This window comes from Chryseobacterium gleum (assembly GCF_900636535.1).
Classification (GTDB): Bacteria; Bacteroidota; Bacteroidia; order Flavobacteriales; family Weeksellaceae; genus Chryseobacterium; species Chryseobacterium gleum.
In genome coordinates this window covers 5,487,230-5,544,900 of the sequence record NZ_LR134289.1, presented here as the reverse complement: position 1 = coordinate 5,544,900, position 57,671 = coordinate 5,487,230, and the positions used below count along the sequence as shown (strand labels likewise).

Annotated in this window: 59 protein-coding genes (2 of these 59 running past the window's edge); 25 read left to right on the top strand and 34 right to left on the bottom strand. The window is 37.5% G+C overall.

Going from position 1 to position 57,671, the window contains the following annotated elements:
• From trpC to EL165_RS25390, 9 genes are all read left to right on the top strand, one after another.
• Positions 1–187, top strand: partial view of an indole-3-glycerol phosphate synthase TrpC gene (gene trpC / locus EL165_RS25430; RefSeq protein ID WP_002980556.1) — the 3' portion only. The gene continues 587 nt to the left of window position 1, outside the view; the window shows 187 of its 774 coding nt (coding positions 588–774); the start codon falls outside the window, past its left edge; its stop codon occupies positions 185–187.
• 14 nt (positions 188–201) lie between these two features.
• A complete protein-coding gene (locus EL165_RS25425) occupies positions 202–879 on the top strand; it encodes a phosphoribosylanthranilate isomerase (protein ID WP_002980557.1) in 678 nt (225 codons plus the stop codon).
• 15 nt (positions 880–894) lie between these two features.
• Entirely contained in the window at positions 895–1,407 is a 513-nt protein-coding gene (locus EL165_RS25420; RefSeq protein ID WP_002980558.1) for a hypothetical protein, read from the top strand.
• Positions 1,404–1,949, top strand: a complete 546-nt coding sequence (locus tag EL165_RS25415) for a GNAT family N-acetyltransferase (protein ID WP_002980559.1) — start codon at positions 1,404–1,406, stop codon at positions 1,947–1,949. Before EL165_RS25420 ends, EL165_RS25415 begins: the two co-directional genes overlap by 4 nt.
• A gap of 3 nt (positions 1,950–1,952) precedes the next feature.
• Positions 1,953–3,131, top strand: coding sequence for a tryptophan synthase subunit beta (trpB, locus tag EL165_RS25410; RefSeq protein ID WP_002980560.1), 1,179 nt, complete (start codon positions 1,953–1,955; stop codon positions 3,129–3,131).
• A gap of 94 nt (positions 3,132–3,225) precedes the next feature.
• Positions 3,226–3,960, top strand: coding sequence for a tryptophan synthase subunit alpha (trpA, locus tag EL165_RS25405; protein ID WP_041461841.1), 735 nt, complete (start codon positions 3,226–3,228; stop codon positions 3,958–3,960).
• A 31-nt stretch (positions 3,961–3,991) separates the two neighbouring features.
• A complete protein-coding gene (gene lipB / locus EL165_RS25400) occupies positions 3,992–4,720 on the top strand; it encodes a lipoyl(octanoyl) transferase LipB (protein WP_002980562.1) in 729 nt (242 codons plus the stop codon).
• 893 nt (positions 4,721–5,613) lie between these two features.
• A complete protein-coding gene (locus EL165_RS25395) occupies positions 5,614–6,573 on the top strand; it encodes a protein-glutamine glutaminase (RefSeq protein WP_002980563.1) in 960 nt (319 codons plus the stop codon).
• 69 nt (positions 6,574–6,642) lie between these two features.
• The gene (locus EL165_RS25390; RefSeq protein WP_002980564.1) at positions 6,643–6,954 is read left to right on the top strand and encodes a hypothetical protein; all 312 of its coding nucleotides are present in this window, start codon (positions 6,643–6,645) and stop codon (positions 6,952–6,954) included.
• A 5-nt stretch (positions 6,955–6,959) separates the two neighbouring features.
• Here EL165_RS25390 and EL165_RS25385 read toward each other — a convergent pair whose 3' ends face one another.
• Positions 6,960–7,712, bottom strand: a complete 753-nt coding sequence (locus tag EL165_RS25385; protein ID WP_002980565.1) for an SDR family oxidoreductase — start codon at positions 7,710–7,712, stop codon at positions 6,960–6,962.
• A gap of 352 nt (positions 7,713–8,064) precedes the next feature.
• On the opposite strand from EL165_RS25385, the gene EL165_RS25380 reads away from it, so the two are divergent.
• From EL165_RS25380 to EL165_RS25370, 3 genes are read left to right on the top strand one after another with little or no spacing between them, the layout of a single operon-like run.
• On the top strand, positions 8,065–8,697 hold the full coding sequence (locus tag EL165_RS25380) for an NAD(P)H-dependent oxidoreductase (RefSeq protein ID WP_002980566.1): 633 nt from the start codon (positions 8,065–8,067) through the stop codon (positions 8,695–8,697).
• Between the two features lie 34 nt (positions 8,698–8,731).
• Positions 8,732–9,169 carry a MarR family winged helix-turn-helix transcriptional regulator gene (locus EL165_RS25375; protein WP_002980567.1) on the top strand — a complete coding sequence of 146 codons (438 nt, stop codon included), beginning with the start codon at positions 8,732–8,734 and terminating at the stop codon, positions 9,167–9,169.
• Complete coding sequence (locus EL165_RS25370; RefSeq protein WP_002980568.1) at positions 9,166–9,591, top strand: organic hydroperoxide resistance protein; 426 nt, start codon at positions 9,166–9,168, stop codon at positions 9,589–9,591. The genes EL165_RS25375 and EL165_RS25370 overlap by 4 nt, the downstream gene beginning before the upstream one ends.
• Positions 9,592–9,741: 150 nt before the next feature.
• On the opposite strand, the gene EL165_RS25365 is transcribed toward EL165_RS25370, so the two are convergent.
• The 9 genes from EL165_RS25365 to EL165_RS25325 all read right to left on the bottom strand — a co-directional run bounded on the left by EL165_RS25365 (position 9,742) and on the right by EL165_RS25325 (position 19,149).
• Complete coding sequence (locus EL165_RS25365; protein ID WP_002980569.1) at positions 9,742–10,377, bottom strand: peptide deformylase; 636 nt, start codon at positions 10,375–10,377, stop codon at positions 9,742–9,744.
• 158 nt (positions 10,378–10,535) lie between these two features.
• Complete coding sequence (locus tag EL165_RS25360; protein WP_041461843.1) at positions 10,536–11,408, bottom strand: ChaN family lipoprotein; 873 nt, start codon at positions 11,406–11,408, stop codon at positions 10,536–10,538.
• A 120-nt stretch (positions 11,409–11,528) separates the two neighbouring features.
• Positions 11,529–12,557: a hemin-degrading factor gene (locus EL165_RS25355; RefSeq protein WP_002980572.1), complete on the bottom strand. Its 1,029-nt coding sequence runs from the start codon at positions 12,555–12,557 to the stop codon at positions 11,529–11,531.
• 4 nt (positions 12,558–12,561) lie between these two features.
• Positions 12,562–13,212 (bottom strand): class I SAM-dependent methyltransferase, encoded by a 651-nt coding sequence (locus EL165_RS25350; RefSeq protein WP_002980573.1) that lies wholly within the window; start codon positions 13,210–13,212, stop codon positions 12,562–12,564.
• 2 nt (positions 13,213–13,214) lie between these two features.
• On the bottom strand, positions 13,215–13,988 hold the full coding sequence (locus tag EL165_RS25345) for a heme ABC transporter ATP-binding protein (RefSeq protein ID WP_002980574.1): 774 nt from the start codon (positions 13,986–13,988) through the stop codon (positions 13,215–13,217).
• Complete coding sequence (locus tag EL165_RS25340) at positions 13,988–15,028, bottom strand: FecCD family ABC transporter permease (RefSeq protein ID WP_002980575.1); 1,041 nt, start codon at positions 15,026–15,028, stop codon at positions 13,988–13,990. The genes EL165_RS25345 and EL165_RS25340 overlap by 1 nt, the downstream gene beginning before the upstream one ends.
• Positions 15,012–15,890 (bottom strand): heme/hemin ABC transporter substrate-binding protein, encoded by an 879-nt coding sequence (locus EL165_RS25335; protein ID WP_002980576.1) that lies wholly within the window; start codon positions 15,888–15,890, stop codon positions 15,012–15,014. The genes EL165_RS25340 and EL165_RS25335 overlap by 17 nt, the downstream gene beginning before the upstream one ends.
• 21 nt (positions 15,891–15,911) lie before the next feature.
• Positions 15,912–17,030, bottom strand: a complete 1,119-nt coding sequence (locus EL165_RS25330) for an HmuY family protein (protein ID WP_002980577.1) — start codon at positions 17,028–17,030, stop codon at positions 15,912–15,914.
• Between the two features lie 13 nt (positions 17,031–17,043).
• Positions 17,044–19,149: a TonB-dependent receptor plug domain-containing protein gene (locus EL165_RS25325; protein WP_002980578.1), complete on the bottom strand. Its 2,106-nt coding sequence runs from the start codon at positions 19,147–19,149 to the stop codon at positions 17,044–17,046.
• 96 nt (positions 19,150–19,245) lie between these two features.
• Here EL165_RS25325 and EL165_RS25320 point away from each other — a divergent pair, with 96 nt between their 5' ends.
• Together EL165_RS25320 and EL165_RS25315 are read left to right on the top strand one after the other, a co-directional pair.
• The gene (locus EL165_RS25320) at positions 19,246–20,052 is read left to right on the top strand and encodes a T9SS-dependent choice-of-anchor J family protein (RefSeq protein WP_002980579.1); all 807 of its coding nucleotides are present in this window, start codon (positions 19,246–19,248) and stop codon (positions 20,050–20,052) included.
• A 193-nt stretch (positions 20,053–20,245) separates the two neighbouring features.
• Positions 20,246–21,538 (top strand): T9SS type A sorting domain-containing protein, encoded by a 1,293-nt coding sequence (locus EL165_RS25315; protein WP_002980580.1) that lies wholly within the window; start codon positions 20,246–20,248, stop codon positions 21,536–21,538.
• Positions 21,539–21,665: 127 nt separating this feature from the next.
• Here the strand turns inward: EL165_RS25315 and EL165_RS25310 are convergent, their stop codons facing one another.
• From EL165_RS25310 to EL165_RS25295, 4 genes are all read right to left on the bottom strand, one after another.
• Positions 21,666–21,956: a putative quinol monooxygenase gene (locus EL165_RS25310; RefSeq protein ID WP_002980581.1), complete on the bottom strand. Its 291-nt coding sequence runs from the start codon at positions 21,954–21,956 to the stop codon at positions 21,666–21,668.
• Positions 21,957–22,044: 88 nt separating this feature from the next.
• Positions 22,045–22,932, bottom strand: a complete 888-nt coding sequence (locus EL165_RS25305) for a sulfite exporter TauE/SafE family protein (protein ID WP_002980582.1) — start codon at positions 22,930–22,932, stop codon at positions 22,045–22,047.
• A 1-nt stretch (position 22,933) separates the two neighbouring features.
• Positions 22,934–23,116, bottom strand: a complete 183-nt coding sequence (locus tag EL165_RS25300) for a hypothetical protein (protein WP_002980583.1) — start codon at positions 23,114–23,116, stop codon at positions 22,934–22,936.
• Between the two features lie 89 nt (positions 23,117–23,205).
• Positions 23,206–23,613, bottom strand: coding sequence for an RrF2 family transcriptional regulator (locus tag EL165_RS25295; protein ID WP_002980584.1), 408 nt, complete (start codon positions 23,611–23,613; stop codon positions 23,206–23,208).
• 149 nt (positions 23,614–23,762) lie between these two features.
• Here EL165_RS25295 and EL165_RS25290 point away from each other — a divergent pair, with 149 nt between their 5' ends.
• The 3 genes from EL165_RS25290 (at position 23,763) to EL165_RS25280 (ending at position 25,796) form a co-directional block, all read left to right on the top strand.
• Positions 23,763–24,191 carry a DUF4268 domain-containing protein gene (locus EL165_RS25290; protein ID WP_002980585.1) on the top strand — a complete coding sequence of 143 codons (429 nt, stop codon included), beginning with the start codon at positions 23,763–23,765 and terminating at the stop codon, positions 24,189–24,191.
• A 111-nt stretch (positions 24,192–24,302) separates the two neighbouring features.
• Positions 24,303–24,941, top strand: coding sequence for a hypothetical protein (locus tag EL165_RS25285; protein ID WP_002980586.1), 639 nt, complete (start codon positions 24,303–24,305; stop codon positions 24,939–24,941).
• Between the two features lie 36 nt (positions 24,942–24,977).
• Positions 24,978–25,796, top strand: coding sequence for a DUF2314 domain-containing protein (locus EL165_RS25280; RefSeq protein ID WP_002980587.1), 819 nt, complete (start codon positions 24,978–24,980; stop codon positions 25,794–25,796).
• A 264-nt stretch (positions 25,797–26,060) separates the two neighbouring features.
• On the opposite strand, the gene gldG is transcribed toward EL165_RS25280, so the two are convergent.
• From gldG to kbl, 5 genes are all read right to left on the bottom strand, one after another.
• The gene (gene gldG / locus EL165_RS25275; protein ID WP_002980588.1) at positions 26,061–27,731 is read right to left on the bottom strand and encodes a gliding motility-associated ABC transporter substrate-binding protein GldG; all 1,671 of its coding nucleotides are present in this window, start codon (positions 27,729–27,731) and stop codon (positions 26,061–26,063) included.
• Positions 27,732–27,735: 4 nt separating this feature from the next.
• Positions 27,736–28,464 (bottom strand): ABC transporter permease, encoded by a 729-nt coding sequence (locus EL165_RS25270; RefSeq protein WP_041461844.1) that lies wholly within the window; start codon positions 28,462–28,464, stop codon positions 27,736–27,738.
• Positions 28,465–28,522: 58 nt separating this feature from the next.
• The gene (locus EL165_RS25265; protein WP_002980592.1) at positions 28,523–29,074 is read right to left on the bottom strand and encodes a CopD family protein; all 552 of its coding nucleotides are present in this window, start codon (positions 29,072–29,074) and stop codon (positions 28,523–28,525) included.
• 1 nt (position 29,075) lies between these two features.
• Positions 29,076–29,546 carry a hypothetical protein gene (locus tag EL165_RS25260; protein WP_002980594.1) on the bottom strand — a complete coding sequence of 157 codons (471 nt, stop codon included), beginning with the start codon at positions 29,544–29,546 and terminating at the stop codon, positions 29,076–29,078.
• A 172-nt stretch (positions 29,547–29,718) separates the two neighbouring features.
• Positions 29,719–30,915 carry a glycine C-acetyltransferase gene (kbl, locus tag EL165_RS25255; protein ID WP_002980595.1) on the bottom strand — a complete coding sequence of 399 codons (1,197 nt, stop codon included), beginning with the start codon at positions 30,913–30,915 and terminating at the stop codon, positions 29,719–29,721.
• Between the two features lie 158 nt (positions 30,916–31,073).
• Here kbl and EL165_RS25250 point away from each other — a divergent pair, with 158 nt between their 5' ends.
• The 3 genes from EL165_RS25250 (at position 31,074) to EL165_RS25240 (ending at position 33,248) form a co-directional block, all read left to right on the top strand.
• Entirely contained in the window at positions 31,074–31,952 is an 879-nt protein-coding gene (locus EL165_RS25250; protein ID WP_002980597.1) for a cupin-like domain-containing protein, read from the top strand.
• Positions 31,953–32,185: 233 nt separating this feature from the next.
• Positions 32,186–32,473 (top strand): hypothetical protein, encoded by a 288-nt coding sequence (locus EL165_RS25245; RefSeq protein WP_002980599.1) that lies wholly within the window; start codon positions 32,186–32,188, stop codon positions 32,471–32,473.
• 28 nt (positions 32,474–32,501) lie between these two features.
• Complete coding sequence (locus EL165_RS25240; protein ID WP_002980600.1) at positions 32,502–33,248, top strand: GLPGLI family protein; 747 nt, start codon at positions 32,502–32,504, stop codon at positions 33,246–33,248.
• Between the two features lie 249 nt (positions 33,249–33,497).
• Here EL165_RS25240 and EL165_RS25235 read toward each other — a convergent pair whose 3' ends face one another.
• From EL165_RS25235 to EL165_RS25200, 8 genes are all read right to left on the bottom strand, one after another.
• A complete protein-coding gene (locus EL165_RS25235; RefSeq protein WP_002980602.1) occupies positions 33,498–35,429 on the bottom strand; it encodes a M1 family metallopeptidase in 1,932 nt (643 codons plus the stop codon).
• An 83-nt stretch (positions 35,430–35,512) separates the two neighbouring features.
• Positions 35,513–36,982: a D-alanyl-D-alanine carboxypeptidase/D-alanyl-D-alanine endopeptidase gene (gene dacB, locus EL165_RS25230; protein WP_002980605.1), complete on the bottom strand. Its 1,470-nt coding sequence runs from the start codon at positions 36,980–36,982 to the stop codon at positions 35,513–35,515.
• Positions 36,983–37,142: 160 nt separating this feature from the next.
• Entirely contained in the window at positions 37,143–39,590 is a 2,448-nt protein-coding gene (gene priA / locus EL165_RS25225; protein ID WP_002980606.1) for a replication restart helicase PriA, read from the bottom strand.
• A 289-nt stretch (positions 39,591–39,879) separates the two neighbouring features.
• On the bottom strand, positions 39,880–40,788 hold the full coding sequence (locus tag EL165_RS25220; RefSeq protein WP_002980608.1) for an AEC family transporter: 909 nt from the start codon (positions 40,786–40,788) through the stop codon (positions 39,880–39,882).
• 143 nt (positions 40,789–40,931) lie between these two features.
• On the bottom strand, positions 40,932–43,400 hold the full coding sequence (locus EL165_RS25215; RefSeq protein WP_002980610.1) for a beta-mannosidase: 2,469 nt from the start codon (positions 43,398–43,400) through the stop codon (positions 40,932–40,934).
• A 119-nt stretch (positions 43,401–43,519) separates the two neighbouring features.
• Positions 43,520–44,182: a copper homeostasis protein CutC gene (locus tag EL165_RS25210; protein WP_002980613.1), complete on the bottom strand. Its 663-nt coding sequence runs from the start codon at positions 44,180–44,182 to the stop codon at positions 43,520–43,522.
• 30 nt (positions 44,183–44,212) lie between these two features.
• Positions 44,213–44,755 carry a hypothetical protein gene (locus tag EL165_RS25205; RefSeq protein ID WP_041461524.1) on the bottom strand — a complete coding sequence of 181 codons (543 nt, stop codon included), beginning with the start codon at positions 44,753–44,755 and terminating at the stop codon, positions 44,213–44,215.
• 79 nt (positions 44,756–44,834) lie between these two features.
• Positions 44,835–45,833: an isoaspartyl peptidase/L-asparaginase family protein gene (locus EL165_RS25200; RefSeq protein ID WP_002980617.1), complete on the bottom strand. Its 999-nt coding sequence runs from the start codon at positions 45,831–45,833 to the stop codon at positions 44,835–44,837.
• Between the two features lie 108 nt (positions 45,834–45,941).
• Between EL165_RS25200 and EL165_RS25195 the strand changes: the two genes are divergently transcribed.
• From EL165_RS25195 to EL165_RS25180, 4 genes are all read left to right on the top strand, one after another.
• Positions 45,942–46,547, top strand: a complete 606-nt coding sequence (locus EL165_RS25195; RefSeq protein ID WP_002980619.1) for a Crp/Fnr family transcriptional regulator — start codon at positions 45,942–45,944, stop codon at positions 46,545–46,547.
• A 292-nt stretch (positions 46,548–46,839) separates the two neighbouring features.
• A complete protein-coding gene (locus EL165_RS25190) occupies positions 46,840–47,127 on the top strand; it encodes a DUF3302 domain-containing protein (protein WP_002980621.1) in 288 nt (95 codons plus the stop codon).
• 5 nt (positions 47,128–47,132) lie between these two features.
• A complete protein-coding gene (locus EL165_RS25185) occupies positions 47,133–48,290 on the top strand; it encodes an HlyD family secretion protein (protein ID WP_002980623.1) in 1,158 nt (385 codons plus the stop codon).
• Between the two features lies 1 nt (position 48,291).
• Complete coding sequence (locus EL165_RS25180) at positions 48,292–49,692, top strand: TolC family protein (protein ID WP_002980624.1); 1,401 nt, start codon at positions 48,292–48,294, stop codon at positions 49,690–49,692.
• Positions 49,693–49,765: 73 nt separating this feature from the next.
• Here EL165_RS25180 and EL165_RS25175 read toward each other — a convergent pair whose 3' ends face one another.
• The 6 genes from EL165_RS25175 to EL165_RS25150 form a co-directional block, all read right to left on the bottom strand.
• The gene (locus EL165_RS25175; RefSeq protein ID WP_228370564.1) at positions 49,766–50,230 is read right to left on the bottom strand and encodes a DUF6691 family protein; all 465 of its coding nucleotides are present in this window, start codon (positions 50,228–50,230) and stop codon (positions 49,766–49,768) included.
• Between the two features lie 52 nt (positions 50,231–50,282).
• On the bottom strand, positions 50,283–50,846 hold the full coding sequence (locus tag EL165_RS25170; protein ID WP_002980628.1) for a YeeE/YedE family protein: 564 nt from the start codon (positions 50,844–50,846) through the stop codon (positions 50,283–50,285).
• A 10-nt stretch (positions 50,847–50,856) separates the two neighbouring features.
• Entirely contained in the window at positions 50,857–52,278 is a 1,422-nt protein-coding gene (locus EL165_RS25165; protein ID WP_002980629.1) for an MBL fold metallo-hydrolase, read from the bottom strand.
• Positions 52,279–52,362: 84 nt separating this feature from the next.
• Entirely contained in the window at positions 52,363–53,145 is a 783-nt protein-coding gene (locus EL165_RS25160; protein ID WP_002980631.1) for a sulfite exporter TauE/SafE family protein, read from the bottom strand.
• Positions 53,146–53,331: 186 nt separating this feature from the next.
• Positions 53,332–53,970, bottom strand: a complete 639-nt coding sequence (locus EL165_RS25155) for a Crp/Fnr family transcriptional regulator (RefSeq protein ID WP_002980633.1) — start codon at positions 53,968–53,970, stop codon at positions 53,332–53,334.
• 8 nt (positions 53,971–53,978) lie between these two features.
• The gene (locus EL165_RS25150) at positions 53,979–56,240 is read right to left on the bottom strand and encodes a glycoside hydrolase family 20 protein (RefSeq protein ID WP_002980635.1); all 2,262 of its coding nucleotides are present in this window, start codon (positions 56,238–56,240) and stop codon (positions 53,979–53,981) included.
• Between the two features lie 230 nt (positions 56,241–56,470).
• On the opposite strand from EL165_RS25150, the gene EL165_RS25145 reads away from it, so the two are divergent.
• Positions 56,471–57,283, top strand: coding sequence for a DUF4197 domain-containing protein (locus EL165_RS25145; RefSeq protein ID WP_002980638.1), 813 nt, complete (start codon positions 56,471–56,473; stop codon positions 57,281–57,283).
• Positions 57,284–57,644: 361 nt separating this feature from the next.
• Here the strand turns inward: EL165_RS25145 and EL165_RS25140 are convergent, their stop codons facing one another.
• Positions 57,645–57,671 carry the final stretch of a CoA transferase subunit B gene (locus tag EL165_RS25140; RefSeq protein WP_002980639.1) on the bottom strand. It continues 627 nt past the right edge of the window, so the window shows 27 of its 654 coding nt (coding positions 628–654); its start codon lies off the right edge, out of view — the gene reads right to left on this strand; its stop codon occupies positions 57,645–57,647.

Here is a 57,671-nt window from a genome sequence, read left to right as displayed (position 1 = left end):
GCATTCGGTTCAGCTGAAAAACCAGCTTCCAAAAGGCGTTTTGTCGGTTGCAGAAAGCGGTATTTACAGTCTGGAAGATTTTCAATTTTTAAAAGAAAAAGGATTTGACAGCTTCCTGATGGGTGAATATTTTATGAAAAATACAAATCCGGCCAAAGCGTTTGAAGAATTTGCTTCTCAAATTTAAAATAATAATTAGTAATGAACCTGCAACCTCAGCTCAAAGTCTGCGGACTCACAAAACCGGACCAGATTCAGGAATTGATTTCTATGAATGTAGATTTCCTCGGTTTTATCTTCTATGAAAAATCACCCAGATATGTCTTGAATCATTTGAGTGCGGAAGAGATCTCAGCTATTGATCATCATGGAAAAACAGGTGTTTTCGTCAATGAAGAATTGGATATCATTCTACAGATGGTGCAAAAGGCCGGATTAAATTTTGTTCAGCTTCATGGCGATGAAAGTGATGATTTCATTGTTGAACTAAGACAAAAGCTGAACCCTGAAGTCGGTATTATTAAAGTCATCAGAATAGGAAACAATGCAGTTGAAAATAAAATGAAAATAACGCAGATTTTTAACTTTCAGAGGACAATCCGTAATCTGCAACCTATCACCTATTTTCTTTTTGATACTGACAGCAAAGCCTTTGGAGGAACAGGAAAACAATTTGACTGGAATATCCTGAATGAACTTGAGATTCCACTGCCCTACTTTTTAAGCGGTGGCATTTCAGAAGACAACATTGAAAATATTGAAATGCTGAAGCAACAGCCTTTTGCATTGGATATCAATTCAAAATTTGAAACAGAGCCCGGCCATAAAAACATTGACAGGATAAGAGAATTTAAAAGCCTCTGTCAACACAATAAATAACTAAAAAAACACACAATGATGAATATACATTTGCTAAAAAAGACATTTTACAAAACACTGTTTCCGCCTAAATTCGGAAATGAAAAAATTCAGACCCTGTACCATTTTGTTGCGGAAAACGACAGTAACACGGAACATTGGGAAGCAGGCGGATTATTGTCTGATTTCATCTGTATTATTAAAGATTTTGAAGAAGGAGACATCCAGTATTTTTTTGAAAGAATCAGCCTTTGGAACAGCTATTACCTGGTTATTATTTCGGATAAATTTTTAGAAAACCATGTCAGATCAGTAGTAAAGTATGACTTAGGATTAATTTATGCTAAAATATTTTTACTTTATGACGATTCTGATTCTTATTATTTGATTGATAATCTCGAAATTGCCATCACGATGTATCAGTCAAAAATAGATAAAGCAACCTTAATAGATTTACTGCACAAAATTGAGTTGTTATATTATAAAAAACTGATCACCAAACAACAATATGATTACCATCTTACATTTATTAATAGTTTAAACCCATGAAATATCAGATAAAAGAAACTCAGGATTTAAGGGAAAGGGAAATAGAACATATTTTGCAACTATGGGATATTTCTGCATGGAACGCCATGAAATCTGCCTATTTTATTACTTTTTTCAAAGATTCGGAATTTCATTTCCTGCTGGATGCGGATGAAAATGTACTGGCGGTTATGCGGGTGAATTTTGATTTCACCTTAAAAATAGCAGACAATGAATATTCCTTTGCGGAGGTGGTAGGACTTGTTTCCGCTCATAAAAAGAAAGGATATGGAGCAGCGTTGGTTCGCCATTTTAAAGAAAATGCCACACAAAGAAATCTGGAGGCAATAGGTTTCTGTCATTCAGATCTTCGTCCTTTTTATAAAAAATGTGATATTGAAATCCTCCATGACAAAGCCAAAATGATCAAAGAAAGTACCGGCTCGGAATGGGTGAATTCTGAAGATGATGATATTCTGATTTTTCATACAACGCAGGAAAGAAAAGAACTGCTCAGCCAGCTTAGTTCTCAAAACAATGCTTACTTAATAACTAAAGAATAAAAAATGAATTATAAAACCCCCGATGAACACGGATATTATGGAGAGTTTGGAGGAGCTTTTATCCCCGAAATGCTCTATCCGAATGTAGAAGAATTACAAAAGAATTACCTTCAGATTATAGAATCCGAAGATTTCCAAGCCGAATATCAGGATTTGCTAACAAATTATGTAGGCCGCGCTACGCCGCTATATTTTGCTAAAAACCTAAGTCAGAAATATCAGACTCAGATTTATTTAAAACGGGAAGACCTCAACCATACCGGAGCCCATAAAATTAATAATGCCTTAGGACAGGTTCTGTTGGCAAAACGACTTGGAAAAACCAGAATTATTGCTGAAACCGGAGCCGGACAGCATGGTGTTGCCACCGCGACAGCCTGTGCTCTACTGGGTTTGCAATGCATCGTTTATATGGGAGAAATTGATATCCAGAGACAGGCCCCGAATGTAGCGAGAATGAAAATGCTGGGTGCAGAAGTTGTGGCTGCCACTTCAGGTTCAAAAACCTTAAAAGATGCAGTGAATGAAGCCCTGAGAGACTGGATCAACAATCCTGTGACAACTCATTATGTGATTGGAAGCGTGGTTGGTCCTCACCCTTTCCCGGATCTTGTAGCACGATTCCAGAGCATCATTTCAAAGGAAATCAGAGAACAGCTTAAAGAAAAAATCGGAAGAGAAAATCCTGATTATGTAATTGCCTGTGTAGGCGGTGGGAGTAATGCTGCCGGGACTTTCTATCATTTTGTAGAAGAAAAGGAAGTAAAAATTATTGCTGCAGAAGCAGGAGGACTGGGTGTAGATTCAGGAAAGTCTGCTGCCACTACATTTTTAGGAACGCTTGGTGTGCTTCACGGAAGCAAAAGTCTTGTGATGCAGACGGAAGACGGACAGGTCATTGAACCTCATTCTATCTCTGCGGGACTGGATTATCCTGGGATCGGACCTTTTCATGCGAATTTATTCAAAGAAAAAAGAGCTGAATTCTTTAGTATTAATGATAACGAAGCTTTAAAATGTGCTTTTGAACTGACCAGACTGGAAGGGATTATTCCTGCATTGGAAAGTTCTCACGCGCTGGCAGTTTTAGACAAGAAGAAATTTAATCAAAACGATGTCGTTGTTATTTGTCTGAGTGGCCGTGGGGATAAGGATATGGAGACGTATCTGAAGAATCTGTAAAATGTAAAAAGTATTCATGTAAAATGACTTTAACAGATAAAACCTGATCATAAATACATTTTACATGAATACATCAATACAAAAAAAGAAAGAAATGAAAAAACTAAATATATACTTCACAGCAGGAATTCCACAACTGGAAGATACCGCTGATATTATACAACTGATTCAGGATTCCGGAGCAGATATGATCGAGATCGGAATGCCCTATTCTGATCCTGTAGCAGATGGCCCCGTGATCCAGAAAGCTCACGAACAGGCTTTACAAAACGGAATGACCATTGAAAAACTCTTGTCCCAATTAAAAGCCATAAAAAACGAAATCAGAATTCCTGTTATTCTGATGGGCTATATCAATCCGGTATTGAGTTTCGGATTTGAAAAGTTCTGTGCTGCATGTGCAGAAAGTGGTGTTTCAGGACTGATTCTTCCTGACCTTCCCCCTATTGAGTTTGAGAAAAACTATCAATCTGTTTTAAAGCAGTACAATCTTAATTTTACCTTTCTGGTGACTCCGGAAACCTCTGATGAAAGAATGATCTATCTGGATTCTTTAAGCTCAGGATTTCTGTACGCAGTAAGTTCTTCTTCCACCACCGGAAGTGAAAATGCCGTTTTAAAAAATGAAAACTACCTTTCCAGATTAGCTTCCCTCCCACTCAAAAATCCTGTGATGATCGGATTTGGAATTAAATCGAAAGAGGATTTTGAAAATGTAACAGAAAAAGCGGATGGCGGTATCATAGGAACAGCCTTTGTGAATATTTTGCTTCAGGATAAAAACTGGAAGAAGAATGCCATAGATTTTATCCATTCTATAAAAGGGTAAAATTCACTAAATTTGTATATCAAAAATTGCAATGAATACAAATCAAAATAAAGTAGTAGAATTTGAAGATTTAGGGATCAGAGAATATCAGCCGGCCTGGGATTACCAGGAGCAACTGATGAAAAACATCATTGATACCAAAATAAAAAACAGAGATCTTCCTGCCGAACAGCATACCACTACGCCCAATCACCTTCTTTTTGTAGAACATCCTCACGTTTATACTTTAGGAAAAAGCGGACATGAAGAAAATATGCTTGCCGGTATTGATAAACTGAAAGAAATTGATGCTACTTTCGTGAAAGTAAACCGTGGCGGAGATATTACCTATCATGGCTACGGACAGGTTGTAGGCTATCCTATTCTGGATCTTGAAAACTTTTTTACAGACATTCATTTATATATGAGAAATCTGGAAGAAGTGATCATCAGAACCATTGCCGAATACGACATTCAGGGAGAGCGCTCTCCGGGAGAAACGGGTGTTTGGCTGGATGTGGGAAAACCTTATGCGAGAAAAATGTGTGCGATGGGAGTGAAAGCCTCCCGATGGGTAACCCTTCATGGCTTCGCATTGAATGTAAATACAGACATGCGCTATTTTGAATACATCATCCCATGCGGTATCAAAGATAAGCAGGTGACTTCTTTAAAAAGAGAACTTGAAAGAGAACTGAATCCTGTAGAGATGGAGGAGCTGAAGGCAAAGATCAGGAAGCATTTCGCAGATGTTTTCCAGGCAGAATTGCTTTATAAATAGTCAAGTTTAATTACAATATAATAGGCCCGGTTTCAACTATTGAAACCGGGCTTTTAGTTTTATCATAATATTATTTTTATTCGCATAGACGATCCACAACGTTGTTATTCCGCAGGAATCCAGACTCAGAAATCCTGTAATAATAAATGAGGATAAAATAAGAGTTTAGATTCCTACAGAATGGACAAAGCGAGTAAAGAAAAGATACGTAGTAAAAACATCCGTATTCTAGTGATAAACTATCCATCCACTTTGTCCATTCCGAAGGAATCCAGATCTCGAATTCTATTTTAAAATTCTTCTCGCTTTTCAGAATTATATTATTCTTAAGACTTGTTTTTTGGTTTAATCCATATTACATAGCTTAGATTCCTACGGAATGGACAAAGAGTAAATAGACTTACCTTATTGAAGAATATTTGTATGTCAGAAATAAACTATCCATCCACCTTGTCCATTCCGTAGGAATCCAGATCTCAAAATTCTATTTTAAAATTTTCTATGTTTCAAAATTTTACTATTCTTGAGACTGTTTTTTAGTTTAATCCATATTACATAGCTTAGATTCCTACGGAATAGACAAAGCGAGTAAGGTTTGTAATAAAAACATTTCTATTTCAGCGATAAATTATCCATCCACCTTGTCCATTCCGTAGGAATCCAGATCTCGAAATTCTATTTTAAAATTTTCTATGTTTCAAAAATTCTACTATTAAAAACCTAAGATTTTTTAGTTGTTTTCAATATTATAAAATCAAAACACAACAGAATAATGTATTTTTTTCAAAAAAAATCTTGCATATATTTTAATTTTTATTACTTTTAATATCACAAATAAGTGAACTATTACAATTAAAAAGTTCACTAAAACTAAACACCAAAATATAAAAACTATGAAAAAATTTCTGTTATCCATGATGGCATTCGTGACGATTCTGTCATTCAATGCCTGCTCAGATTCAAGTGCCAACCAGGACCCGAATCTTGTCGCTAAAGAATCTAACGAAGTCGCTATGAAAGATTTCGGTAAGACTGTTCCGGTAGGGATTGAAAAAGAAGATGGAAAATTTAAAATCTCATTTATGGTTACTGCCCAGCCGTATGAAATTGCGGACAGTAAAGAAAATGCAGGTTATATTTCCATGATCAGACAGGCTGTTGAGAATGAAACTCCCGTTCATGTTTTCCTTAAAGTCAACACCAATAAAATTGCAAAAGTAGAAAAAGCAACAGATGATGACATCCGTTATTTTAAATCTGTATTCAACAAGCAAGAGAGAGGTGAAAGCAACAAAGCAGTCAGTGTTATTCCTGATCTGGCAACGCTGAACAGTTTATTTACCCAGATCAAAAACCAGGCTTGCGGAACTTCTACAGCATCTTCTCCTTGTATCACCTTCAGATATCCGGTTGACGGATGTTATGCAAGGGCTCACAAAATGAGACAAATCCTATTGAACGCCGGCTATGACTGTGAAAAGCAGTTCGTATATGGTAATCTGAGAGCTTCTACAGGAACATGCTGTGTATCATGGGTATATCACGTAGCAATTTTGGTAAGCTTCAAAAATGCTTCAGGAATTGTTGAAAAAAGAATCATAGATCCTTCATTATTCTCCAGCGGTCCTGTAACAGATTCTGCATGGAGAGCTGCATGTACCAACACAAGCTGCGGATCTGCGTCTGTATCTTCCTACGCCAATACAGCAGGAAATGTTTACTACAGAAGTCCGTCAGGTTCATTACTGTATGATAACAACTATGTGAATACCAATTGTGTATTAAACATATTCTCATCCCTTTCAGGATGTTCTCCTTCCCCAGCACCAAGTGTAGCAAGCTGTGGATTTTAATTAATTTATAAAGAACTCCTGCAATTATTTTGATACATTGCAGGAGCTTTTTATTTAATACTTTTTATTATGAAAGCCTGGTCCTATTTATTATTACTTTTTATTATGATTGCATCCTGCTCCGGTAATTCCGGTTCACAGAATTTAACCTGGTATAATAACGCTATTATTTCAGATATCACCGCAAATCCGGATAAACCTGATGAAGTAGTGCGTGTTGCCATTGGCATCAGTGCTCAGGTATTTTATCTTTCCAAAAAATCTCCGGATTATAAGGCTCTTATGGAAAAAGCAACCCAAAGCTTTAAGAAAAGTAAGGCATATAATATAGGTATTGAAAATAAAACCAATATCATCAGAGAAATGAAAGAGATTCAATAATCATATTACCTGATTACTGAAATACCTGCATCTACTTTTACTTCTGCTCCATGGATATATGATGCCTCCTCCGAAGCCAGAAACAATACTACATTAGCTATTTCTGAAGGTTCTCCCTGTCTTTTAAAAGGTATGGTAGGAATTATATCTTCGATAGCGCTTTCAATTTGCTCTCCGGTTAAACCTGTATTGTTAAAAATATTGGTTTTAATATGACCGGGGCTTACTCCATTAACACGGATTCCCCGTTCTGTAAGTTCTACAGCTAAAGTTTTGATGAATGACTGCACCGCCGATTTTGCAGCAGAATATACCGAAAAATTAGGCATAGCAATATCTGTTGCTACTGAAGTATTGAAAATAACGGAGCTTCCGCTTCTCATCAATGGCAGCATCTGCTGTACTGTGAAAAAAGGGCCTTTTACCAAAACATTGAAGAGTTCATCGAAATGATTTTCATCCACATATTCCACAGGAGCAAATTTTCCGTATCCTGCATTGGCAAAAACCAAATCAACCTGCTCAGTATATTTTCTAACCTCCTGCTGAAGATTCATAAGATCTTTCATATTACCGGCATTGGACACGATTCCGAAAGCATTTTTTGCAAGCTTGTCCAAAGCTGTGTTTACAGATTCTTCACTTCTTCCTGTAATAATAACCGTTCCTCCTTCTTCAATGAATTTCTGAGCAGTAGCCAGTCCCATTCCGTTCGTTCCGCCTGTAATTAGTGCGGTTTTGTTTTTAAATCTCTGCATTGTTTTTAATTTAAATTCTATGGCAAAGATTGCAATACTATTGTTTTGAAAAAATCCAGTTCTTGTGGAATTAAGAGAAAAGGCGAAAGGGCAAGACTGCGAAAAGGCGAAACGGTTAAATGGTAAATAATGCGATTATTATTTGCGATTTAGCAATTTAACCATTTAGCCTTTTTACTCTTTTGCTTTTTGCCATTTTAAAGTTCATCAATAATTGTCATCAATAAAATCATTCAAAATTAAATTGCACACAATTAAATTGGCTATATATTTGTACTGTTAATTCAGCTGAACATAAAAGCTGAAATTTTAAAAATCAACAAGTAGTTTAATTTAAAAACAAAAAAGAAAAATGTCATTAATAGAAGATCTGAACTGGAGACATGCTGTAAAAGCGTATGATCCAACCAAAAAAGTTTCACAGGAAGACCTTAACACTATTTTAGAAGCTGCAAGACTGGCCCCTACTTCATCAGGATTACAACCTTTCCGGGTTATTGTAGTTGAAAGCCAGGAACTGAAAGAAAAAATGGTAGCCGGAGCATTAAACCCTGAAGTAATGAGAGATTCTTCTCACGTTTTGGTGTTTGCTGCATGGGACAGCTATTCCAATGAAAAAATTGACAAAGTTTATGATTATCATACTGACGTAAGAGATCTTCCAAGAGGCCGTTTCGGAAGCTATACTGATAAAATCAAAGAAATATACGGTGCACAGACTCCTGAAGAGCATTTTGCACACACTGCCCGCCAGACTTATATTGCATTAGGGATCGCCCTTGCTCAGGCTGCAGAACTTAAAATCGACAGTACTCCGGCAGAAGGATTCAGCAATGATGTTGTGGATGAAGTACTGGGACTAAGAGAACTGGGATTAAAAAGCGTAAGTCTTTTGTATCTTGGATACCGTGATGAAGCTAATGACTGGCTTTCTACTATGAAAAAAGTCAGAATTCCAATGGATGAATTTATCATAAAAAAATAATACCTTCATCGAATCTTTCGTACTCAAAAAAATTATGGAAAATCCTAAAACACCCAAACTGGAAAACCAGATCTGCTTTCCACTGTACGTGATCGCCAAAGAGATTACGGGACTTTACCGTCCTTTTCTTGATGAACTGGGCATTACTTACCCACAGTATCTTGTGATGATGATATTATGGGATGGAGACGGACTTACCGTAAGCCATATCGGGGATAAGCTGTTTCTGGACAGTGGTACGCTGACGCCTCTTCTTAAAAGGCTTGAGTCTAAAGGATTTATTACCCGAAAAAGAAAAAAAGAGGATGAAAGAGTAGTTGAAGTATTTTTAGACGAAGCGGGCAGGCAGCTTCAGCAGAAAGCCTGTGAAATTCCAGGGAAAATTCAGGAAAAACTAGGAATACAACCTGAAGAGCTGCTGCACCTTAAAGACACGGTACTAAAAATATTAAACAAAATAGAAAATAAATGAAAACGTTATATACAACCCAGGTCACTGCAAAAGGAGGCCGAAACGGACATGTAAAGAGTGAAAACGGAGTATTGGATCTTGATGTAAGAATGCCGAAAGCTTTAGGAGGAGGCAATGATGATTTTGCCAACCCGGAAATGCTGTTTGCAGCTGGATATTCCGCATGTTTCGACAGTGCTCTGAACAGAGTGATCAGCCTTTCTAAGGTAAAAACCGGGGAAACAACGGTAACAGCACAAGTAAGCATAGGACAGCTTGAGAATGGCGGTTTCGGACTGGCAGCTGAGCTTGATGTGAACATTCCCGGAGTTTCTATTGAAGAAGCTCAGGCGTTGACAGAAAAAGCACACCAGATCTGTCCTTACTCCAATGCTACCAGAAACAATATGGAAGTAAAGCTTTCTGTGACCAACCACGATTAATCCAATTTTTTTAAGCATAGTTATAACGAAAGGAGCTGTTTCCATGGAAACAGCTCCTTTTTATTTTTTATTTAACCGCAGATTACACAGATGAGCACAGATGATTGTGGATATTTTTATGTATATAATATTTAAGAATGTCAATCATCATCACCTTCTGTCTTTCATCAGATCGCTCTTCTGATAGGCATCTACTTTTTTATAGGAATCATTCTTCTCTTTTTCTTTTTTATCAGAGATCAGTATTCCAAAAAGATGATCGATTTCATGCTGGAAAATAACCGCTGTAAATCCTTCTACAATTTCTGAATATTTCTGCCCTTTCAGATCCACATATTCCAGCTGAATAACCTTACTTCTGTAAAACTGGTCTCTGAAATCAGGGATAGACAAATCACCTTCAGGACCAAGATTCTGCAGATCGGAACGCCAGACAATCACCGGATTGATAAAGTATTCCAGTGGGGCTCCTTCTTTATCGAAACGCTGTACCCAGATGATCTTTCTGTTGATTCCTACTTGTGGAGCTGCAATGCCTACTCCGCCATCTGTTGAAAGAAGAGATTCTCTCATCCTTTTTACCAGAACTGCGATATTGGGATCAAGAGGATCTGCTTCTGAAGAAATGTTCAGCAATGTTTTATGCTGATTGGAATCTGTGGTCTGATAAATCGGTAAGGCCGTATTCACATCACCCTGGTTAATAATTGAGAGCTCATGGGAAGTAAGTTTCTGGGCGTTGAGAAATCCAATAAAAAAGATCAGCAGTACGGAAAGTTTTTTCATGTTTTTTAAATGTGATAACAAAGGTAAAAATTGTAGAATAAAAATGATGAAACAGTATTCAATAGTTATGTTTAGGCTAAAGCCAATGGAATGTGGTATAAAAGATAAACGGGCTAAAGCCCGTTTCTATTGAATATTTTTTCTTAATAATTGAAAGTCTAAAAAGTCTTGGTCATATCTGCCGGAATAATCAGATTGAAGTCTGTCGGGATATAATCTTTAGCAGGAACTTTCAGTTCAGGATCTTCTGATTCAAAAACGGAGATGACAGCCATTTTCAGATTAGGATTTTTCTGTTTGATATACCAGTAGATTCCACCAAATTCTTTGCTGTGATAGTTCCCGTTATAATGGACGAAAGTTTTTCCGGCCTGATAGTTTTTAAGAATAGATTCGGCCATCGTTGCATCTTTTGTAGCCTGGGCTGAAATAAAATTCATCACTTTTGTTCCTTCCGCATGGTCTCCCATCATCTTTTTCATTTCCGGATATCCCGGAGTGTCTAAAGTCACTTTAATAGGCAGCTGCGCAATATAAGTTTTCTCTTTTTCGCTTAATGTATTTAAAGATTCAAGACCTTCTTTGGCGGTTTGGGAGGCATATCTTCTTGGGATGTTGGTTGCAATAAACTTCAGCTTTTTATCTTTGGCAAAATCTACCAAAGGCTTGTAATCTGTTGCGTAGTTATTCCATAAACGGGCGGAATCTTTGAATGTTTTGGCATCAAATTTTCCATTCAGATACTGATCCAGCTGTGCCTGATTGTCTCTTTCAAACATCTCTGCCCCGAGCATAAGCTGTCCGTTCTTCTTCGCAAACAAAGCTTCCGTAATTTTTAGCTGAAGCCAATGGTTGATGGAACTGTTATGATTTTCACCAAAAAAGACCACATCATATTCTGCCAGCTCTTTTACCAGCTTTTCTGTCTTTACTTCCTTTCCTTTTTTATCATAAAACTGATATGCCTTAAAGTCCTGAGCTTTCAATGAACAGAAACCGGCTATCAGTATCGCTATGAAAATATTTTTCATTTTGTTTTTATAATTTAACCACAAATTACACAAATATTCTGGCAACTGCAGGTCGTTTGTCATAAAAAAGACCGCTTTGAATCTTACAAACAAAACGGTCTCATTCAAATTATCTAATTATTACTTTTCTAAAGCTGCTACAAGATCCTTCCATTCCTGAAGTTCAGGAATTCCGGGTTTTCTCTTTCCAAAGAACTGGACGATAAAGTCACCTTCTTTGTTGAATACTTCAATAGCGGTTACTTCCCCATCTTCAGTTGGTTTCTTAACGATCCAGGCTTCTGCAATTTTCGTTACATCAAGGTGCAGGTTGAAATCCGGATCCATCACGTTGAACCACTGCTGGTGCCAGAGCGTTTTGTTTACATTTCCTGTGTGGATCTGAATAATTCCTCTGTTTCCAACGAAAACCATGATCGGAACGTTTTTCTCTGAAGCATCTTCAAGGATATTTACTACTTTGGCATTATCTATTTTCTTAGCAAATCCTTCCGGAGCCAGTCTTAAGGCCTGCGTTCTGCTTACTCCGTATTTTCTGGTCATCATGAAGAAATCGTGAGTGTCTTTCAGTTCTGTCCATGCTTTTTTGAAGCCCTCCACATCAATGTCCGAATCTGCTTTTTCAGCCTGCTTTGGAGCTACAGGCTCAAATACAAACGCCTGGTTCTGTTCTTCCGCTTTAAATTCTTCTACAATTGTATCGAAAGCGGTTTCATTACTATCTTTTGTCAGATAAATCTTATGAAGTGCCAATCCGTCTTTTCCGAAAAACTGAAGGCTTTTCTTATCTCCTTCTACTACTGCAAAAGCAAACTTCCAGTGGTTAAGGAAAATTCTGAGATCAATATCTTCTCCCACAAAAAGCTGTGCATGCGGACTGCTGAAATCACCATTCAGATAGGTTCCTTTTCTTTCATGAACACACTCATCGTTACGGGTAAGTGCCATTACTTTTCCGAGTTGTCCGGCTTCTGTAAGGATTCCCTGGAAATCCGGGTTCAGCACCGTAACGCCTTCTCCTATGCCTGTCACTAATAATTCTGCTTCACCTACTCCCAGCTGTGCGGCTGCATTTCTTATTCTGATATGTGGATTTTCTGCTTTCAGAGCTTCCCATTTTTCCTTTAAATCATTAACTAATGTGCTCATTACTTTACTTTTTTATGGTTAAAATTGTATATATTCTTCGTATGTTTTCGTTTCCTGTTTTACTTTTTATTTCTTCTTCTTTTTCAGAAGTTTTCATTCTTTTGAAATGGCTTTTGGAGATCAGTTCTTCCATTTCGCTGTTGCTGTATAAGGTGAAATCAAATTCCGTAAACGGTAATTTTTCTATGAACTCTGTTTGCCCGAATGTAAGAACGAACGTTCCGTCATCTTTCAAAACCCTGTAGATTTGATTTAAAAAATCCACCGGATTTTCCCAGAAATACACGGTGTTGACTGTAAATATTTTATCAAAGGTCCTATCCTGAAAAGGAAGCTTTTTTCCTTCGTACAACACAAATTCTGCCTGACTTTCAAATTCTTTATTGAGTCTTTTGGCTTCATTGTGCATGGTTTCAGAAATATCAATTCCTGTGTACCTGAGGTTTTTGGCAAGGTTCATTATACTTTTAAGGTGTCCGGCGTTTCCGTGTCCTATTTCAAGGATTTGCTGGCCGTCATCTATCGAAAGTGTTCTGATACTTTCTAACGTCATACTGATGTTAGTGGCATTCATCATTTCACCAATCTCAATGCCTTTTTCACCCTGAGGATTGGCAAGATTCTGTGCGAGGATTTTGAGTTCTTCTTTTTCCATGGTTATCCAAAAATGATCATTGGGTTGTTCGTAATAGGATGGCCGCAGATGGTACACGGAAAGTTGTAGGCTTTACTGATATTTTCTGCCGTGAAAACTTCCTCCGGAGTTCCATATGCGGAAACTTTTCCTGATTTCATTAATAAAATCTTGTCTGCAAATTGAGCAGCAAGGTTCAGATCATGCAAAACAACAATGGCACTGTTGGCTTTTTTCGTGAATTTTTTGATGATTTCCAACGCTTTATACTGATGTTTAATGTCTAAATTATTCAGCGGTTCATCCAGGAAAACCAGTTTATGGACAATTTCATTCTGTAACTGCGCCATTACCCTGGAAAGATGTACCCGTTGTTTCTCACCTCCTGACAAAGAATTATAATCTCTGTCTTTCAAATGAAAAATATCGGTTTCATAGAGCATATTATTCATCGCTTCAAGATCTTCTTTTCCGGGCTGGGCATCAAAATAAGGATACCTTCCCATCATGACGACATCTTTTACATCAAGCGGAATATCATTGCTGTTGTGCTGTGAAAATTTTGCTTTATGTTTTGAAAGCTCCTTCACGTTCCATTCCTGAATAGGCTTATTTTTAAATAATACTTTCTGCTTTCCGGATTTCACTTCATCTGCCAAAACGCTCAGAAGACTTGACTTCCCTGCTCCGTTCGGACCCACAATGGCTAAAAATTCGCCATATTCAAGGGAGACATCTACTCCATCCAGAATACGGAATTCTTTATGTTTATAATTAATCTGGTGTGCCTTGATCATTACAGGGATTTTTTAAATTTAACCAAAATAGCAATAAAGATAGGTCCTCCCATCAATGCAGTCATTATTCCGATCGGAAGTTCTGACGGTGCTACAATACTTCTGCTGAATGTATCTGCCGTCAGCAATAAAATACTTCCATACATTGCTGATAAAGGCAGGATAAAGGTATTATCGGATTTGAATAAAAGCCTTAAAATATAAGGTACAATCAATCCTACAAAACCAATAGTTCCTGAAAATGCTACGCATGTTCCCACCATTAAAGCTACTGTGATAATGATCTGCTTTTTCAATTTCTCCACATTGATTCCAAGGTGCTGTGCATCTTTTTCTCCCAGCATCATGGCATTCAGCGCTTTTCCTTTAGGTAATAAAATGATGTAAGCGATGATCATCACAACGGCCAGGATGATATTCTTCGTCCATGTAGCAGCAGCAAGACTTCCCAGATTCCAGAAAGTTAAATCTCTGAGCTGTTCATCTTTTGAAAGATAGATCAGAAATCCGGTAATGGAGAAACCGATTGCTGTTATCGCCACTCCGGTAAGCAGCATCATCACTACATTTGTTTTTCCTCCGCTTGTTGAAATCCTGTACACCAGCATCATGGATAAAAAAGAACCAATAAAAGCCGCTATTCCTACCAGTGAAAACTGTACCGCTTCAGGAAGATACGCTTTGAAATGTCCTCCCAAAACAATCGCAATAGCCGCCAGCAGAGTTGCTCCTGATGTAAGGCCAATCAAATCTCCTGTTGCTAAGGGATTTTTAAAAAGCCCCTGAAGGCTGGTTCCCGAAACGGAAAGCATACCTCCAATTAAAATGGCCATAACTATTCTTGCTGCTCTAACGTCCCAGATCACGTATTTATCACTTAAGGACAAAGACGGATCACCTTTTATAAATTGCCACAGAATCATGAACGGGGAATTCCCTCCGAAATCATAAACTCCGGTATTAAGTGACAGGACTGCTATGATGGTAAGCAGTACTGCACTTATGATAAGATAAAAGTATAGTTTACTTTGTGTTTTCAATTAAAAGTTTATTTAATGCTACTGCTGCTTCTCCCAGTCTCGGTCCGAAACCTGATACCAAACCTCCGTCCATGGCGATAATCTTCTTATTTTTACCGGCATTGGTTTGTGATACTCCCGGCATTTTAAGGGCTCCTTCATTTCCTCCTGCGCCCTGTAATCCTGTTTCGAAGAAGAATAATACGTCAGGATTGGCTTTTACAACTGCCTCAGGAGTCAATGGTTTGAAATCTTCAAAATCAGTGACTGCATTTTCTCCGCCTGCAAGGTTAATTAATGAAGCCATTGGTGTATTTTTACCGCTTACCATCAGCATATTTCCTCTGGCATAGATGAACAGTACTTTTGGCTTTTTAGCAATGGGCTGTACCTGTTTCAGATCAGCATCAATTTTATCATTTAATTTCTGATAATCTGTATTTCCAATCGCTTTTGCAACCTGTTCGATCAGTTTTTTAGTTCCTTCAACCGTATATTCCTGTTTAAATACTTCGGTTTGAATTCCTGAAGATTTGATTTTCCCCATCAATTCAGGATTGATATCCTTATCAGAAGCAAGAATCAATGTTGGGTTTACAGCCATGATCGGCTCAATCGTCATCGATCTCATATGGCCCAGGTCTTTAGCTGTAGCTTTTAATGAGGCCGGATATGTACTGGTAACGTCGGTTCCTACGATTTCTTTTTCGTGTCCCAAAGCAACTACGATCTCGGTAATTCCTCCGTTGAGTGTCACTATTTTATTGTTCGTTTTTGGTGCTTCAGAACTGGTTTCTGTTGTATTTTCTTTTGCTCCTGTTTCTGCTTTTTTGCAGGAATATACTGCGACAAGAACAGAAGCTGCAAGGATGAATTTTTTCATGATATACTATTATTTGATTATTTATAAAGGTTCAAATTCAAAATTGGTGTATCCTCTTTCGCCTTTTGTATTTTTCATGGTGTTGAATCTCAGCTTGAAATAAAAACCTTCGGCATCTTTCAATACAAAAAAGCGGTCTGAATACACAAACGGAACCGGATTCGTTGCTGTTCCCGTAGTGGTTCTCCATTTGTCACCAATGGCTCTCTGGTCATTGAAAACAAATTTTGCAGCCTCAACATCTTTTAATTTAAATGCGCTGTAAGCAGCATCAAGACTTCCTGTGACATTTACCTGATAGGCTCCCACCCCATTTAAGGTATTTGTCGTCACAAAATCAGCATAAAAATAACTTCCTGCACTGTTGTTTGGTCCCATGAATACCTCATTGGTAAAGGTTGTGAACGCAAGGTCCCAGTTTTTTTTCTTACGCTGAATTTTTACCGGTATACCCGTTTTCAGGCTGAAGAACGCAAAGTTGTACTCAGTATCTTTTGTAATGATATATTCTTTGATATCTGCTTCTGCTGCATTCAAGTCGGCATAACGGATTTTGTATCCGTTCTGAGCTCTCAGGATCTGAATTTTCTTCCACCCTCTCGGGTCGCCGGACAATGAAACTGAACCTGCCCCGATATTGGCGGCAGAAGGTATCTCTCTCCCAAGATTGATCAGGTAAACAGGATTATCCGCATCATTTTCTTTGATGGCATCAATTCCTGAAGTCTGAGTCAGAAAATTTCCATCGGGATTGTCTACATATTGCATATTGGCAGCATCAAAAGTTCCTACCTGAGCAATGTCTTTCAGACCTGATATATCAGCTTCTTTTACTTTACTGATGTCTGAAGCGTTGGGGATTTTAACCACCGTCATAGCCAGAGATCCGTTCATGATCACACGGAATTCATCTCCGGTATAAAAACCAAGGTCCCAATCTGTTCTGCGGTTAACGGCTGAACTGGTGTAGTCGCTTAAGTCGATCCAAACCTGATTGGGTTCTGTAGGACCACCGATATTCACACTTACTTCCGATCCTGTCATTGGAGGAACCGGAACCGGATCTTCGTCTGCAGAGAGACAAGACTGTGTGGCAGCGATAATGGAAAGAACGGACACTATTTTTAAATACTTCATCATAGTAACTTATTATTTAAAATTGAAACATTAATCTGGCAAAATAGCTTCTGCCATAGTATAAATTAACAAAACCACTCGCCGCTGTATGGGCCGAACCTGCCACCGCAGTAGAGTTCAGTCTCGTTACATCAAATATATTTTTCACTCCGGCGGAAATTTCAAAGTGATTCTTCCAGAAAGGCTGGCTCACAATGAAATCCATCATATGGAAGCTATCTACTTTTCCAAGCCGGAAGCCGCCTGCTCCATCGGCTACATATATTCTGTCTGGACCTGTAAACTTGTAATAAAGGGCAAAATTGGTATCTGTACTTTTCAGTTTATAGGTTGCTGAAGCTCCTGCCTGTACTAAATACTGGAAATCTGTAGGCGAAGAAGATTTCAAATCATTCATCGATACGGATGTTCCGTTTACAGATCCCCTTAAAGAGAGGGCAAACTGATCTTTTCTGAAATCTACGTTAGCTGAGAATAACAAATTTTTATAGGTATCAAGATTCATGTATTTGTAGGTGGAAGGCTCTTTTACCATCACCATTTCAATTCTGTCCCGTACATCAAGGTATAATGCGTCAAGTCCATAAGCGATCTTCCAGCCATTGTCTGCCGAAAAGTTCTGGTTCCAGAAGAGTCCTGCAGAGAATCCTTTTTCAGGATTTAAATCCGGATTTCCCTGGACATCATGATTAAGATTCACAAAATAGGTGTACAGTTCATCATATTTCGGGAAACGGTTGGCTGATCCTATAACCGCCCGGAGATTTGAATTTTGAGAAGTTTTATATCTTGCCGATAAAGAGTAATTGTACTGATTGTTGAAATTTTCGCTCAAAGAAAGCCTTACTCCCGGTCTCAGAGAAAATTTGTCTGAAACATTCCATTCTGCAGAAAGGAAATTGGAATAGGTAAATATTTTTCTTTTTACCGCTTCTCCAAAGAAATCCCCGGCGATCAGTGCAGCATATCCATTAGTATAATCTAATTCATATCCCAACTGAAAATCAAAGACTTTGCTATCAAGGAAATTACTGAACATCCCTCTTGAATAAACAACATCTGTCTTATAATAAGATTTTTCGTCCTGACGGCTCTTTATTGTTCTGTTTGGAATATCATAATTGTAATCATAATATTTTCTGTCCTGGTTCTGATAAGAGAAGTCTCCCATATATCGGATATGTCCCAGGTTGGTTTGAATATTGAACTGGTGAATCCAGCGGTCCGTGTTGTATCTTCTGTCTCTGCTTTCATAGGAAACTCCGCCTGCTCCGTCATTCAGAGGATTTCTGCTGACCTCCGGATTGTAGAAATTGAATTTCTCATTAAGATAAGACAGCTTGTAGAAAAATGTTGTTTTGTTTTTCGTGTATCTGAGTAATGCTGATGCATCGTACTGGTCTTTCGGGTTCCATTCATACCCTCTCTGGTTGTCCTGCCCGAAATATTTGTAGCCTTTGCTTTGTCCTTCGTATCCCATAAACTGGTTATGGTTGAAATTGATACTGGCAAACCATTCATTACTGATATTATAATCTACATTCAGGTTCTGGATATGTCTGCCGTTACCCTTTTTCTTAAGATCATAATGGTCTCTTACCGTTTCTTCCTGCAATGAACCCCTTACACTTATTTTTTTTGTACCGGTCTTTTTCGTAATAATGTTGATGACCCCGGCAACAGCACCGTTTCCGTACTCAACGCCCATGCTTCCTTTTACAATTTCAATTCTTTCTATATTGCTTAAGGTAATTTTGGTAAGGTCAATATTACTGCCCAGTCCTGTATCCCCTACTACCGGAATATTGTCTATAAGGATCTTTACATAGTCACCGTTAAGTCCCATGATATTCGCGGTTGAATTTCCGGAGCGGGTATCAGGAGTGATCTGTATGTTAAGGCTTTGATTCAAAACCTCTGCAACGTTCGTGGCTGCCATATTTTTAATCTGTTCTGCATCTATAACATCAACCTTATATATCGATTTGTTAATGGACTGCTGCATGTACTGTCCTGTAATAACAACTTCTTCAATTTTCTTTTGATAAAGAGAATCCTTTTCTTGTGCATTCATCCATAAGGCTATGGATAACGTTAGAACGGAAAGCACTTTCTTCTTCATAAGGGTACAAATTTTCGACAAATATAAAACTTTTATTTAGACTCATTAAAAATAAATAGATATTTTTGTGTAATAATTCTAAATAAAAATAATCTCATGAAATTAAAATTACTTTTCGGAACTCTAGTGTTTACAGCCTTAACTGCGAATGCCCAGGTATCCAGCATCAATGAAAATTTCAATAATTTCACTGTCGGGAATACCACTTTCCCACAGTTTGGCTGGTCTGCTATCGTCGCACCAATCACCGGTGAGTTTCCTCCCGTACCTCCAAGAATGATTGTAGCAGGAGATTCCAACAGATTTATCCAGTCATACGCAGGAAACAACGCAACGGGCTCTTCCTACCTGATTTCACCCCAGATTGAAACTCCCACAGGAAATAAAACACTGACTTTTGATACCACCTTGGTATCTCCATCTCCCGGTCCAGGAACCATTCAGATTGGCATAGCATCCAATCCCGCAGATATGTCAACATTTGTTCCTGTCGGAAATCCTATTAATGTAGCGACAATCGGCACTGTACAGAATATCAGTGTTAATATTCCGGCAACCACAGGATCTTACATCGTATTCAAGTTCACGCCTACTGCTACCCATGTAGCCATTCAGGTTGATAATGTCATTTATAATACAGCAGCTTCATTAGGCGTTTCTGACAACAATACAACAACAGAGAATTTCAGATTTGCTTTAAATGCTGATCAAAGCGCTTTAGAATTTATCGTGAAGAAAGATCCTAAGAACATTCAGATCTATTCTGCTGCAGGCATGAAAGTAGCAGAAGGAAAGCTAAACGGAAGAAGATTTGAAATAAACACTCTTCAGACAGGCATTTACTATATGAATATTGAAACAGCAGAAGGAAAACTTATCCAATCAAAATTCATTAAAAAATAAGGTTAATCAGACTATTATTTACCTTTTTAAAGCCGACAGAAATCGTTTCTGTCGGCTTTTTTATTTATGATTTTTCATTTTAATGATGATCTAAAATAGAAACACGACAAAAGTCATGTTTTTATTTAGACTGATTAAAAATAATTATATACTTTTGTGGAACCATTCTAAATAAGAATTTAAAAAATAATTTATGAAAACAAAACTATTATTGGCTTCGGTACTGGCAATGTCTGTTCAGCAGACTGTTTTGGCGCAGACTGACGCATTGGGATACTCACAGGTAAATATGACCATGGGAAGCGGATATCAGAATCGCGTATTTGTGAACCTTGCGGATGGCAATATGGTTTCCCAGCCAGCCAATACCTGGGATATTGCTTTTTACAGAAATTCAAACTATGCTTTCGGATCGAGAGTGAATGATGCAAAAGATATCGAAGTATTCACAGCATCAACCAATTTAGCCGACTGGGACAATATCAGCATCAGCAATGAATCTTCATGGGGAGCCCCTTTGTACAATCCGGATCAGACAACTGACTGGAGCCAGGGCGCTTTTGAACAAGGCCCGGTGACCTCTCCCAATCCTAATATTCCTTCAACAGGCTGGGGAGTTTACAATCCTGTGAACCACCATATTCAGGGAAAAGCAATTTTTGTTTTAAAATATGCTTCAGGAGCTTATATTAAATTCGCTATTGAAGATGCATTTGCCGGATATACTTTCAGATATTCAAAATGGAATGGTACATCCTGGGGAGCTACTGAGACAAGGACCATTGCCAATGGTACAGATGATTCTTATTTCAATTATTTCTCCTTCGATACCGGAGAAAAAGTTTCGAATCTGGAACCATCCAGAGCGGCATGGGATTTTGTATTCACCAAATATTACACTTTCTATATGGGTGTACAGATGTACCCACTATCCGGAGCTATTCAAAGTCCTAATATCAAGGTTGCGATGGTACAGCCGGAAACTCAGGAAAGTGCAGGTTATAGCATGCCGACCAATGCTAATTTCTCGTCAACTATTACAACAGTGGGACACTCGTGGAAGGGTATCGGAACGGTAAAAAATGATGTTGTCTACTATGTCAAAAAAGGAAATGACTACTACAGAATGTACTTCACCACGAATGGTGGAGCAAGTACAGGTAACATGTATTTCAAATACAAGAAGATTACTGAAACATTAGGCATTACCGAAGTTGGGAAAAAAGCATCTTTCGGTCTGTATCCTAACCCTGCGACAGCTGATAAAAAGGTAACTGTTCTTTTTGATGTTAAAGAAAAGGCAAATAACAAAGGGAATGTAGAGGTTTATGATCTTACCGGCAAAAAGGTCTATTCTGCGGAACTTACCAATCAGGCTGGTTTCTATAAGCAGGACCTGAACCTTTCTACCCTTACTTCAGGAAATTACCTTGTAAAAATTACTTACGGAGGCCACTCGGAGACGAAAAAGCTTATCGTAAAATAATCTTTCAATTTTAATACTTTCTATTTTTTCTAATAAAAAGGCGGTTTCAGAGTATTGAAGCCGCCTTTTATTCTTTACTGAAATTGAGAAAGTCTTTAAATTTTAAATCTTAAATCCTTCAATATCATTAATATATTTTAAATCCTTTGTAAACTTCTGCCGAGCTTTCCATAATTTTGGATGCATCTTTACGGAAATCCAACAAATGGTCCTGCCCATTATGACTGTTGTGGTACTCAACACTTTCCCAAAGCTCGATCAGGAAAAAGGTTCCTTTATTATCTTTATCTTCAATCAGGTCATACTGCAGACAGCCTTCTTCTTTTCTAGTTTCTTTCACAAGCTTCTGAAACAGCTCTACAGCATCCATAAGATAATTTTCATTAAACTTAAAAAGTGCAATGATATGTAAATTCATGTTCTAATATTTAGTGATGTAAAAGTAAAGTATTTTCAAAATCAAATATCTATTTACACCTTTTATTTTTCCACACCGAACATAATTTTTAATTAAAAACTGATTTATAAATAGTTATAGAACTCATTACAATCACCAAAGTTCCGATAATCACAAACATTTTCTTCACAGGAAGCTTAGCCGTAAGCATGGCAGAAAAAGGAGCGGTAACAATCCCTCCAATCAAAAGTCCCAGAATGATATTCCAGTGCTGGATTCCCAGGGTAAAGAAAAAGGTAACGGCTGCAGTAATGGTAAGAATAAACTTGGCCACGGTAGAACTTCCTACGGCAAATCTTGGAGTAAATGCATTTTTGATCAATGTTCCGGTTACCAAAGGTCCCCAGCCTCCTCCTGCAAAGGAATCTATGAAGCCGCCTATCACGCCCAGCCTGATCAGGTTGGTTTTTCTTTTCAGGGCTTTACTTTGTTTTTCTTTAAATGCATTTGATAAAATCTGAAAACCGAGATATAAAGTATAAAAAGCAATCAGTGTTTTGGTGATCTTTGCGTAATACTCTCCAAGATAAGTAAGACAAACTGCACCAATAATTGCTCCTATTACAGCCGGAATGGCCAGCTTTTTTACCAGACTCTTACTTACATTTTTCAATTTAATGTGACTGACGCTTCCTGCAGCGGTTGTAAAACTTTCTGCCGAATGAATACTTGCGCTTACAATATGCGGTGGAATATTCAGAAGCATCAGTGTTGTGGTACAGATAACCCCATATCCCATTCCCATTGATCCGGCAACAATTTCTGCAAAGACCCCTACCAGAATCATCCAGTAAAAAATATAATTATCTTTTGCAAGAATAGTCTGCAGCTCTTCCAGGTATCCCAGTTCATACATTGAAAAAACAATGATGGAAATAACAGCAGCTGTTACAAAAAGAACATTAAGCCTTACCTGAATTTTTCTTGAAATCACCATATTATAAACCGTTTTTGTCCATTACTATTTTATGATCATTGTCAAAGACATTCAACGGTTGTCTGCCATTCCTATTTCCAGGTCGGAATTTTTTTTCAGATAGAACATATGCGGCAGCTAAATGGGCTGCAATAGCAGAAGGGGTGATCTTTTGTGATTGGTTTTCTTCTTCTTTTGAAATCATAGTTTATTCATTTGAAGTAGTGCAAATATCTGAATAAAATATCTATCCTACAAAACAAGTAGACTATTAATTCAAAAAAAAGGATCGGGTTAATCAACCAGATCCATTAAAGTTTTACTTTCCAGAATATTCAGGGATGCATCCCGAACCTCTATCAGCACATCATGAAGTCCGCAGTGGTCTTCATTGCAGTCTTCACATTTTTCATAGAAATTCAGACTTACACAGGGAAGCATGGCAATAGGTCCGTTTACCAGGCGAATAATTTTAGCCAGTTTCACATTTTCAGGATTTTCTTTGAAGAAGTATCCTCCACCCTTTCCTTTTTTACTGTCAAGGATATCCGCTTTTTTCAGTTCAAGAAGGATATTTTCCAAAAACTTTAAAGGAATCTTTTTATGTTCCGCAATTTCAGAAATAAGAATCGGGCCTTCATTTCTTTTTTCTACAAGATATGAAAGCGCCTTAAACGCATATTGAGATTTTTTTGAAAGCATTACAGCAAAAATAAGAAAATTGTTTAATATTTGAAAAAGAGAGAAAAGTGAAACTGTAAATGCGTAAAAGATAATTTTTTCATCCGTAATTTTACGGTTTTATATACCACATTTTTGCCTTTCTGCCATTAAATCATTATGTTTGCCATATGTTCAGTAAACAAGAGGCACAGCAATTAAAAAAGGAATTTTGGACAGCTTTCGGAAAGTCATTTCCCAGAAAATGGATTCTTTATGATACCAAAATCAAGGACATGGCATTTAAATTTTCAGCCGACAATAAAAAAGCAGAAGTTTCTCTGGATATCGAAATGAAAGATGAAATTTTCAGAAATGCTTATTATGAAAAAATCTGGTCTCTGGAAGATATTTTAAAAGATTTCGTTGGAGATTTTCAGAAGGAAGAATATTATACCCTTGAAAATGGCAAAGTGATCAGCAGGATATGGGTTGAGAAGCATGGCGTTTCCATTTTTAATAAAAATACATGGCAGGAGATTTTTGAATTCTTTGTAGACAAAATGGATGGCTTTGAAAGGTTTTACTATGAATACGAGGATTTCATAAAAGATATATAGAATACTTACGAAATAAACACTATTTTATGCTTCGGATTAAGATAAAAAAAGAAAACTTATCTTTGCTACACCACTTAAACTAATAGATGAAACAAAATAACATGATTAAAAATGAGAAAAGTGTACAAAAACATTTTTGGAGAGGTCATTTCCAAAAGTAAAGCTGTGAAGCTAAACGAATATCATCTGTATTATTATGAAGAAGGTACCGATTTCCTTAAAGAAATTGAATTTATTAATGAAGACAGTGTTTACAACATCAATTATTTTTTAAGTGACGAAGAAGACGAAGCGCAGGTAGTGGATTATCTTAAAGAAAAATCTGATTTTTTTGATATTGAAAAAAAAGAAACCACGGACAGCTTTATTATATCTACCAATAAATTATATTCCTTATCTGTAGACGACCTCCCCTTAATTTCTAAAACTGTTTTCAAAAAAGACGACCCCGAAAACTTTATCTGTTCACAGGTCATTGATAATGAAACCCACGAACCGCAACTCGAAAGAACTATAAAATGCTGGTACACCAACGATAAAAACGGTGAAAAATATGCAGCGATAGAATGCAGCTATCAGGAAGACGGGAAACTTGAGCTGGCTGTAGATAAAACCCCGGATCCCGATCATGAAGAAAACTGGGTTCATTATGATTATGACACTTTCCACGATCTTCAGGCACAAATACCTACTGATATCAGCTATTACAAAACAGCGGCCTTACTTCCCAAAGAGGCATATCAGCAATAAACTTTTTACACATCATCTCATTTTTAAAATTATTAAATGGAAGAGAATCCTATTTTTTTTGCAGACGGAAATGATCCGCAAATGATTGAAGCTTACAAAAAAGCACAGGAGACCTTTAAGTATTTCTGGCGCGAACAATCTTGGGAATACAGAAGAATTATTCCGGGGCTTACCGTATCATGTGTTAAAACTGCTTTTGAAGAGCAGGATGAAGAAACCGGAGAAAGCTTGGTAGAACATATGTGGATCAATGAAGTATTTTTTGACGGGGATCATGTAAGAGGATATCTTATTAATGAGCCTAACAACCTTAAAAATGTACAGGTTGGCGATTATGTCGACATTCCTTTACAAAATATCACGGACTGGCTTTTTGCCATCACTCCGAGTGTACAGAAACCTAAAGGACTTTCCAGACTGTTTTCATCTTCTTCAACCCCACTTCCAAAAGCTTACGGAGGTTTTACCATTCAGAAAATGCGTGCTGATATGTCCGATGCGGAAAGAAAAGAGCATGATAATGCCTGGCAGCTTGATTTCGGAGATTTCAATGATATACTTTTGGTGAATAACCAGAAAGAAAATCCTGAAAATCTGATTGAGCATCCGATGAGTAAAAATATGAAGGAGGAATTTGCAAAGTTCTTACAACAGTATCCGGATGAGCTTACACAAGCTGATGAATACGGCCTGACACTTCTTCACAAGGAAACAATTGCAGGCAATTTAACCACTGTGCAGGTTGCTTTGGAAGCAGGAGCTGATAAAAATATCCGGTCTAAAAAAGGGAAAACAGCTTTAGATTATGCAAAACAGCTGAAATGGGAACATCTTATTCCTGTATTGGAAGGATAAATTATTAATTAAAATTATTACAACTCAGAATTTGTTTAGACTTTTATTTATGAAACATTTAGATTGTATTAAGTTGTTGAGAGTATTAAGATAAGCTTCGCTTTAAGCTTAAAAATCAGAATGATTCATCTTACCTATACTTTATTTCTTAAATCCTTCTTAATGGTTTTTAATATTCAAAATTTTTATAAGTCTAAACAAATACTCAATACTAAGTTTTAAAACAAAAATTCCGGAAGAAAAATCTTCCGGAATTTTTATTTATTATCCAAACTTCTTCTTTCTTAACCAGAAGAACAATCCTCCGAGAAGGCCAATAATAGCCAGTGGAAGCAGTAAATTCAGCCACTGCCATGTGGATTTCTCTTCAGTGATTCTTTGTCTGTCAAGAAGTCTTTCTTCGATATTTCTGTTTCTCAGTTCCATCAGATTGCTATCATCCAGCAGGTAATCCAAAGCATTTCTCAGGAACTGTTCGTTTCCGAATTGTTCATTCGTCAATAAATCTACTCCTAACGGAAGCGGTTTTCCTTTGATCACTTTGTTCCTTCCTACATCTCCGTCTGCAATCACGATCATTTTATTTTCCGGACTGGATGTTTTGAATCCCGGGTAAGACTTTCTTTCAATTCTTGATGCATACGCAGAGTTGAATTTCCCTTCCAATGCTACAGCGAAGATTTTCGGTGTACTTGGTTTTTCCATTTGTCCCAGACTGTCTACGCTTGCAATTTCTTTCAGATCCACATAATTGGGAACCTGTTTCAGCAATGTTCTTTCACTGGATTCAAAAAGAACTTTTGTTTTGATATTTTTTCTGCCTCCTAATGTATCAATGGAAGTCGGAAATTCGAATTTTACAGGGTTAATATTTTTGGTAATTGGATTATTATTTTCAGCTATTCCAAGAGGATAATAAGGCCATGGAAGACTTGTGTACTGAGGGTTTCCACTTACTTCTCCTGTAACCAGTCTTAATAGAGCAAATTTCTTAACGTCCTTTACCAAAGCCGGATTGATTCTCACCCCGTAATTGAAAAAGAAGTCGGTCATATTGATATCGATCGGGAAAGGCATTACTTTTTTGGATCTTGTTAAGGTATCCATTTCAGCATTTACCGCATCAATCATCCAAAGTGTTTTCCCTCCATTCATGATGTACTGGTCAAGAATTACTTTTTCATTATCTGTAAAAGCTTTTCTCGGTTTTGCAATTACCAGGGCGCTCATCTGTTTCAATAAAGGAACATCTTCCAGTGAAAGCTCAGTCTGATTTTTAGGAATAATAGGCCCTGCATCATAGTTTTCCATCGCCAGCTGCACAAATCCCTGGAATTCATCCGGATTCAATTCATCATGGTTGACCAAAATCCCGATTTTCTTTCTTTTGGCTGCTGCAATATTTTTAATATTGGAAACAAGGTTATATTCCAGACCTTCAATAGATCTTGTCAGCTGCTCATCGGCATCAATTCCTGCCTGCTGTACCACTAAAGGAATAGAAACACCGTCATTACCGTGTTTGATCACAGCGTAAGGGAAAAGGGTGATCTGTGAGATTTTCCCGTCTTTTACATCCGGAAGAATAGACGGCTGCATTCCCATTGCCATCAGGGTATCCTGAGACATTTTGGTTTTAATGGGATCGATAAATTTAAAATCAATCTTCGGATTAATTTTTCTGAATTCTTCCAGCATGAACTTCGTTTCGCTTTGCAACTGTTTGAAACTTGCCGGAAAATCTCCTTCCAGATACACTTCTACTGTAAGAGGCTTTTTAACAGACTCCAGTACTTTGATGGTATTATCGGAAAGTGTATATCTTTTTTCTTTTGTTAAGTCTAATCTGATTCCCGAATAGGTCAGGATAATAACCAAAGGAACAACTGCAATTAAGAAAATTCTCAGTGGAGATTTAGCATTGAACTTCTTCATACTTCTACTTCTTTTTGTTAATAAAATGATTAGCCAATACTAATGAAGCGCAGATAACAAGCACAAAATACGCTACATCCTTAGCATCAATAAGCCCTCTTGTAAAGCCTAAGAAATGCTGGTAAAAGCCAATATTCTGAAGAATGAAATCAGCTCCACCCAATAGTTTATAACTTGCCAGCTGCTCAATTCCAAAATACATAATGAAGCACATGAAAACGCCCAGCAGATAAGCCATAATCTGATTTTGTGATAATGAAGACGCCAGGATTCCTACTGCTGAAAAAGCAGCTATTAAGATCATCAGTCCAATATAACTTCCAAAAGTCATTCCCAGGTCAATATTTCCTGCCGGAACTCCCAAAACATAGACTGTATAAAGGTAAATTAATGATGGAATAAGACATAAAATTCCTACAATCCATACAGAAAGAAATTTGCCTGTCACCAGTTCTGAAACTTTTAACGGTTGCGAAAAAAGCCAGTTCAATGTTCCGGTTTGCTGTTCTTCCGCAAAAGTCTTCATGGAAAGGGCCGGGATGATAAACATCAACAGCCATGGTACCAATACGAAATAGCTCTGCAGTGAGGCCATTCCAATCTCAAAAATATTAGAATCGTTGTCGAAAAAGAACAGGAAAAGGGTTGCTATCAGACTGAAAGCGGCAATGATCACCCATGCGCTCCAGTTTCCAAAGTAACTCCAAAGTTCTTTCTTTAAAATTGCAATCATAGTTTTTTGTAAGATATAAAAAGGATGAATGTTTTCAGACATACGTCCTGCTCCACAATTATTTGTTTTTTTTGTTTTTGTTAACCAGTTTTACCGTCATCATGATCAGCAATACAAGAACGAAAAATCCTGTAATTAATTGCCACCAGTATTCAATCACCATGGATTTTAGAATAACCGTAAACACCACCAGAAACAGAATGAAGGTTGCTATTTCATTCGCCTGTCTCAGCTTGATGTTGGCAATGGGTAGTGTACCTCCATGTAGATCCTTTAAATGAAGGACTTTTTTCCAGCACCAGTAATGGTAAATGGCAAGTCCAATAAGGAAGGTCAGTTTTAAATGAAACCACGGCATTTTCATAAGCCCGGTATTTAAAAAGATCATGACCAATCCGCAAACTGCCATGATTACTCCCGCAGGAACGGTGATAATATTCCACAGCCTTCTGGCCATAAAAGTATACTGCTCTCTCAGAATTTTCTTTTTTTCTTCCGGAAAATCATCAGTGTCCTTATAGTAAACGAAAATCCTCACGAGATAAAAAATTCCCGCAAAGTAGCTTACCATAAAAATAATGTGCAGCGCTTTGATTATTGTATAAAGCATTTTAATAAATAAATTTATTGATAGAAATAATTTTACAATCCTGGTCCAAATTCTTCAGTACATCAAAAAAAATCTTTTTCATATCCTTTACATTATTATAATAAAAATATCCCATAAAAATAGCCAACCCCAAAGAGATCAATATAATTCCATACGTGGTTCCAGAATTTTCATCCGTATAAAAAGGAAAAAAAATCCCTAAAAGAAGAACAAGAATGAGTACATCAAAATATTTAACTCCAATAGATACTTTAAGAAACTCTTCATTATTTTTGTCTGAAACAAATTTTCCTATAAAAGACAAATATTCATTCCCCATCACTTTTACTTCAAATCCATCATCAGTTACTTCACCTTTAAATTTTTTGCCATTATAATCAGGAAAGTTCTTAAATATACTTTCTTCAATCTTAGATAGTATCGATTTTTTTGGCTTCGAAAAGACAACCTGATATTTGGACTTTAAAAACATTTCAATTTTAATCAGGCACAAAGATAAGTTTTTATCTAATTCTTAAAAATAAATTTCTTTTGATCAGAAAAACCCAATCAAAAACGGATTTCTATAAAAAATAGTTCGGCTCGGGGCAGCAAAGCTGCCCGAGCCGAACCTTATATTTTTATTATTGTATCCAATTCAGCGATTAAGAGATCACTCCTAATTCTTTTCCTACTTTTTCAAATGCAGCAATCGCCTTATCCAGGTGCTCTTTGGTATGAGCTGCAGATAATTGAACTCGGATTCTTGCTTTTCCTTTCGGTACTACAGGATAGAAGAATCCGATCACATAGATTCCTTCATCCATAAGCTTTTCGGCCATTTTTTGAGAAAGCGGCGCATCGTAAAGCATTACCGGAACAATAGCAGCATCGCCTTCAGGGATATCAAAACCTTTTGCTTTCATTTCCGTTCTGAAGTATTCTGCATTTTCCATTACTTTATCACGAAGAGAAGTATCATCAGAAATCATATCCAGTACTCTCAATGCAGCTCCTACGATTCCGGGTGCCAAAGAGTTTGAGAATAAATAAGGTCTTGAACGCTGTCTCAGCATATCAATGATTTCTTTTTTACCGGAAGTAAATCCACCTAAAGCTCCTCCTAACGCTTTTCCTAATGTAGAAGTAATGATATCTACTCTACCCATTACCTCATTTGCTTCGTGGGTACCACGGCCGGTTTTTCCGATGAAGCCTGTTGCGTGAGAATCATCTACCATCACCAAAGCATCATATTTGTCTGCAAGGTCACAAACTCCTTTTAAGTCTGCAACAATCCCATCCATTGAGAATACTCCGTCTGTTACGATAATTTTAAAACGGTGGTTCTTTTCAGAAGCAGCCATCAGCTGAGCTTCCAGATCCTCCATATTATTGTTTTTGTATCTGTATCTAGCCGCTTTACAAAGACGGACACCATCAATGATTGATGCATGGTTCAGTTCATCTGAAATAATAGCATCTTCTTCCGTAAACAAGGGTTCAAAAACACCTCCGTTAGCATCAAATGCAGCGGCGTAAAGAATAGTATCTTCAAGACCAAGGAAATCTGCAATTTTTTTCTCAAGCTCCTTGTGAATATCCTGTGTTCCGCAGATGAAACGTACAGAAGACATTCCGTATCCGTGAGATTGAATCATATCCTGAGAAGCTTTCATCACCTCCGGATGATTGGATAATCCCAGATAATTATTGGCACAGAAGTTCAAAAGCTTTTTTCCGTTAGCCTCTATTTCTGCACTCTGTTGAGAAGTGATGATTCTTTCTCTTTTGTAAAGTCCGTCATTCTCAATATTCTGAAGTTCATTCTGTAAATGTTGAAGGTATTTTTCAGAGATCATTTTTAGTAATTTTTTAGATGTGCTAATTTACTAAAAAGGCAGTAAAATAAAACCTTTTATAAGCTTAATTCTAAAAAATCAGTTCAGGTTTAAGTTTTAACATTATTAGTCTACTAATTTAGTAGGATAATATTTATATTTGCTTAAATTTTGAATATATGAGATTAAAGCCGGTACAAAAAATAAAGACAATCAGCTCAGATACCTTTATTAATAACCACATGAAGCCGAGAATTCCAATTATTATTGAAGATTTCGTACACCCTGAAAGCCCGGCTTTCAAAAAGTGGAATTATGAGTATTTCAAAGAAATTGCCGGAGATCAGATGGTCAATGTATACGGCAGTGAGCTTGATTCCCTCGACAGAGTCGCAAGTGATCCTATTGCCCAGACTACATTCTCAGAATATCTGGATCTGATTCAATCAACTCCTACTGAACACCGGCTCTTCTTATTTAATTTACTGAAAATAAAACCCGAACTTAAAAATGATATTATTTACAATGATGTAACAAATGGTAAAATACTGAAATGGCTGCCATTTATGTTTTTCGGCGGTGAGGGTTCCGTAACCAGAAACCATATTGACATTGATATGTCCCATGTTTTTATCACCCAATTTCAAGGGATCAAAAGAATCTGGCTCTTCCCCTGGGAACAATCTGATTTTATGTATAAGCTGTCATACAATTTTCACAGCCTGGTTCAGATTAAAAACCCGGATTACAGAAAATACCCTGCTTTACTCTATTTAAATGGCTATGAAGCAGTCATTCATCCGGGAGACACGCTGTATATACCTTCGGGATGGTGGCATTATATTCAGTATGATACAGAAGGGTATTCTATATCGGTAAGAGCACTGCCTTCGAGTCCTCTTGAAAAATGGCGCGGTTTTAAAAACCTTGTCATCACCAGACATTTTGATAACCTCATGCGTAAGATATTCAAAGAAAAATGGTTTTCCTACAAGGTCAGGCTGGCGAGACAAAGAGGAGCCAGAGCAGCAAGAAAACAAAGAAGCTTTCAAATCTGAAAGCTTCTTCTGTATTCTATTTTTTAGGAATATTATCGATTAAATTGTGAAATCAACTAAGTGAATACTTAACTTATGGCAATGGTATATTTAAGGATATCGATACCTTTTGTTCAGAAGCAGTTAACATTTGACTAATTTAACATAAAAAAATATTTTTCAATATATTAGATTTATTTTATATTTTTGATTTGAATAATTCAATTAAAAACTAATTTCTAAAGAAAACTACAATGAAAAAAGCAATTTTATTAGCAACTGTATGTGTTGCTGGGCTTATGAGTGCAAATGGCAAAGTGGAAGCTAAAGTTGAAAAAAAAGTCGTTAAAGTCGCATTTCAATTATGCGGGGTTATGGTAACTTATTATAATTCATCAGGGCAACCAACTGGACAGCAATGGTTCACTTCAGATCAACCTACATTAAATGCCTGTATGGCTTATCAGGCAGGGGTAATTGCCGATTTAAGAGAAAAGGGATATAATGTTAAGCCACAAGGGTTAAGTAACGATATTAATTAACTCTTATGAATTAATCAAAGAATTTAAAATGAACAAATTTCTTTTTCTTTTTTCTCTTTTGTTATTTGAGAGTATATCAGCACAAAAACAGATACATATACAATACCTTAATGTCAGATCACCAATAGCCAATGTGTATGAAGATCTTTATACTAATGGCACAAAGGTTATATCAAAACAGGATGGCAATATTATGTGGACTGATCCTAGCTTTAATAAAAATAAAAAAACTCAAGATTTTTATTTTATTTCTACGATTGATAAGACAACAAAAGATAGGAATTTCTTTTTCACATCATTTGTTAGAGATAATGCAGAGGATTATTATTTTGTATATGATAAAGTTCCTCAAATAAATTGGAAAATTGAAAAAGAATCTAGCAGAAAAATTCTTGGTTACGAATGTACAAAAGCAACAGCTAATTTTCGAGGCTCTCCTATAACGGCTTATTTTACAAAAGAAATTCCCTATTCTGTTGGCCCATTTAAATTTTTTGGGTTACCTGGTGCAATTTTAGACATCAGAGTTGATGGAAAAGATTTTGATTTATGGAAAGCTGTAAAAGTTGATCTTGATGATCACTCAAAAGTAGAGTATAATCCTAATTTTCCTGGCTTTACCAAAGCTAATATGAAAGATTATATAATGAGTAAAGATAATGCCACAACCAATTATTTAAGTAATAGTAAGATTAGTGGAAGCACTGGAAAAATAGCGACAATCCGAATGGGAGTTGAAAAAAACTTTGAATGGGAAAATCAGATATCCGAATAGTTTTTCATAATCTCATTCACGAAATCTTTTGTACAAAAAGCAAAACGCCTTTCATTTTGAAGGGCGTTTTAATGTATTAAGTCAATAATTATATTTCAATATACTTTCTAATATTGATTCAAATATTGATTAGGTCAATTATTCTTAGAGCTACTGTTAGTTTATCAGCAAATAAATAATGTACATTAATAATATTACTTACATATAGTACTCCGTAAAGTAACCCTTCATACTTCCCAAGCCTTCATTTTAGTGTTTAATAAATTTAATATTCTTTTCATCAATCGTAATAAAATAAGCTCCCGGAACCAATTCTGCAATTCCAATTGCTTTACCTGGCTGATACGTTCCTTTTCCAACCAGTTTTCCGTCAATTGCATGAATCGTAAAGTCCACGGCTCTATTGATACCTTTCAGATTAATTTCATTTTTCGCAGGATTCGGATATAAGCCAAAGTCCTCCTTCTCAACAGAAGAAACGCTCAATGTATTATCCTGGGTAACCGTAGAGTTTTTCTCAATTATCTGATACTCGTAATTAAACTGAACACTTGCTATCGGGAAGGTTACCGACTGAAGGAAATATTGATTATTAGAGGTATTGTTAAGAACCAGATAAGCTGTCTGCCCGGATGTTCCTGTCACTTTAACCGGCAAAGGCATTTCGAAAAAGCTTACCGTAGAGCTGCTCTGTGTCTGTGAAACTTTAAATAAAGCCTGATTTCCGCTCTGCATCCACTTTATGGTATAGGTAGGATATCCTTCTCCATACACCCAATCATTAAAAAACTCTGTAAAATCTGTCCCTGTTGACTGCAGTAAAGAGGCATTAAAATCAGCTGTACGTGCATAGCTGTATGCAAGATTCGGTCTTGCGTGATAGTCTTTAAGTGCCTGGTAAAACACAGTATCTCCTAAAATCCATTTCAGCATTCTCAGCACATATCCTCCTTTGGCATAAGTAAGTCTGCTGTCAAATATTCTGTTGATGCTGGAAAGTCCGCTATCCGGTACATATACGCTTCCGGTTGTGCCCGCTGTAATATAATTGGACTGGCCTTGTAAGTAATTCAGAAAATCTGTATTGTTCATCAATAGTTTTTCATTGGCAACATGTTCTCCGAATGTGGCAAAACCTTCATTCAGCCAGATATCATTCCATGCACCGCAGGTTACCTTATCACCAAACCACTGGTGAGTAAGCTCATGAGCAATAAGCTGCTTGCTCCATCCGCCCATAGAAGACATAGTTTGATGCTCCATTCCTCCTCCGTACATAAATTCCATGTGTCCGTATTTTTCATTCCGGAAAGGATAAGAACCAAAATAAGTTTCAAAGGTATCCATCACCTGCTTTGTCCAGTTAATATTAGCTACACTGGTTGCATTGGAGTTCGTGGACGGATAAATATAATTCACAAAAGGAAAAGGAGGATTTCCGATAGTATCAGTAAGCTTTACAAAATTTGTAATCGAAAGAGCAATCAGATAGGCCGGCGTAGGATACATCGTTCTCCAGAAGGTCAGTTTGGTATTTCCCGTAGGAAAGGTTTCAGACATCAGCTTTCCATTCGCTGCTACGCTGTAGTTCGATGGAGTTGTAATCTTAAAATCAAACCTTTCAATTTTATCATTTAAACTCTGCTTGGTAGGAAACCAGTCTTGTGCTCCGTAAGGTTCATTCAAAGTAGAAAGTACCGGAGTTCCGCTCTGAAGAGCCGTTTTGAAAGCATCATTACTTGTAGATGGTGCTCCTGCATAATAAATGGTAAGAGAGTCCAGTGTATTGGCAGGGATAGAGGCCGGAAAATCAATTTTCAATTCTTTCGAAGGAAGCTGTTGAAAGCTTGTAATGTTGGTTCCATGATATTTCACCTGGGAAACCGTTAATGAATTGGAAAGATCAAAATAAATACTTCCCATAGTCTGTGTAGGCTTAAAATGTGAAGTAACCGATCCTGAAATATTATACACCGCAGGATCCAGGCTGACATCCATTCTCTGGTATTGTAAGTCGTAATTCAGGGTGTTGGGATTGATATTCCCGATATTCATTTTTTGGGTGAAGGATTTTTTCTCTTTTTCGATTAATCCTTTCATATCCGTATTTTGCCTTTGCTTCTGGCCATAAAATTGTTGAGACAATAAAAATCCCAACACCAAAAGGTACAATTTTGTCATGTTTTGAAAAATTTAATCAAATATAAAAAAAACCTTTTAATCAATGATTAAAAGGCTGTTATAATATATAAAATAAAAAATTTCTAAAGATCTAATGCAGGTTCAAGAATTTTCTCCATTCTTTTCTTCACCATATCTACCGATCCGGAATAGTTATTCACCATCAAAGAGAAAACCAGTGTTTTTCCGGAGTTTGTTTTCAGATATCCTGCCAGCGTTTTTACTTTATTCAACGTTCCTGTCTTCGCAAAAATCTGTCCGTTTCCGCCAGCATTAAACATTCTTTTTAAAGTTCCGGACTGTCCCCCGACAGGTAAAGAAGTCAGATAAGATCTGTAATAATTCTGATCCATCAGAGAAGTAAGGAATTTCACCTGGGAAATAGGAGTAACATTATTGCTTCTTGAAAGTCCGCTTCCGTCGATATAATTTAAACCATTCATATCGAAACCTGCTTCTCTAAGGTGATTGGTCACTACAATTCTTCCTGATTCTGAAGTCTGATCTCCCATTTTCTGATATCCTACCGTTCTTAGCAAAGCTTCTGCTAAAGAATTGTCACTGTGCTGATTGGTATAATAAATAATATCACTTAACGTTGGAGATTTATAGGCAGAAAGCATTTTTCTGTTTTCCGGTGCTGCATCTGTCATTTTCGGAGTTACTTTTCCGGTAACAGGAATGCCGCTTTTTACCAGTGTGGTTCTGAAAGAGTTGGCAAGATAAGCCGGAGCATCAGGAAGTTTGGTTGTTAAAACTCCGTTGCCTTCGTATTTATCAGCATATACCATCTGATGATTGTAAGGGGAAACGTAGAAAAATTTCTTTTCTGTGGAGAAACCACTTTTCTTAACAATCAGTTTTTCGTTGGCCGGGTTGATATCGCGGGTACTTCCTGCAGGTAAATAATAGTTATTGTTTTCCAACCATACAACATTTTCCGGAAGCATTGAAATATTGCCTTTGAAAAGCGCTGTCTGAATGATAATATCACCATTTACCTTTTTGATTCCCTCTCTTGAAACGCCGCTTACGAAATCCGAAATGATATCTCTGTAAGATGCTGCTCCTGCTTTGTTTGTTCCCAAAGAAGGGTCACCGCTTCCTATGACATAAAGATTTCCATTTAAAACTCCATTTTCATCTACGGTTCCTGAATATTCCAGCTGAGTCATCCAACGGTAATTCTCGCCCAGCATATTCAGAGCGGTTTCCGTTGTCAGTAATTTTGTGGTAGAAGCAGGTACTAAAGGAGTATTTTCATTGTACGAAGAGATCACTTTCTTCGTTTTCGGGTCATACACTACGAATCCCCAGGTTGCATTTTTCAGCACAGGATCCGCCATCATTGTGTTCACATTAATGTCTACCAGTTCTTTTGCTGACAAAACAGTTTTTTCCACCACCGTGCTAACGGGTGAAGGCAGGTTTAAGCTGCTTTTTTGATTGTCATAATTCTGAGAATAAAGAACGGTAGAAACGGTAGATTGAGCCAGGAAAAAACCAGAAGCCAACACCGCTGCACTTGAAATATATTTTCTGAAATTTACCATCTATCTTTTTTTGTTCTATAGCTTTGACTCTATAAAAAATGACAGGTTAAATCATTCATTAAAAGAACCAAACACTTAATCAACGTCCAAAAGTAGAAATTATTGTCATATAACGGACCACAGCCACATTATAAAAGAGTGTAAAGTTTGTTAAAAATTGTTAAAAATCAACAAAAACATCTTTTTTAATGCTTTGATATGCAGTGATTTCATCAAATTCTTTCAAACTTATTAAAACCATGCTTTTGAATTTTTCATAGGTCTTCCCACGGGGAAGCTTAAGCATAATCTGGAACTGGTACAAATTATTCAGCTTTGCAATCTGAGCTCTTTCAGGGCCTAAAACGCAGTCTTCCGGAAGGTATTTTCTGAGAATAGAGCCCAGAAACTGAGAAGCGCGGTCTGCTTTATCCTCTCTTCTGTGTTTCAGCTCAATCATGATCAGCTTGGTAAAAGGCGGATAATGAAATTTCTGTCGCTCTGTCAGAATATATTTATAGATTTTCGCAGGGTTGTTCATCTTGATCAGCTGAAATACAGAATGATCAGGATTAAAAGTCTGAATAAGAATTTTTCCTTTTCCGGAGACCCTACCGGCTCTTCCTGACACCTGCGTGATCAGCTGATAGGCTCTTTCTTCAGCCCTGAAATCCTGTACATATAACAGGGAATCCGCTTTAGGAATCGCAACGAGTTCAATATGATCAAAATCCAATCCTTTGGAAATCATCTGTGTTCCGACAATGATATCCGTTTCTCCGTCTTCAATCTTTTCATACAGCTTTTCGTAAGCAAATTTTTTACGCATAGAATCCACATCCATTCTATCCACCTCATTTTCCGGAAACAGTTTGGAAACTTCTTCGTGAATCTGCTCTACACCTACTCCTCTTTCGTTTAGCTTTTCAGAATTACATTTAGGACAGGTCTTTGGCTTTGAGGCTCTTTGTCCGCAGTAATGACATTTCATCTCATTGGCCGCTTTATGGTATGTCATCACCACATCACAATTGGAGCAGTAATTCACATAACCGCAGCTTTCACATTCAATTACATTGGAATAGCCACGGCGATTATGCAGGACAATAGCCTGGTTTTTTGCATCTACCGTTGTCTTAATATCCTCAATAAGCTTCAGAGAGAAATTACCTGAAACCTTCTTAGATTCCTGTGCTTCCTTGAAATTGATCAGCTCATATTCCGGCAGATTAACGTTCCCGAATCTTTCATTCAGAAAAACGTATTTCATTTTATCTTTTCTGGCGCTGTAGTAGCTTTCAACAGAAGGTGTGGCAGATCCCAGGATGACTCCCGCCTTATAAAATTTTCCCAAAACCAATGAGGCGTCCTTAGCATTAAAATAAGGAGATACCTCCCTTGGTCTGTAAGCAGAATCATGTTCTTCATCCACAACAATAAGACCCAGATTCTGGTAAGGTAAAAACAGAGCGTTACGGGTTCCGATCAGAATACGGATATCGTTCTGCTTAATTCTCCTCCATACTTCCACCCTTTCAAAATCAGTAAGCTTCTGATGATAAAAACCTAATTGCCTGCCGTATTTCTTTTCTAACCGCTGGGTAATCTGTTTGGTCAGGGAAATTTCCGGAAGTAAAAACAGAACATTTTTTCCTTCTTTAATACATTCATCAATTTTCTCTAGGTAAATGTGAGTCTTTCCTGATGAAGTAACACCGTGAAGCAGCACATTCTTTCCTTCCTCAAAAGCTTCATCGATCTCGGATTTGGCTGTTTTCTGCTGTTCTGAAAGTTCCTCCAGCTCTTCAATTTCTCCTTCATAGCTTTCGATCCTGTCTTTCTGCATATAATATTCCTCCACAAGGCCTTTATCCGCCAAAGGTTTGAAGTGCGAGCTACCGAAATAGCCATCTTCAAACAGTTCAGATTTTTTTATAGGTGTATCCGGATTTTCGGTTTGTTTTTCCAGAATAAGAAGGAAAAGATCTTTTTGCTTTTGCGCTCTGTTCAGCTTTAAAAGAATTTCTGTAAGGTTCTGATTGGCCAGCACCTCATCATTAATCCTTACATACGCCACTTCTTTAGCTTTATATTTTTCAGCAATCTTCTCATCAATCTCAATATACTGAAGATCGATAAGCGAATTGATGGTTCTGATGATATCTTTTTTAGGAATAAATGCTTCAATATCCGTCAGGTTGATCAGCTGACGCACCTCAAGTGCCTGAATCAGGTACATTTCGTTGACATCCAGATTTTCAAAATCAACAATTGCACCTGCTTTTAATTTTAAATAGGTTTCACTTTCAAGTTTTAAAGAAGAAGGAAATGAAAACCTGTAAATTTCCCCAAGATTGCACAGATAGTATTCTGAAAGCCAGTTCCAGAAATCAATCTGTTCCTGAGGCAGAATAGGTTGATCATCCAGCATGCTGATAATTTCCTTGGCAACAAAATTTTCCGGTGCATGATCATGAAGCTCAAATACAATTCCTGTATAGATTTTCTTCCCCCCAAACGGCACCAGGACACGCATTCCGGGCTGGATTTCGGGCATCATTTCTTCAGGAACTTTATAGGTGAAAGATCCTTTTAAATTCAATGGTAAAACTATCTGAGCGTACTGCAAGGGAAATATTTAAAATGTAAAATTAGATTTTTCCTGAGAGAACTGCAAGTTTGCGGAAATTCTTTCATAATCTTTAACACAACCGTAAGCAAAAGCCGTTATAGGTTTTTTGCTGCCTCATTTGTCCATTCCGTAAGAATCTAAACAATCAGATAGTATACAATCTAAAATTGTCTTAATTTATTTCAAAACAATGATATGACACGCTGGATTCCTGCGGAATGACAAAGTGTGCTAATAAAAGAAAAACACAAATTCAGAAAGGATCGAAGAAAAGATTCATGAATGACTAAAAAAGCAGTTCCGTGATCTGATACCAGAATGCAGAAGTAAAAAAGCCTACAATAATACTGAACCCGATGATCAGGTTGGTGAGTTTTGTATTCAGCCTGAACTGTTCTGCAATAATACTTGAGGTGACCAGTGTGGGCATTGCTGCTTCAAATACCGTAATTTTTGCTACATTTCCTTTTATTCCCAATAATAAAGCCATTCCCAAGACAATTGCGGGTGCAAGAATAAGCTTGTAAAGCATAGACATGGACATCTGCGGGACCAGTTTTTTCCATCCGTTAAATTTCAGCTGCAACCCGACTGAAAACAAGGCTAAAGGACTTACCGTTGCTGCCAGCTTATCAAAGAAAGGTTCTGCAACAGTAAAGTCAATAAACTGCGACAAAACCAAAGCAGAAATACAACCTATTAATGGTGGGAATGTGATGAGTCTTTTTAAAATAAATACGGCACTTACCTTTCCGGATTTGCTGCCTCCTTTTACTGCCGCAATAATCCCCAGCGTAGAAAGGGCAAAGAACATGGTCTGGTCACAGATAATTGCAATACTCAGAAGCCCTTCACCATAAAAAGCACTAATCAGCGGAAATCCTATGAATGAAGTATTGCTGTAACCACTTGCCAGTTCCAAAGTGCTTCTGGAGCGCCTTGAATAGCCTCTGCTTCTGCTGTAAAACATCATAAAGAAAAAGCAGAACACAGCAATTAAAAATGTGGCTGCAATCGGAAACAGCATTTCTGTTGTCCATTTTACTTTAGGAAGGTATTTAAAAGAAACCGCCGGAAGAGCAAGATAAAGAATCCAGGTATTGATACCCTTATGAGCATCGGGGTGGATAGATTTTGTTGCTTTGAATATCATTCCTGCAATAATGCATACCGCAATCAGAACAAAATTTACCATAACTGTAATAAAATATGGAACAAATTTACGGCTGATTTTTCAGTTGGAAAGGTAAAATTTATATTTTTTTGAGTTAAATTTCTAATGACCTTTTAAACCTTATAGATTTTAAAACCTTAAGGTTAGAGAACTTTTACTGTATTTTAATCTTTCATCACATCCCACAGGCTCATCACCTCAACTTTTTCTAAAGGTTTTGAAAGGATAATTCTTTTGGAAGTGCCAGGCATCAGATCAAAGAAATTATCGCTGAAATGAGTATCCCCGATCAGGTAAACATCTTTGGCTAAAACATCTGTAGAGATTTCAATTTCAGTGGGTGATATTTTTCTGATCTTAATCTCAGGTTTTAAAAGTTTTAAATCTTTCGGTTTATTAAAAAAGAACAGCTTTTCGAATTTTGTATCTTTTTCAGAGCTGATCTTTAAAACAGCTCCTGACAAATCAAACTGAGCCAGCTCTGATTTGCTGATGCTTCGGATTTTCTTACTAATATCAGCATTGATGACATCCGGCTGATTGGCTTTCCAAAGTGTTTTCCCTCTAAAATTAATGAGTTCAAACGTGATATCTGTTGTTAATTCTTTCAGCAGATCACTGATCAGATACACATCATAACTTTTATCTGTTTCCGCTATTGAAATCAAAACAGGTTCAAAGCTTCTTTTCGCCTGATAATGGAAAGCTTTCCAGTTTCCTAAATAATCAATAGAAGACCATGAAACTACCGGCCAACAGTCGTTGAGCTGCCAATACAATGTTCCCATATTATAGGGTTTTGCACGGCGGTGAGCTTCAATGGCAATCTGCATTCCTCTTGCCTGCAACAGCTGTGAAACATAATTATACTGAACAAAATCTGACGGAACTTTGTAATCACGCTTCAGATATTCATTAATGATATCCCAGCCTCTGGCGTGTTTTTCATGTGCTTTGACCGTTGGATTCTGAAGGTTTAAATCAGGAGTTCCGGAAAACATTGATTTTGTCGTTTCAAGACTGGGTGTACCCTGAAAACCATATTCAGACATGAAGCGACCTACTTTTTCGTTGTAAATCTCAAAGGGTTGCTCACCCCACCATACACCCCAGTAATGGGAATCTCCTTCTGTAAGACTTTCTTTATGCCCCCAGCCTATAGACGGAGAACTCGGCCAGTAGATATTTTTATCTGACTTCAGGTTTTCCGCCAATGCCTTGGGAATGACATCGTGAAACAATTTTTTATAGTCTTTCCAAACCTGGAGAGAATCATTTTTTGAATATTTGAACTGCTTCTGGTATCCCCAGTTGACAATGGCTTCATCAATTTCGTTATTCCCGCACCACAAAGCAATGGACGGATGATTCTGAAGTCTGGTGACCTGATCTTTTACTTCTTCTTTTACGTTGTTTAAAAAGGCTTCATCCGCCGGATAGAAACTTCCTGCAAACATAAAATCCTGCCAGACCAGGATTCCGTTTTCATCACAGGCTTTATAAAATTCATCATCTTCATAAATACCTCCGCCCCAGATACGAATCATATTCATATTGGCGTCTTTGATGTCTTTGATCAGTTTCTGATATTTTTCTCTGGTCATTCTTGGTGAAAAACTATCGCCCGGAATCCAGTTGGTTCCTTTGATATACAATGGTTGTCCATTCACTTTAAAGTAAAATGACTTTCCTTTTTTATCTTTTTCCTGAACCAATTCCACGGTTCTTAAGCCTATCTTGATATTTTTAAGATCAATATTTTTCTGATCTTTGGAAAGCTTCACTTTGAAATCATAGAGATTAGCTTCACCACGTCCATTTGGCTGCCAAAGCTTCATCCCGTCAGTATCATAAGGAACCGATATTGTATTGCGTCCTTTTTTTAAAGTAATTTTTTTATGAATGGAATTAAAGTCCAGCGTGTAATCACCTGCATTCTGCGCGTAAATTTCTACGTCAAAGTGTAAGTTTTGAGAGGCTTCAGCAGTTCTGTTCTGGATATCCTTAACGGAAATAATTTTAGCATTATTCCAGAATTCCAGTTGAACGTCTTTCCAGATTCCTGCAGTAACCAACCTTGGCCCCCAGTCCCATCCGAACTGGTATTGTGCTTTTCTTACAAAACTTCTTGGTGATTCGGGCATGGTAAACGGAACTTGCTTTGCGAGTTCTTTTCCGGTATTTACCGCAGAGATAAACCTGATCTGTAATATATTGTTACCTGTTTTCAGATATTGTTTCACCGGGATATTCCATTTCCTGAACATATTATCTGTCTTCTTCAGCAACTTACCGTTTAGATAAATTTCAGAAAAGGTATCCAGTCCGTTAAAGACCAGATCAATATTATCATTCATTAATTCCCGGGAAGAAACCGTAAATGCCGTTTGATAATCCCAGTTTTCATTTTCTATCCACTGTACTTTCTTTTCATTTTCATCTTTATACGGATCCGGAATCATCCTGTTATTCATCAAATCTAGATGAACTGTTCCCGGAACTTTCGCAGGAAGCCAGCTTTGTTCTTTTGAGTTTTTGAACTGCCAGTTCTCCGAAGACAAGCTTCTTTGTGAAAACTGTGCATGAAGGATATTCTGCATGAAAAAAAAAGCAAAAAAGATAGTTTTATTCATTAATAAAATTGTTTTGAATCGTTATCATACCGGTGATTTTGTCATTCCGAGGAACGAAGGAATCTCTATTTTATCAGTCTAGATTCCCGCTACGCCTGGAATGACAACCAGAGTGCGTATTATTTATTCTTCAATGCAATCACCTCATCCGGGCTGGCAAATGCTCCACCATCAGTAATGGCTGAAGAATGAAAGTAACCGGCATTGGTTACCGCTCTTATTTCTTCAATATTGGATGAACGGAGTCCACCTCCAACGAGTATTTCTATCCTTCCGTTGGATAATTCAACCAGTTTCTTCAGATTCTCTTTTCCTTCAGATACATTGGGTTTCTGGCCGGAAGTAAGGATGGTTTTAAAACCGCATTGAATTACTTTCTCTAATGACTCTTCCAAACCTGCGGCACGATCAAAAGCACGGTGAAAAGTACATGGAAGCGGTGAAGCCAACTCTACCAAAACTTTATTCTGTTCCATATTGACCTCATCATTTTCATTCAGGATACCAAATACAAAACCGTCTGCACGCAAGGATTTCAGGTGTATCAAATCATTTTTCATCTGTTCAAATTCTGAATCAGAATACGTAAAATCTCCACCTCTCGGACGGATCATCACAAAAATCGGGATTGTAATTTTTTCACGAAGCTTTTTCATCGTTCCGAAATCCGGAGTAGTTCCGCCTTCACTGAGTCCATCACATAATTCTATTCTATCTGCCCCATTTTCAAAAGCAATGACTGCTGATTCAGGATTAAAACAAGCTAGTTCTATTTTTGACATTACTGTATAGGTTTAATTTTATTTCGGTTCTCACTGCCATACATCTGCAATCAGAAAGGAACCGTTTTCTTTTACTACTTTTATTACTGACGGGTATTCTGCTTTAAAAGTTTTGTCTGTAAGCACTACATTGAAGAGATATTCATCTTTTGAGGAGAGTTCTAAATCACAGCTTCCAACTTCAATTTTATCCCAGTCCTGTGCTGCAATCAGGAAGCCCGCTCCAACACCTGCTTTACTTATATCAAATTTGGATTTCCATTTATCTTGAAATTCTTTTTCAGTAAGGCCTCCGTCTACATCCAGGTCAACATTCATGGCATCTGTTTTATACTCAAAATACTCTTTGGTTGTGATTTTCTGCATATTCTTTTCTTCACTTCCGATATCAGACTTAAAGTAGTCTACAATACTTTTTTCCAGCCATTTCTTAGCATCTTCCGCCTCATTGGTTTCATTATTCAGAACCACTTTCTCTTCTGTCTGCTGCGGTTTGACCTCTGTTTTAATCTCCTTCTTTTCTTCCTTACAAGCAATAATGAGAAGTAAGGAAGCGATAATCGTTCTTTTCATATGTATGTTTTGGCTAAAGCCAATAGATGTTTTATTGATTTGTTTACATGGGCTCAAGCCCATTTCTATGAATTTTTAATTATTTTAAAGCAAATTCAGGTTTTTCAAGGCGGTTTCCTTTCTGGTCATATACCGCAAAGTTGAATCCGTCCTGGATACAATACGAACCATATTCCCCTTGTTTATTGATCGCGATAAAACCTACCTGAATGTCTTTCAGATTTTTGTTTCTTCGCTGATTGATCTTTACAATTCTGTCTACAGCTTCCTTACAAGCTTCCTGTGGATTTCTGCCTTGTCTCATCAGTTCAACCACAAGATGGGTTCCTACGGTTCTTATCACTTCTTCCCCATGGCCGGTTGCTGTAGCTGCTCCCACTTCATTATCTACAAACAGACCAGCTCCGATAATCGGGGAATCTCCTACTCTGCCATGCATTTTAAAAGCCATTCCGCTGGTTGTGCAGGCTCCTGAAAGGTTTCCCTGGGCATCCAAGGCGATCATTCCGATAGTATCGTGATTTTCAATATTGGCGATAGGTTTGTACTGGCTGGTTTTTAGCCATTCTTTCCATTCTTTTTCTGATTCGGGAGTGAGAAGATTTTCTTTTTTAAAACCCTGCGAAAGGGCAAACTGCAAAGCTCCGTCACCTACCAGCATCACATGGGGTGTTTTTTCCATTACTGCTCTGGCTACTGAAATAGGATTCTTGACATGCTCAAGACATGCAACAGAGCCAATATTATAGTTTTCGTCCATGATACAGGCATCCAGTGTTACTCTTCCATCTCTGTCCGGCCGGCCGCCATATCCTACACTTCTTTCTTTAGGGTCCAATTCTACAATACGAACTCCTTTTTCAACCGCATCCAGCGCTTTCCCACCTTTTCCAAGGATGTTCCAAGCTTCTTCATTGGCTTTCAGCCCGAAATTCCAGGTAGAAAGAACAATTGGTTTGTTAACAGCCGTTACAGCTTGTTCAGGTAATTCAGCAGCCATCAGATCCAGTGGATTTACGGCAAATGCAGCTGTTGCAATCCCCAGTTTTTTAATAAAACTTCTTCGGTTATTGTTCATGGTATCTCAAATTGTATAATACCCACAAATCTAAAAAAAAGTTCTATGAAATCCTCATGACATCCATATGAATATCCTTGTATTATTTTATTTATCTTTACTGCTGTAATGGACTCATTTAAAATTTTCAGGAATATTTCTTTCTTTCAGGAACTCTCTGATGAGGAAATTGCCATTCTGGTCAGTATTAGCACTCCGAAACTTCTTAAAAGAAGGGAAAAACTGGTAGAACCCGGAAAACATTTCAATCATTTATTTATTCTTTCCAACGGATTAGTAAGATTTTTCTTTGATGATGAAAACGGGGTTGAAAGTACTCTTTTTTTACCTTCGGAAAAGGAAGCTGTTATTATGGAAAGCCCGGAGTCTTACGCTAATGATAACGAAAGGAAATATACTATAGAAGCTGTATTGGAAAGTCAGATTTTCCTGTTCAATAAGAATGAATTTGAGGAACTTGCATTTCAGCACAGAGGAATTTACAATGTATACTTAAAGTCTTTAAAACAGATTATCAGCATATTAAAAATACGTACGGAACAATTTTGCTCCACCTCTCCTCATTCCAGGTATGAAGAGTTTCTGGAGACACGTCCCTTTACCTCACAAAATGCCAACAGAAAGTATATTGCTAATTTCCTGGGCATCACTCCGAACTCACTTTCGAGGATGACAGCACGCATCCATAAAAAAAGGAACGAAAGAAAAAAATAACTTAGGAATACTTTTTCTCACTTTATTCACTTTATTTTTGCTTACTGAAAATACTGTTACACAAACAATTAAAAGCAAAATGAGAAAAATACAATCTGAAAAACATCTTATTATTGAAATTACCTTTAATCTTTCTTAAGATTCACAGTAATCAGGCATATAAATACTGACGGCCGGATTACGACCTTGTTTACATTTCATTATTACCTTATACAATTATTTTATGCAAAGAACAATCTTACTTCTTTGCCTGTTACTTTCATGCAATTTTGTTCAGGCATCAACAGGCAATATGGAAGACAATATAGCTAATGCTGCATCATGGTTAATCTTATTGGTTCTACCCATTGCAGGAATCTATCTTTTCTGGAAAGTTCATATTTATCCGGAAAAAGTAGCAGAAAAAAAGAAGCATCCTCAGCTGAACGCCATAAAAAGTATGTGCCTCCTTTCCCTTGTTTTTGGAGGCCTTTTATGGCCGGTTGCTTTAATCTGGGCCAACTATGATTATGGAAATCAGAACACTTCAGAAAAAGACACAGAAATCACGGAAGAAGAATTTAAAACCCTCGAAAATTAAGAAATATGCTGGAATTACTAGTCGCAATATATGCCGGAATATGCTGGCTGCTTATCAAAAAATTAAAACTGATCCCCTGGACATTTACCACACAGGTCATCGTGTACTCTTTACCCATTTTTGGATCTGTTGCTTTAATATTGAGTTTAAATTATTACTGTCCCATCACTTCTGACGTAAAGGTAGGAAACCGAAGTGTGGATATTACTACGCAGGTTTTAGGAAAGGTGAAAAAAGTATATGTAACGACCAATCAGGAAGTAAAGAAAGGAGATACTTTATTTGTACTGGACAGAGAACCTTATGTACAGGAAATTAAATCTCTGGAAGCCAAACTAAGTAATATGAAAGCCACTGTAAGCTCTTATAATACGGATATTGCAGCTTCAAGAAAAAACATTGCGGGATTACAGTCTCAGCTGGATCTTGCCAATAAAAGGGCGGCTCAGTACAAAGAACTGGTGGAAGCCGGAGCTGCCAATAAGTTTGATCTTGAGCAGGCACTCACCAATGTACAGGATCTGCAGGCCAGAATAAGTGCTGCACAGGCCCAGCAGCAGTCTTTGGAAACTAAATCGAATGCTTCTTATGGTGGAGAAAATTCATCAGTTTCTGAGATTCAGGCAAAGCTGGATCAGGCCAAGTGGAATCTTTCCCAAACGGTTGTTCTGGCACCCACCGATGGCGTAATTCCTAATGTTCAGCTGAATGAAGGAGCAATCATGGCACCTTTCAAATCTGCTTTTGTCCTGATCCAGAAACAGCAGTCTGTGATTGGCTTTTTTGCACAGAACGAACTGGAAACGGTAAAAAATGGTAATGAAGTGGAGCTGGCTCTTAAAACAGAACCGGGAAAAGTAGTGAAAGCCCGACTTGAATATGTAATTGATGCTACCAGCCAGGGAATTATGAATAACGCCGGAGGAATGCTCGGAGGAAACGGTTCTACAGCAGGACTTCCTGATACTGCAAGACAGTTGCCGGAAACCGACGGAAAACTTATTGCCAAGTTTGTACTGGAAGACAATCAGAAGCAGCTTACCGTGGGAGCAAGAGGTACAGCCGTAATTTATTCTGATCATATAAAACCGCTTCATCTTATCCGAAAAGTAATGGTGCGTGTAAGCAGTAAAATCAATTATCTGATCCCTAAACTTCATTAACATGTACAAGAAATTAATTTTACTGGGGATTCTTTCCGGAAGTTTAAGCTCATGTATTGGTTATAAAGAACCAACAAAAGAAAGCATAACCCAGCTTAAAGAAACAAGTGAAATTGCTTCTCATGTGGAAATTCCGGATGAGTGGATCTTTGACAGACAAGCTAACTCCAGATCTGTTTCCTATGACTGGATCAATGATCTTAAAACCCCTCAGCTGGAAAATCTTATTAATGAAGGAATGCTTTATAATGCTGATCTTATTATTGCGAAGGAAAAACTGAATCAGATTGAGCTGGCCATGGAAATTGCAGGAAGTGATCTTTATCCCAGTGTAAGTGCAGTAGCCAATACTTCCAATAATCTGGTAAGTGATACCCAGATCCGTCGTCTTGCATTGAAAGCCAATTGGGAAATTGACCTTTGGGGTAAAAATAAATCTTCACAGATGGCAGCAACCAGCAGTTATTTTTCTGCAAAATATCAGAATACCCTGCTTCATCAGTCTATTGCAGGGATGATTGCTAAAGCTTATTTCCTGAATATTGCAGGAAATATTCAGGAAGACAAGATTGAGAATTATATTCAGAAGTCTAAAGATCTGGAAAAGCTGTATGTTATTCAAAAGAAGATCGGAACAGCAAATGCTTTGGATATTTCCAACATCTCTGCAGAAATTATTTCTCTGCAGGGCTATCTTGAAAAAGTGAAAAATGCAAATCTACAATCAAGAAGATCATTGGAGTTGCTCACAGGAAAATATCCGGAAGGAAAACTGGCAACACAGAATTACTTCAATGCTGTAAATTCCTCTGTTCCTGAATCCTTTCCTCTTCAGCTTCTGGAGAACAGATCAGACATACAGGCGAATCATTTTCAGATTGAAAAAGCTTTTTACGAAGTACAACAGGCTAAAGCAGCAAGACTTCCATCGTTAAGTATAAGCGCTTCCTTCGGAACTGCCGGAAGTAATGTGGAATCCATCAATTCTCTGTTTTCAAATCCTTTATTAAAAGTGGGTGGCGGATTAGTTTCTCCGTTATTCAACAATGGAAAGTTGAAAAAGAATGTGGAGATAAAAACCTCCCGGCAAAAACAGGTTGTTGAAGAGTATTCAAAAGCCGTCCTGAACGCTCTGAACGAAGTAGAATCCTCTTTAACCAATCTCCGTTCTATAGAAAAGCAGATCACTTACACTACCAGCGCTGTCAATGAACTGAAAAACAATATCAGCCTGACTGAGAAACAAATAAAAGTAGGAACAAACAACAGTTTTGTACTGATCCGTAAACAGAGGGACCTCCTGAAAAATGAAATGAACCTTATCAATCTGGAACTTCAGTACAGAATAGAGCGCATTAATCTTTATATGGCTTTAGGGGCTGAGAACTTCATTTATTCATAATTTTATACTTAAAAAGACTGCGGGTTATTGTCAGCAGTCTTTTTTTATGATTGAGGTTGTTTAAACTTTTATATTAATGCGGTAATTTATCCCTGAAATATCCATACACCCATGTTCCGGCAATGGCACTCAGCAAAGTAACGGATACTGCTAAAGCTCCCGTTCCGATCTGCGCGAACAGAGGCCCGGGGCAGGCTCCGGTAATAGCCCAGCCGAAACCAAAGATCAGCCCGCCGTAGATCTGGCCTTTATTAAACTTTTTAGGGGCAATTCTGATGGGCTCGCCATATATTGTTTTTATATTGAACTTTTTAATCAACGCTACTGAAACGATTCCTACCAATACGGCACTTCCGATGATTCCATACATATGGAAAGACTGCAGACGGAACATTTCCTGTATCCTGAACCAGCTAATCACTTCCGCTTTCACAAAAATAATTCCAAAAATAATCCCTGCCGCAAGATACTTCAGGTTGTGATACCATGGATGGATAAGAATGCTTTCGTTTACACAAACAGTATCCTGGTGACGCATGTTCTGTTCTTTTTCTTTTATCATGATATAAATTTCTCTTTTAAAATTAGACTTACAAAGAAAGAATGACAGGCAGAATAAGATTAGCCATCAAAAATCCTCCGATCATAAAACATATTGTCGCTACCAAAGAAGGCCACTGCAGGTTGGAAAGCCCCATAATAGCATGTCCGCTGGTGCATCCTCCTGCATATCTTGTTCCGAAACCTACCAAAAACCCACCAACAATCATGATGATAAAGCCTCTGAGTGTCAGCAGATTTTCAAAATTCATAAGCTGTTCAGGAACCATATTGCTGTAATCTGTAATTCCGTAGCCGGCCAATTCTGCTTTCAGTTCGGGATTTACCGTTATTTCATTGGGATTAATCAAAAAATGGGCAGCAATCATCCCTCCGAAGAAGATTCCCAGTACAAAAAACAGATTCCAGGCTTCTTTTTTCCAGTTATATTTGAAAAAATTTACATTGGCCGGAATGCAGGCTGCACAGATATGCCTTAACGAAGAGCTAATTCCAAAGGATTTATTGCCCATAATCAACAAAGCGGGTACAGTAAGGCCAATTAACGGACCGGCAATATACCACGGCCACGGTTCTTTTATCATTTCCAACATTTCTTATTTTTTAATCTAATGTATTTAAAATTTTAGTCTGACACACAAAATCACTTTTAGGAATACCTGTGGATGCAATCGCTTTAAAACCTCCTTCAACTTCAGTAAAGTTTCTGAATCCCCTTGCCTGAAGAATGCTTGCTGCCATTGTACTTCTGTAGCCGCTTCCGCAATGCATGTAGAAATGTTCTGACGGCTCTATCTCACGAATCCACTTATTGATATATGCCAGAGGCTTGCTGTAAGCTTCATGAATATGTTCTGCATTGTATTCACTTTCTTTTCTTATATCGATGATTTTTGCTTCTTTTCCTTTGATTTCGGTTTCAAATTGCTCTGCAGAAATACGGTTGACAAAGTCAGTTTCCTTTCCGCTTTTTTTCCATGCTTCAAAGCTTCCTTCCAAAAAACCAAGGATATTGTCGAACCCTACTCTGCTCAACCGCGTTACCGCTTCTTCTTCAGTTCCTTTTTCAGTGACCAGCAGAATAGGCTGGTTTACATCTGCAATTAATGCACCTACCCAGGGAGCAAAATCACCATCCAGTCCTATATTGACAGACTGTGGGATAAAGCCTCTGGCAAAATCATGGTTAGTTCTTACGTCTAAAATCAAAGCTCCTGAAGCTTCAGCAATTTCCTCAAACTGTTCCGGAACCAGAGCATGCAAACCTTGCGAAAGAACTTTATCAAAACTGCTGTATCCTTTTTTGTTCATCATGACATTCATCCCGAAATAAGCCGGCGGTGGTAAAAGTCCGTCCGTAACTTCTTTAATAAAGCTCTCCCGGTCTTTCTGATTTAAAGCATAATTGGTTCTTTTTTGGTTTCCCAATGTATCTACTGTTTCTTTCTGCATGTTTTTACCACAGGCAGAACCTGCGCCATGAGCCGGATAGACGGTAATCTCATCATGTAAAGGTAAAATCTTGTTATAGAGACTATCGTATAAAAGGTCAGCCAGCTCTTCCTGTGTCAGATTTGCACCTTTCTGTGCCAGATCCGGACGTCCAACATCCCCGAGGAACAAGGTATCACCACTGAAAAGTGCTTTCTCAGCTCCATTTTCATCAATCAGCAGATAGCATGTACTTTCAAGGGTGTGTCCCGGCGTGTGAAGAACCTTAATTTTGATGTCCCCGATTTCAAATATTTGTTCATCCTCTGCAATAATGGCCTCAAAATCAGGATTGGCAGTCGGTCCATAGACAATTGGGGCACCTGTTTTATGGCTTAAATCAAGATGTCCGCTGACGAAATCTGCATGAAAATGGGTTTCAAAAATATATTTCAATTCTACTTCATCTTCTTTCAGTCTGTTGATATAAGGCTGAGTTTCTCTTAAAGGGTCAATAATAGCAGCTTCTCCGGCTGAGGTGATGTAATAAGCTCCCTGTGCCAGGCAACCTGTATAAATCTGTTCTATTTTCATTGTATTTATTTTTTGATTTTGTTATCTGGTACAAATCTCCTGCTTTCTTTTCTCCTCCACAGCTACTTTTGTTACATAAGAGGATTAAAGGAAAATTTCTTTAGTAATAATATAAATACCCATAATTAGGATAAACCAGCCGAATGCCGGTTTCAGTTTTTTACCGTCAATTTTTTTTGATAGTTGAGAACCTATGACTATTCCTGCTATGGCAATGACTGTAATCGAAATCAATAGTTTCCAATCTATTTTCATATGATTGACAGAAGAAAAGAATCCAATCAAAGAATTCAGGGAGATAATGACCAGAGAAGTTCCTATCGCAATTTTCATAGGGATTTTCAGCAGATTGACCAGTGCAGGAATGATCATAAATCCTCCTCCAGCTCCCACCAACCCGGTTAAAACACCTACTATTGAGCCCTGTCCTGCTGCCTGGAAGACATTATTCTTATCGGTTTTATGTTCTGAAGTATTTTTTCTTATCATTTTATAAGAAGCCAGAATCATTAACCCGGCAAAAATCAGCAGTAAAAAAATGTTTCTGGTCATGGTAAAGTTCTGTATTCTGAATATTTCATCAGGAATCAAGGGAAGAAGGTACGTTCTGGTCAGAAAAATAGAAATTATGGAAGGAACTCCAAAGACCATTGCAATTTTAAAATTGATCAATCCTTTTTTAAAATATGACACTGAACCTACAAGGCTGCTTATCCCTACTATAAAGAGAGAATATTCTGTTGCCATAAAGGCATCGATACCAAAAAGATAAACGAGAACAGGAACGGTGAGAATACTTCCTCCACCTCCTATTAAACCGAGAGAAATGCCGATAAAAACGGCTGCTGTATATCCTATAATTTCCATTTCACTATTCAAATAATTCTGATGCAAAAATGGAAAATCAGGATGAGGGCTACAGCTACTTTTGTTACATAAGGAGACTGCTTCACCTTTGGTCCGCAATGACCCTGTCAAAAATTCTATGAATTTTTGCCACCCCTCCGGAGGAGGGGGGATGGTCTACGTATCAGTAAATTGAAATGGGATTTATTAATTAAGGGATTTCAGAAGGGTAATTTTATTTCTTCCGAGTTTTAGTTTCCCATCTTCTTCCAGCTGTTTGAGGAGTCTGGATACGACTACTCTTGCGGTTCCAAGCTCATTGGCCAGCTGCTCATGGGTGGTATGAATGGTTTCTGAACGGGTAAGCTCTGATTTTTTCTGCAAAAGATTCAGCAGCCTTTCGTCTACTTTTTTAAAGGCAATAGCATTGATAATATCCAAAAGCTCTTCAAATCGTTTATGATACAGCCTGAAGATATAATCCAACCATTCGGGATGTTCTTTGATGAATAAAGACACCTTATCCAGTGGTAAGAAAAGAATTTCAGCATCTTCTTCGATCTCAGCTCTTACAATACTTTTTTCATTGTGCATTCCACCCAGAAAAGACATAATACAGCTCTCTCCAGCTTTGATGTAGTACAGTAAAATTTCACGTCCGTCTTCTTCTGTTCTGATGACTTTCAGCATTCCTTTCATCACAATAGGAATGGAACGGATGGAGGCATTTTCATCTAAAATAATATCTCCTTCATGATAATTTTTCGTTATACCGTACTGATAGAGCTTTTCTACCAGTTCCGGAGATGATGAAAATTCGGAAGAAAGTATGGTGTCGTCCTGCATTTTTTATTCTAATTTACACCAATTTCATCAACAAACAACCATGCTTTGGAATCTGCTCCGGGATTTCCTGCCGGGATAATTCCTGCATTTTCAATATTTATCTTAAGATATTTTGCATTCTGTGCTCCTACATTTACTTTGATTTTGCCATGAGCAGCCTGAATTTCCGATGCTCCGATTTCTTTGATCAGCTTAAAATTCCTGTTATCATCAGAAACAAAAATCTTTGCAGACTTTGCAAGGTGAATCCAGCTTCCTTTATTTTCAAGAGTATTGAAATAAACTTCTGAAAAAGCTGTTTTCTGGCCAAAATCTATGGTTGCCACCACGTCTTTTCCCTGAAAACCAAGCCAGGTTTTACCCAATTGCTTTATATTTCCGATAATACCGTCCACTAAAGTAAAAGCACCACCGAAAGAATAGTTTTCACTCGGCTGTTGTTCTAAGGTTATATTCTTTCCCGTAGTTTTTGAAACAGTAAACTCCTGTGTAGAAACAGCGCTCTTCAACTGACCGTCTTCAAAATAAGCTGATTTTATTGTTAAAGAATTAGGGATCTGAACTGCCTTCTGATACGTTTTAGAGTTAAGCGTAGGAACAGTTCCATCCAAAGTATATCTGATACCGTTTGCATTTTGTGAGGTTGACAGTTCGTAGGCAATTCCGTTATTGGAAGGAATTACTTTTCCGGTGATGTTATAAATGCTTCTTGCATAGTTCACTTTCATTTCATCAAGAATTTTGAACTGATTAATCACTCTGTTTTCAAATTCTTTATAGTTTTCAGGATCCGATGTTCCCCATCCTACTTCAGAAAGCGCCATTAATCTTGGAAAGATCATGTACTGCACCTGTTTAAAATCCAAAATATATTCTGTCCAAAGATTAGCCTGGACTCCCATGATGTATTTGGCCTGCTCTGCGTTTAGCTCGGAAGGAACGGGATTGTAAGAGTATACTTTGTCTAAAGGAGTAAAACCGCCAAAAGCATTAGGCTCAGATTGAGGATCACCCTGATAATGATCAAAATAACAGTATGCTCCCGGAGTCATTACAGCAAAGTGTTTTGATTTTGCCGCTTCAATACCTCCGTTTACACCAGTCCAGCTCATTACGGCTGCATTCGGTGCTAATCCTCCTTCTAAGATTTCGTCCCAACCGATGATTTTCCGGCCTTTGCTGTTCACATATTTTTCAATACGATGAATAAAGTAGCTCTGTAAGCCATGTTCATCTTTTAAATTATTTTTTTTGATCAGTTCCTGGCAGTGTGCACATTCTTTCCATCGTGTTTTCGGACATTCATCACCACCGATGTGAATATATTGAGATGGGAAAAGCTTTATCACTTCATCAAGAACGTTTTCCAGAAAAGTAAATGTTTGATCTTTCGGGCAGAATACATCATCAAAAACGCCCCATTTAGTAGCCACTTCAAAAGGTCCTTTTGTACATGCCAGTTCAGGATATGCGGACAGCGCCGCCAAAGCATGTCCCGGCATTTCTATTTCCGGAACAACAGTAATATGCCTGTCCTGAGCATATTTTACCACTTCTCTTATCTGTTCCTGAGTATAATAATAAGGTCCGTAAGGCGTACCGTCAAATGTATTGTCGACGTAAGCCCCGATCATAGACTCCTTACGTTTTGAGCCAACCTGAGTAAGCTTCGGATATTTTTTGATTTCAATTCTCCATCCCTGATCATCCGTTAAATGCCAGTGGAAAGTATTCAGCTTGTACATCGCGAGATAGTCGATATACTGCTTCACCTCATCTACTGTAAAAAAGTGACGGCAGACATCCAGATGCATTCCTCTCCAGGCAAACTTTGGCTGGTCTTCAATTTTTAAAGCAGGAATTTTCTTAGTTTCCTTATATTGTTCAAAAATCTGAATCAGAGTCTGCAGCGCAAGGAAATACCCTTGTCTGGTATAAGATTTTATATGAATCTGTTTCGGAGAAATTTCTATGGAATAATATTCTTTTTTCTGCTCAGCAATGGCTGAAGGTGACGGCATTACAGTATTGATCAGATGAATTCCATTCCCTTTCTGGATATTCTGAAATTTGAACTGAGGACTTAAACGTTTCTTAAAATATTCCGTCTCTTCTTTTGGCAGATTATTGCTTAATACAAGCGTTTCCGGAATTACAAATTCTCCCTGAAGAAGCTCAAGCTTTTGAGGATAAGGAATTAAATTCAATTTATTTTGGGCAAAAATCACGTTTGAAAGCAATATAAAAAATACTAAAAAAGTCCGTATCATTGAAAGTGGTTAAGGTTTGAGCTAAGATAATTATTTTTCAAAACTCCGGGAGTCTTTTTAAAAACAAAATTCAGATATCTTAATTGTTCGGTTTTTTATGAAGCGTACAATTTTAAATTGCTAACTGACTTCTATAGAAATTGTTCTATTATATTCTGTGCATTATGGTTTGCTTTTTGATCAACTTTGACAACTTAAAAAAATTAAAAGGCTTAAATTTGTAAAAAAATATGATGAAAAAAAGCATTTTTGTGGCAGCCGGATTATTATTCTCAATGTCAGCACAGGCGCAAATTTTAGATATTATAAAATCTACCGTTAAAGACAAAACCGGTGTGGACCTTAATGTTCCGGTAAAAAATAATGGTACGGCAACTCCAACCAAGACTACCACTACCACTTCTGGTAATTCTTCTGCCAATATTGGAAACCTCACTTCTACTCAGATTTCTTCAGGATTAAAAGAAGCTTTAAGTATGGGAGTAACCGATGGGGTTAAAAAACTGGCAGTAACCGATGGTTTTTTCAAGAATGAAGCGGTAAAAATTTTAATGCCTGAAAAGTTAAGAAAGATTGATACAACCTTACGTTCCATCGGTATGGGCAGTCTTGCAGATGAAGGCGTTAAGCTATTGAACAGAGCTGCTGAAGATGCTGTAACAGAAGCCGCTCCTATTTTCACCAATGCTATTACTTCCATGACGATTACAGACGCAAAAAATATTCTGTTAGGCAGTAATAATGCAGCAACAAATTATCTTCAGGAAAAAACACAAACCCAGCTTTTCAATGCTTTTCAGCCTAAAGTAAAAGCTTCGTTAGGAAAAGTAGGGGCTGATACACTTTGGAAAAACCTGATTTCAAAATACAATACATTTACAGGGCAGTCTGTAACAACAGATCTTAATGAATATGTTACTACAGAAACCATTAACGGAGTATTCAAAATGGTGGCAGATAAGGAAAGCGGGATCAGAAATACACCTGCTATGAGAACGACAAGTATTCTGCAGAAGGTTTTTGGGGCACAGGATGGGAGATAAATGAGGAGTTAGATAATATAGGATAAACTAACCGCTACGATTTTAAATATAAAAAGCTGTTTCATGATGAAATAGCTTTTTTTACTTTCTTTTGTCTTAAAACAAAAGAAACAAAAATTCAAGACCTGGATCTCTCCGCTAAAAAATAAATCCTGTTCTCTAAAAATTCTAAACTTGCGCGAAATCATCATTTCTTAATTGGTTCTGATTTGCTCTCGCGCTTCGGACACAAGAATTTTCTTAACGTTCACAACATTTATTTTTTTAACGCTCCGATCTCCTATGTTGTTTATTTCTTAAGATTTATAAAAAAGTTTCGGCCTCACTTTGTGAGGCCGAAACTTTTTTATTTTTAAACAGATTAAAACTGCATTTCAGGAATTTCTCC

Bases quoted from the DNA above. Each gene is read 5' to 3' on its own strand.
- EL165_RS25300 (WP_002980583.1), bottom strand. From the start codon at position 23,116: ATGATTTCAAAAGAAGAAGAAAACCAATCACAAAAGATCACCCCTTCT.
- EL165_RS25385 (WP_002980565.1), bottom strand. From the start codon at position 7,712: ATGCAGAGATTTAAAAACAAAACCGCACTAATTACAGGCGGAACGAAC.
- EL165_RS25240 (WP_002980600.1), top strand. From the start codon at position 32,502: ATGAACAAATTTCTTTTTCTTTTTTCTCTTTTGTTATTTGAGAGTATA.
- EL165_RS25145 (WP_002980638.1), top strand. From the start codon at position 56,471: ATGATGAAAAAAAGCATTTTTGTGGCAGCCGGATTATTATTCTCAATG.
- EL165_RS25220 (WP_002980608.1), bottom strand. From the start codon at position 40,788: ATGGTAAATTTTGTTCTGATTGCGGTATGCATTATTGCAGGAATGATA.
- trpA (WP_041461841.1), top strand. From the start codon at position 3,226: ATGAAAAAACTAAATATATACTTCACAGCAGGAATTCCACAACTGGAA.
- EL165_RS25215 (WP_002980610.1), bottom strand. From the start codon at position 43,400: ATGAATAAAACTATCTTTTTTGCTTTTTTTTTCATGCAGAATATCCTT.
- EL165_RS25235 (WP_002980602.1), bottom strand. From the start codon at position 35,429: ATGACAAAATTGTACCTTTTGGTGTTGGGATTTTTATTGTCTCAACAA.
- EL165_RS25305 (WP_002980582.1), bottom strand. From the start codon at position 22,932: ATGGTGATTTCAAGAAAAATTCAGGTAAGGCTTAATGTTCTTTTTGTA.
- EL165_RS25330 (WP_002980577.1), bottom strand. From the start codon at position 17,030: ATGATGAAGTATTTAAAAATAGTGTCCGTTCTTTCCATTATCGCTGCC.
- EL165_RS25315 (WP_002980580.1), top strand. From the start codon at position 20,246: ATGAAAACAAAACTATTATTGGCTTCGGTACTGGCAATGTCTGTTCAG.
- EL165_RS25365 (WP_002980569.1), bottom strand. From the start codon at position 10,377: ATGAAAAAACTTTCCGTACTGCTGATCTTTTTTATTGGATTTCTCAAC.
- gldG (WP_002980588.1), bottom strand. From the start codon at position 27,731: ATGAAGAAGTTCAATGCTAAATCTCCACTGAGAATTTTCTTAATTGCA.
- EL165_RS25360 (WP_041461843.1), bottom strand. From the start codon at position 11,408: ATGAAAAATATTTTCATAGCGATACTGATAGCCGGTTTCTGTTCATTG.
- EL165_RS25175 (WP_228370564.1), bottom strand. From the start codon at position 50,230: ATGCGTCACCAGGATACTGTTTGTGTAAACGAAAGCATTCTTATCCAT.
- EL165_RS25335 (WP_002980576.1), bottom strand. From the start codon at position 15,890: ATGAAAAAATTCATCCTTGCAGCTTCTGTTCTTGTCGCAGTATATTCC.
- EL165_RS25285 (WP_002980586.1), top strand. From the start codon at position 24,303: ATGAGAAAAGTGTACAAAAACATTTTTGGAGAGGTCATTTCCAAAAGT.
- EL165_RS25160 (WP_002980631.1), bottom strand. From the start codon at position 53,145: ATGGAAATTATAGGATATACAGCAGCCGTTTTTATCGGCATTTCTCTC.
- trpB (WP_002980560.1), top strand. From the start codon at position 1,953: ATGAATTATAAAACCCCCGATGAACACGGATATTATGGAGAGTTTGGA.
- EL165_RS25210 (WP_002980613.1), bottom strand. From the start codon at position 44,182: ATGTCAAAAATAGAACTAGCTTGTTTTAATCCTGAATCAGCAGTCATT.
- EL165_RS25295 (WP_002980584.1), bottom strand. From the start codon at position 23,613: ATGCTTTCAAAAAAATCTCAATATGCGTTTAAGGCGCTTTCATATCTT.
- EL165_RS25425 (WP_002980557.1), top strand. From the start codon at position 202: ATGAACCTGCAACCTCAGCTCAAAGTCTGCGGACTCACAAAACCGGAC.
- lipB (WP_002980562.1), top strand. From the start codon at position 3,992: ATGAATACAAATCAAAATAAAGTAGTAGAATTTGAAGATTTAGGGATC.
- EL165_RS25345 (WP_002980574.1), bottom strand. From the start codon at position 13,988: ATGATCAAGGCACACCAGATTAATTATAAACATAAAGAATTCCGTATT.
- EL165_RS25155 (WP_002980633.1), bottom strand. From the start codon at position 53,970: ATGCAGGACGACACCATACTTTCTTCCGAATTTTCATCATCTCCGGAA.
- EL165_RS25420 (WP_002980558.1), top strand. From the start codon at position 895: ATGATGAATATACATTTGCTAAAAAAGACATTTTACAAAACACTGTTT.
- EL165_RS25355 (WP_002980572.1), bottom strand. From the start codon at position 12,557: ATGAGCACATTAGTTAATGATTTAAAGGAAAAATGGGAAGCTCTGAAA.
- EL165_RS25245 (WP_002980599.1), top strand. From the start codon at position 32,186: ATGAAAAAAGCAATTTTATTAGCAACTGTATGTGTTGCTGGGCTTATG.
- EL165_RS25310 (WP_002980581.1), bottom strand. From the start codon at position 21,956: ATGAATTTACATATCATTGCACTTTTTAAGTTTAATGAAAATTATCTT.
- EL165_RS25415 (WP_002980559.1), top strand. From the start codon at position 1,404: ATGAAATATCAGATAAAAGAAACTCAGGATTTAAGGGAAAGGGAAATA.
- EL165_RS25280 (WP_002980587.1), top strand. From the start codon at position 24,978: ATGGAAGAGAATCCTATTTTTTTTGCAGACGGAAATGATCCGCAAATG.
- EL165_RS25205 (WP_041461524.1), bottom strand. From the start codon at position 44,755: ATGAAAAGAACGATTATCGCTTCCTTACTTCTCATTATTGCTTGTAAG.
- EL165_RS25150 (WP_002980635.1), bottom strand. From the start codon at position 56,240: ATGATACGGACTTTTTTAGTATTTTTTATATTGCTTTCAAACGTGATT.
- EL165_RS25180 (WP_002980624.1), top strand. From the start codon at position 48,292: ATGTACAAGAAATTAATTTTACTGGGGATTCTTTCCGGAAGTTTAAGC.
- EL165_RS25265 (WP_002980592.1), bottom strand. From the start codon at position 29,074: ATGCTTTATACAATAATCAAAGCGCTGCACATTATTTTTATGGTAAGC.
- EL165_RS25195 (WP_002980619.1), top strand. From the start codon at position 45,942: ATGGACTCATTTAAAATTTTCAGGAATATTTCTTTCTTTCAGGAACTC.
- kbl (WP_002980595.1), bottom strand. From the start codon at position 30,915: ATGATCTCTGAAAAATACCTTCAACATTTACAGAATGAACTTCAGAAT.
- EL165_RS25250 (WP_002980597.1), top strand. From the start codon at position 31,074: ATGAGATTAAAGCCGGTACAAAAAATAAAGACAATCAGCTCAGATACC.
- EL165_RS25350 (WP_002980573.1), bottom strand. From the start codon at position 13,212: ATGGAAAAAGAAGAACTCAAAATCCTCGCACAGAATCTTGCCAATCCT.
- EL165_RS25170 (WP_002980628.1), bottom strand. From the start codon at position 50,846: ATGTTGGAAATGATAAAAGAACCGTGGCCGTGGTATATTGCCGGTCCG.
- EL165_RS25370 (WP_002980568.1), top strand. From the start codon at position 9,166: ATGAAAACGTTATATACAACCCAGGTCACTGCAAAAGGAGGCCGAAAC.
- EL165_RS25260 (WP_002980594.1), bottom strand. From the start codon at position 29,546: ATGTTTTTAAAGTCCAAATATCAGGTTGTCTTTTCGAAGCCAAAAAAA.
- EL165_RS25380 (WP_002980566.1), top strand. From the start codon at position 8,065: ATGTCATTAATAGAAGATCTGAACTGGAGACATGCTGTAAAAGCGTAT.
- EL165_RS25395 (WP_002980563.1), top strand. From the start codon at position 5,614: ATGAAAAAATTTCTGTTATCCATGATGGCATTCGTGACGATTCTGTCA.
- dacB (WP_002980605.1), bottom strand. From the start codon at position 36,982: ATGGTAAATTTCAGAAAATATATTTCAAGTGCAGCGGTGTTGGCTTCT.
- EL165_RS25165 (WP_002980629.1), bottom strand. From the start codon at position 52,278: ATGAAAATAGAACAGATTTATACAGGTTGCCTGGCACAGGGAGCTTAT.
- EL165_RS25290 (WP_002980585.1), top strand. From the start codon at position 23,763: ATGTTCAGTAAACAAGAGGCACAGCAATTAAAAAAGGAATTTTGGACA.
- EL165_RS25320 (WP_002980579.1), top strand. From the start codon at position 19,246: ATGAAATTAAAATTACTTTTCGGAACTCTAGTGTTTACAGCCTTAACT.
- EL165_RS25200 (WP_002980617.1), bottom strand. From the start codon at position 45,833: ATGAACAATAACCGAAGAAGTTTTATTAAAAAACTGGGGATTGCAACA.
- EL165_RS25185 (WP_002980623.1), top strand. From the start codon at position 47,133: ATGCTGGAATTACTAGTCGCAATATATGCCGGAATATGCTGGCTGCTT.
- EL165_RS25375 (WP_002980567.1), top strand. From the start codon at position 8,732: ATGGAAAATCCTAAAACACCCAAACTGGAAAACCAGATCTGCTTTCCA.
- EL165_RS25325 (WP_002980578.1), bottom strand. From the start codon at position 19,149: ATGAAGAAGAAAGTGCTTTCCGTTCTAACGTTATCCATAGCCTTATGG.
- EL165_RS25390 (WP_002980564.1), top strand. From the start codon at position 6,643: ATGAAAGCCTGGTCCTATTTATTATTACTTTTTATTATGATTGCATCC.
- EL165_RS25190 (WP_002980621.1), top strand. From the start codon at position 46,840: ATGGAAGACAATATAGCTAATGCTGCATCATGGTTAATCTTATTGGTT.
- EL165_RS25270 (WP_041461844.1), bottom strand. From the start codon at position 28,464: ATGATTGCAATTTTAAAGAAAGAACTTTGGAGTTACTTTGGAAACTGG.